Annotated in this window: 50 protein-coding genes (1 of these 50 running past the window's edge); 30 read left to right on the top strand and 20 right to left on the bottom strand. The window is 68.4% G+C overall.

From position 1 onward, the window contains the following. Nucleotides 1-11 precede the first annotated feature (11 nt). From minC to minE, 3 genes are all read left to right on the top strand, one after another. Nucleotides 12-860, top strand: coding sequence for a septum site-determining protein MinC (gene minC / locus C1I89_RS27545; protein WP_102775654.1), 849 nt, complete (start codon nucleotides 12-14; stop codon nucleotides 858-860). A 128-nt stretch (nucleotides 861-988) separates the two neighbouring features. After that, on the top strand, nucleotides 989-1,804 hold the full coding sequence (gene minD, locus C1I89_RS27540; RefSeq protein ID WP_102775560.1) for a septum site-determining protein MinD: 816 nt from the start codon (nucleotides 989-991) through the stop codon (nucleotides 1,802-1,804). A 3-nt stretch (nucleotides 1,805-1,807) separates the two neighbouring features. After that, nucleotides 1,808-2,065, top strand: a complete 258-nt coding sequence (minE, locus tag C1I89_RS27535) for a cell division topological specificity factor MinE (RefSeq protein WP_102775559.1) — start codon at nucleotides 1,808-1,810, stop codon at nucleotides 2,063-2,065. A 68-nt stretch (nucleotides 2,066-2,133) separates the two neighbouring features. Here minE and C1I89_RS27530 read toward each other — a convergent pair whose 3' ends face one another. From C1I89_RS27530 to C1I89_RS27515, 4 genes are all read right to left on the bottom strand, one after another. Beyond that, nucleotides 2,134-2,361, bottom strand: a complete 228-nt coding sequence (locus C1I89_RS27530; protein WP_102775558.1) for a glycine zipper 2TM domain-containing protein — start codon at nucleotides 2,359-2,361, stop codon at nucleotides 2,134-2,136. Nucleotides 2,362-2,552: 191 nt separating this feature from the next. After that, complete coding sequence (locus C1I89_RS27525; RefSeq protein WP_102775557.1) at nucleotides 2,553-3,086, bottom strand: isochorismatase family protein; 534 nt, start codon at nucleotides 3,084-3,086, stop codon at nucleotides 2,553-2,555. 238 nt (nucleotides 3,087-3,324) lie between these two features. Beyond that, nucleotides 3,325-4,998 carry an energy-dependent translational throttle protein EttA gene (ettA, locus tag C1I89_RS27520; RefSeq protein WP_102775556.1) on the bottom strand — a complete coding sequence of 558 codons (1,674 nt, stop codon included), beginning with the start codon at nucleotides 4,996-4,998 and terminating at the stop codon, nucleotides 3,325-3,327. A 74-nt stretch (nucleotides 4,999-5,072) separates the two neighbouring features. Further along, nucleotides 5,073-5,993, bottom strand: coding sequence for a DMT family transporter (locus C1I89_RS27515; protein ID WP_102775555.1), 921 nt, complete (start codon nucleotides 5,991-5,993; stop codon nucleotides 5,073-5,075). A gap of 97 nt (nucleotides 5,994-6,090) precedes the next feature. On the opposite strand from C1I89_RS27515, the gene C1I89_RS27510 reads away from it, so the two are divergent. Both C1I89_RS27510 and C1I89_RS27505 read left to right on the top strand, forming a co-directional pair. Further along, a complete protein-coding gene (locus tag C1I89_RS27510) occupies nucleotides 6,091-6,876 on the top strand; it encodes an AraC family transcriptional regulator (RefSeq protein ID WP_102775554.1) in 786 nt (261 codons plus the stop codon). A gap of 116 nt (nucleotides 6,877-6,992) precedes the next feature. After that, nucleotides 6,993-7,502 carry a hypothetical protein gene (locus C1I89_RS27505; protein WP_102775553.1) on the top strand — a complete coding sequence of 170 codons (510 nt, stop codon included), beginning with the start codon at nucleotides 6,993-6,995 and terminating at the stop codon, nucleotides 7,500-7,502. A gap of 14 nt (nucleotides 7,503-7,516) precedes the next feature. Here C1I89_RS27505 and C1I89_RS27500 read toward each other — a convergent pair whose 3' ends face one another. The 6 genes from C1I89_RS27500 to C1I89_RS27475 form a co-directional block, all read right to left on the bottom strand. Continuing rightward, a complete protein-coding gene (locus C1I89_RS27500; protein ID WP_102775552.1) occupies nucleotides 7,517-8,512 on the bottom strand; it encodes an ABC transporter ATP-binding protein in 996 nt (331 codons plus the stop codon). Continuing rightward, the gene (locus C1I89_RS27495) at nucleotides 8,509-9,570 is read right to left on the bottom strand and encodes an ABC transporter ATP-binding protein (protein WP_102775653.1); all 1,062 of its coding nucleotides are present in this window, start codon (nucleotides 9,568-9,570) and stop codon (nucleotides 8,509-8,511) included. The genes C1I89_RS27500 and C1I89_RS27495 overlap by 4 nt, the downstream gene beginning before the upstream one ends. A 10-nt stretch (nucleotides 9,571-9,580) precedes the next feature. Then, a complete protein-coding gene (locus tag C1I89_RS27490) occupies nucleotides 9,581-10,495 on the bottom strand; it encodes an ABC transporter permease (protein WP_102775551.1) in 915 nt (304 codons plus the stop codon). Then, nucleotides 10,495-11,481 (bottom strand): ABC transporter permease, encoded by a 987-nt coding sequence (locus tag C1I89_RS27485; RefSeq protein ID WP_102775550.1) that lies wholly within the window; start codon nucleotides 11,479-11,481, stop codon nucleotides 10,495-10,497. Before C1I89_RS27485 ends, C1I89_RS27490 begins: the two co-directional genes overlap by 1 nt. Nucleotides 11,482-11,554: 73 nt before the next feature. Further along, nucleotides 11,555-13,129, bottom strand: a complete 1,575-nt coding sequence (locus C1I89_RS27480) for an ABC transporter substrate-binding protein (protein WP_102775549.1) — start codon at nucleotides 13,127-13,129, stop codon at nucleotides 11,555-11,557. Between the two features lie 173 nt (nucleotides 13,130-13,302). After that, nucleotides 13,303-13,803: a MarR family winged helix-turn-helix transcriptional regulator gene (locus C1I89_RS27475; protein ID WP_102775548.1), complete on the bottom strand. Its 501-nt coding sequence runs from the start codon at nucleotides 13,801-13,803 to the stop codon at nucleotides 13,303-13,305. Nucleotides 13,804-14,106: 303 nt separating this feature from the next. On the opposite strand from C1I89_RS27475, the gene C1I89_RS27470 reads away from it, so the two are divergent. The 14 genes from C1I89_RS27470 to C1I89_RS27405 all read left to right on the top strand — a co-directional run bounded on the left by C1I89_RS27470 (nucleotide 14,107) and on the right by C1I89_RS27405 (nucleotide 31,417). Further along, nucleotides 14,107-16,329, top strand: a complete 2,223-nt coding sequence (locus C1I89_RS27470) for an indolepyruvate ferredoxin oxidoreductase subunit alpha (protein ID WP_102775547.1) — start codon at nucleotides 14,107-14,109, stop codon at nucleotides 16,327-16,329. 13 nt (nucleotides 16,330-16,342) lie between these two features. Then, the gene (locus C1I89_RS27465; protein WP_102775546.1) at nucleotides 16,343-17,887 is read left to right on the top strand and encodes an indolepyruvate oxidoreductase subunit beta family protein; all 1,545 of its coding nucleotides are present in this window, start codon (nucleotides 16,343-16,345) and stop codon (nucleotides 17,885-17,887) included. A gap of 62 nt (nucleotides 17,888-17,949) precedes the next feature. Continuing rightward, nucleotides 17,950-18,927 (top strand): PDR/VanB family oxidoreductase, encoded by a 978-nt coding sequence (locus C1I89_RS27460; RefSeq protein ID WP_102775545.1) that lies wholly within the window; start codon nucleotides 17,950-17,952, stop codon nucleotides 18,925-18,927. A gap of 23 nt (nucleotides 18,928-18,950) precedes the next feature. Further along, a complete protein-coding gene (locus C1I89_RS27455; protein ID WP_102775544.1) occupies nucleotides 18,951-20,270 on the top strand; it encodes an aromatic ring-hydroxylating dioxygenase subunit alpha in 1,320 nt (439 codons plus the stop codon). Further along, nucleotides 20,267-20,758 carry an aromatic-ring-hydroxylating dioxygenase subunit beta gene (locus C1I89_RS27450; RefSeq protein WP_102775543.1) on the top strand — a complete coding sequence of 164 codons (492 nt, stop codon included), beginning with the start codon at nucleotides 20,267-20,269 and terminating at the stop codon, nucleotides 20,756-20,758. Before C1I89_RS27455 ends, C1I89_RS27450 begins: the two co-directional genes overlap by 4 nt. A 9-nt stretch (nucleotides 20,759-20,767) precedes the next feature. Continuing rightward, on the top strand, nucleotides 20,768-22,417 hold the full coding sequence (locus C1I89_RS27445; protein ID WP_102775542.1) for an AMP-binding protein: 1,650 nt from the start codon (nucleotides 20,768-20,770) through the stop codon (nucleotides 22,415-22,417). Continuing rightward, a complete protein-coding gene (locus C1I89_RS27440; RefSeq protein ID WP_102775541.1) occupies nucleotides 22,414-23,586 on the top strand; it encodes a thiolase family protein in 1,173 nt (390 codons plus the stop codon). Before C1I89_RS27445 ends, C1I89_RS27440 begins: the two co-directional genes overlap by 4 nt. Beyond that, nucleotides 23,583-24,824: an SDR family NAD(P)-dependent oxidoreductase gene (locus C1I89_RS27435; RefSeq protein WP_102775540.1), complete on the top strand. Its 1,242-nt coding sequence runs from the start codon at nucleotides 23,583-23,585 to the stop codon at nucleotides 24,822-24,824. The genes C1I89_RS27440 and C1I89_RS27435 overlap by 4 nt, the downstream gene beginning before the upstream one ends. Before the next feature lie 38 nt (nucleotides 24,825-24,862). Continuing rightward, on the top strand, nucleotides 24,863-25,648 hold the full coding sequence (locus C1I89_RS27430; RefSeq protein WP_102775539.1) for a cyclase family protein: 786 nt from the start codon (nucleotides 24,863-24,865) through the stop codon (nucleotides 25,646-25,648). A 25-nt stretch (nucleotides 25,649-25,673) separates the two neighbouring features. Further along, a complete protein-coding gene (locus C1I89_RS27425; RefSeq protein ID WP_102775538.1) occupies nucleotides 25,674-26,402 on the top strand; it encodes an SDR family NAD(P)-dependent oxidoreductase in 729 nt (242 codons plus the stop codon). Between the two features lie 171 nt (nucleotides 26,403-26,573). After that, nucleotides 26,574-27,725, top strand: coding sequence for an ABC transporter substrate-binding protein (locus C1I89_RS27420; protein WP_102775537.1), 1,152 nt, complete (start codon nucleotides 26,574-26,576; stop codon nucleotides 27,723-27,725). A gap of 117 nt (nucleotides 27,726-27,842) precedes the next feature. Beyond that, nucleotides 27,843-28,883 carry a branched-chain amino acid ABC transporter permease gene (locus C1I89_RS27415; RefSeq protein ID WP_102775536.1) on the top strand — a complete coding sequence of 347 codons (1,041 nt, stop codon included), beginning with the start codon at nucleotides 27,843-27,845 and terminating at the stop codon, nucleotides 28,881-28,883. Further along, nucleotides 28,880-30,673 carry a branched-chain amino acid ABC transporter ATP-binding protein/permease gene (locus tag C1I89_RS27410; RefSeq protein ID WP_102775535.1) on the top strand — a complete coding sequence of 598 codons (1,794 nt, stop codon included), beginning with the start codon at nucleotides 28,880-28,882 and terminating at the stop codon, nucleotides 30,671-30,673. Before C1I89_RS27415 ends, C1I89_RS27410 begins: the two co-directional genes overlap by 4 nt. After that, nucleotides 30,674-31,417: an ABC transporter ATP-binding protein gene (locus C1I89_RS27405; protein WP_102775534.1), complete on the top strand. Its 744-nt coding sequence runs from the start codon at nucleotides 30,674-30,676 to the stop codon at nucleotides 31,415-31,417. It abuts the gene before it with no gap. Nucleotides 31,418-31,432: 15 nt separating this feature from the next. Here the strand turns inward: C1I89_RS27405 and C1I89_RS27400 are convergent, their stop codons facing one another. After that, nucleotides 31,433-32,368: a glycosyltransferase family 2 protein gene (locus tag C1I89_RS27400; RefSeq protein ID WP_102775533.1), complete on the bottom strand. Its 936-nt coding sequence runs from the start codon at nucleotides 32,366-32,368 to the stop codon at nucleotides 31,433-31,435. Between the two features lie 224 nt (nucleotides 32,369-32,592). Between C1I89_RS27400 and C1I89_RS27395 the strand changes: the two genes are divergently transcribed. Then, nucleotides 32,593-33,558, top strand: coding sequence for a LysR family transcriptional regulator (locus tag C1I89_RS27395; RefSeq protein WP_102775532.1), 966 nt, complete (start codon nucleotides 32,593-32,595; stop codon nucleotides 33,556-33,558). Nucleotides 33,559-33,652: 94 nt separating this feature from the next. On the opposite strand, the gene C1I89_RS35455 is transcribed toward C1I89_RS27395, so the two are convergent. The 4 genes from C1I89_RS35455 to C1I89_RS27380 form a co-directional block, all read right to left on the bottom strand. Next, nucleotides 33,653-33,781 carry a hypothetical protein gene (locus C1I89_RS35455; RefSeq protein WP_006226408.1) on the bottom strand — a complete coding sequence of 43 codons (129 nt, stop codon included), beginning with the start codon at nucleotides 33,779-33,781 and terminating at the stop codon, nucleotides 33,653-33,655. A 138-nt stretch (nucleotides 33,782-33,919) separates the two neighbouring features. Continuing rightward, nucleotides 33,920-34,852: a sugar kinase gene (locus tag C1I89_RS27390; RefSeq protein WP_102775531.1), complete on the bottom strand. Its 933-nt coding sequence runs from the start codon at nucleotides 34,850-34,852 to the stop codon at nucleotides 33,920-33,922. Next, nucleotides 34,845-35,486, bottom strand: coding sequence for a bifunctional 4-hydroxy-2-oxoglutarate aldolase/2-dehydro-3-deoxy-phosphogluconate aldolase (locus C1I89_RS27385; protein ID WP_102775530.1), 642 nt, complete (start codon nucleotides 35,484-35,486; stop codon nucleotides 34,845-34,847). The genes C1I89_RS27390 and C1I89_RS27385 overlap by 8 nt, the downstream gene beginning before the upstream one ends. Nucleotides 35,487-35,505: 19 nt before the next feature. Next, nucleotides 35,506-36,291 carry an IclR family transcriptional regulator gene (locus C1I89_RS27380; RefSeq protein ID WP_247747911.1) on the bottom strand — a complete coding sequence of 262 codons (786 nt, stop codon included), beginning with the start codon at nucleotides 36,289-36,291 and terminating at the stop codon, nucleotides 35,506-35,508. Between the two features lie 240 nt (nucleotides 36,292-36,531). Here C1I89_RS27380 and uvrA point away from each other — a divergent pair, with 240 nt between their 5' ends. From uvrA to C1I89_RS27365, 3 genes are all read left to right on the top strand, one after another. Next, entirely contained in the window at nucleotides 36,532-42,294 is a 5,763-nt protein-coding gene (uvrA, locus tag C1I89_RS27375; protein ID WP_102775528.1) for an excinuclease ABC subunit UvrA, read from the top strand. 16 nt (nucleotides 42,295-42,310) lie between these two features. Continuing rightward, the gene (locus tag C1I89_RS27370; RefSeq protein WP_102775527.1) at nucleotides 42,311-43,447 is read left to right on the top strand and encodes an aminodeoxychorismate synthase component I; all 1,137 of its coding nucleotides are present in this window, start codon (nucleotides 42,311-42,313) and stop codon (nucleotides 43,445-43,447) included. 73 nt (nucleotides 43,448-43,520) lie between these two features. After that, nucleotides 43,521-44,153: an aminotransferase class IV family protein gene (locus C1I89_RS27365; protein WP_102775526.1), complete on the top strand. Its 633-nt coding sequence runs from the start codon at nucleotides 43,521-43,523 to the stop codon at nucleotides 44,151-44,153. A gap of 15 nt (nucleotides 44,154-44,168) precedes the next feature. On the opposite strand, the gene C1I89_RS27360 is transcribed toward C1I89_RS27365, so the two are convergent. Continuing rightward, nucleotides 44,169-45,071, bottom strand: a complete 903-nt coding sequence (locus tag C1I89_RS27360; protein WP_102775525.1) for a LysR family transcriptional regulator — start codon at nucleotides 45,069-45,071, stop codon at nucleotides 44,169-44,171. 170 nt (nucleotides 45,072-45,241) lie between these two features. Between C1I89_RS27360 and C1I89_RS27355 the strand changes: the two genes are divergently transcribed. Genes C1I89_RS27355 through C1I89_RS27345 form a run of 3 tightly spaced genes read left to right on the top strand, consistent with a single transcriptional unit; the run spans nucleotide 45,242 to nucleotide 47,306 of the window. Continuing rightward, entirely contained in the window at nucleotides 45,242-46,507 is a 1,266-nt protein-coding gene (locus C1I89_RS27355) for an aromatic ring-hydroxylating dioxygenase subunit alpha (protein WP_102775524.1), read from the top strand. A gap of 1 nt (nucleotide 46,508) precedes the next feature. After that, nucleotides 46,509-46,982: an aromatic-ring-hydroxylating dioxygenase subunit beta gene (locus C1I89_RS27350; protein WP_102775523.1), complete on the top strand. Its 474-nt coding sequence runs from the start codon at nucleotides 46,509-46,511 to the stop codon at nucleotides 46,980-46,982. Between the two features lie 12 nt (nucleotides 46,983-46,994). Further along, complete coding sequence (locus tag C1I89_RS27345) at nucleotides 46,995-47,306, top strand: non-heme iron oxygenase ferredoxin subunit (protein ID WP_102775522.1); 312 nt, start codon at nucleotides 46,995-46,997, stop codon at nucleotides 47,304-47,306. A 3-nt stretch (nucleotides 47,307-47,309) separates the two neighbouring features. Here C1I89_RS27345 and C1I89_RS27340 read toward each other — a convergent pair whose 3' ends face one another. The 4 genes from C1I89_RS27340 to macA all read right to left on the bottom strand — a co-directional run bounded on the left by C1I89_RS27340 (nucleotide 47,310) and on the right by macA (nucleotide 53,128). Next, complete coding sequence (locus C1I89_RS27340) at nucleotides 47,310-48,140, bottom strand: tRNA threonylcarbamoyladenosine dehydratase (protein ID WP_102775521.1); 831 nt, start codon at nucleotides 48,138-48,140, stop codon at nucleotides 47,310-47,312. A 422-nt stretch (nucleotides 48,141-48,562) separates the two neighbouring features. Continuing rightward, nucleotides 48,563-49,978, bottom strand: a complete 1,416-nt coding sequence (locus C1I89_RS27335; protein WP_440130669.1) for an efflux transporter outer membrane subunit — start codon at nucleotides 49,976-49,978, stop codon at nucleotides 48,563-48,565. Between the two features lie 8 nt (nucleotides 49,979-49,986). Then, on the bottom strand, nucleotides 49,987-51,945 hold the full coding sequence (locus C1I89_RS27330; protein WP_102775519.1) for a MacB family efflux pump subunit: 1,959 nt from the start codon (nucleotides 51,943-51,945) through the stop codon (nucleotides 49,987-49,989). Between the two features lies 1 nt (nucleotide 51,946). Further along, nucleotides 51,947-53,128, bottom strand: coding sequence for a macrolide transporter subunit MacA (macA, locus tag C1I89_RS27325; RefSeq protein WP_102775518.1), 1,182 nt, complete (start codon nucleotides 53,126-53,128; stop codon nucleotides 51,947-51,949). Nucleotides 53,129-53,612: 484 nt separating this feature from the next. Between macA and C1I89_RS27320 the strand changes: the two genes are divergently transcribed. The 4 genes from C1I89_RS27320 to C1I89_RS27305 form a co-directional block, all read left to right on the top strand. Next, nucleotides 53,613-54,740 (top strand): MFS transporter, encoded by a 1,128-nt coding sequence (locus C1I89_RS27320; RefSeq protein WP_168202233.1) that lies wholly within the window; start codon nucleotides 53,613-53,615, stop codon nucleotides 54,738-54,740. Next, nucleotides 54,737-55,387 carry a gamma-glutamylcyclotransferase gene (locus C1I89_RS27315; protein ID WP_102775517.1) on the top strand — a complete coding sequence of 217 codons (651 nt, stop codon included), beginning with the start codon at nucleotides 54,737-54,739 and terminating at the stop codon, nucleotides 55,385-55,387. The genes C1I89_RS27320 and C1I89_RS27315 overlap by 4 nt, the downstream gene beginning before the upstream one ends. A gap of 112 nt (nucleotides 55,388-55,499) precedes the next feature. Further along, a complete protein-coding gene (gene pdxH, locus C1I89_RS27310; protein ID WP_102775516.1) occupies nucleotides 55,500-56,129 on the top strand; it encodes a pyridoxamine 5'-phosphate oxidase in 630 nt (209 codons plus the stop codon). Nucleotides 56,130-56,158: 29 nt separating this feature from the next. Further along, on the top strand, nucleotides 56,159-56,554 hold the 5' portion of the coding sequence (locus tag C1I89_RS27305) for a flavin reductase family protein (protein WP_102775515.1). The gene runs 126 nt beyond the window's last position; only the first 396 of its 522 coding nucleotides appear in the window; the start codon lies at nucleotides 56,159-56,161; its stop codon lies off the right edge, out of view.

Here is a 56,554-nt window from a genome sequence, read left to right as displayed (position 1 = left end):
CCACGACCAAGATGAACACTGAATCCCTAGCCCTGGACTTCAAAAGCGCCACTCTGTATGCGATCAGGGTGGTTCTGCACAGCGCCGATCCCGAACGCCTGGAAGCCGCCCTGGCCAAGCGCATGACGGACGCCGGCAGCTTCTTCGAGAACGAACCGGTGGTCATCGACGCCAGCCGCGTCGAAGAGACCATCGACTGGACCGCCCTGCTGGCGGCGCTGCGGGGCCATAACCTGCCCCCCATCGGCGTCGTGGCCGAAGGCGCCAACCTGGAGGCCGCCCGCGCCGCCGGGCTGACCCCGGTGGAGCTGTCCACGCCCGCGGCCCGTCCGGCCCCGGTCATCGACACCGCGCCGCCCAACGACGTCGCCACGCCCGTGCCTTCGGTGCCGGCCGCCGCCATCGAAACCGCGCCCGCGCCGGCCGAACCTGCCGCGGCCAAGCCCGACAGCGAGCCCCTGCCCGAGCGCGAAGCCAGCGGCGCCACCGCGGCCGCCAGCCCCACGCCCGCCGTGCCGCATTCGTCGTCGGCGCTGGTCATCACCCGGCCCCTGCGTTCCGGCCAGCGCGTCTATGCGCGGCACACCGACCTGGTGGTGATCGGCATGGTGAGCCAGGGCGCCGAAGTCATCGCCGACGGCAACGTGCACGTCTACGGCCCCCTGCGCGGCAAGGCCATGGCCGGCGCGCGCGGCGACACGTCGGCGCGCGTCTTCACCACGCATCTGGATGCCGAGCTGCTGGCCGTGGCCGGCGTCTACCGGGTGGTCGAGGACAAGCTGGACCGCAGCCTGCAGAACCAGCCGGCGCTGGTGCGGCTGGACGGCGACACGCTGCGCATCGAGGCCTTGAAGGCGTGAGCCGCGCGGGCCTGAAACCGGCGCCGGCATTGCGACTGCGCAACTTTCAACACATCCTGTAAGAAGCCTTACAAAGGCTTTTTGCTTTACGATAACGCGATTTATTCGAACATAAGGGTTTGATCGTCATGACACGCATTGTTGTGGTGACTTCCGGCAAAGGCGGCGTGGGCAAGACCACGACCAGCGCCAGTTTTTCTGCGGGACTCGCGATGCGGGGCCACAAAACCGCGGTCATCGACTTCGACGTCGGCCTGCGCAACCTCGACCTGATCATGGGCTGCGAGCGCCGCGTGGTGTACGACTTCGTCAATGTGATCCAGGGCGAAGCCACGCTCAACCAGGCGCTCATCAAGGACAAGCAGCTCGAGAACCTGTTCATCCTGCCGGCCTCGCAAACGCGCGACAAGGACGCGCTGACGCAGGAAGGCGTGGAAAAGGTCATCAACGACCTCAAGGGCATGGGCTTCGAGTACATCGTCTGCGACTCGCCCGCCGGCATCGAGACGGGCGCGCTGATGGCCGCCTACTTCGCCGACGACGCGCTGGTCGTGACCAACCCGGAAGTCTCGTCCGTGCGCGACTCCGACCGCATCCTGGGCATCCTGTCGGCCAAGTCCAAGCGCGCGGTCGAGGGCGACGAGCCGGTCAAGGAATACCTGCTGCTGACGCGCTACAGCCCCAAGCGCGTGGTCGACGGCGAAATGCTGTCGCTGACCGATATCGAAGACATCCTGCGCATCAAGCTGATCGGCGTCATCCCCGAATCGGAATCGGTGCTGCAGGCGTCGAACCAGGGCCTGCCGGCCATCCACCTGAAAGACTCCGACGTCTCCGAAGCCTACAAGGACGTCGTGGCCCGTTACCTTGGCGAAGACAAGGCCCTGCGCTTTACCGATTATGAAAAGCCCGGTTTCCTGAAACGCCTGTTCGGAGGCAAGTAAGCAATGTCCTTCCTGTCGTTTCTACTCGGTCAAAAGAAGACCTCCGCTTCCGTCGCCAAGGAGCGGTTGCAGATCATTCTGGCCCACGAGCGCGGCCGCGGCGACTCGCCCGACTACCTGCCGCAGCTGCAGCAGGAACTGATCGCCGTCATCTCGAAATACGTGAAGATCAACCCCAACGACATCAAGGTGCACCTGGAACGCCAGGACACGCTGGAAGTGCTGGAGGTGAAGATCGAAATGCCGCAGAACGAAACCTGAGACCGCCCCCGCGCGGCCACAAAAAAACGCCCGGCGATGCCGGGCGTTTTGCATGGGGCGGGCCGTGCTTAGCGCCGCTTGCCGACCTGATCGCCGATCACGCCGCCGATCGCCGCTCCGCCCACCGTACCGAGGACGCCGCCGTTGGTGATCACGGCGCCAGCCACGCCGCCCAACGCAGCGCCGCCGACGGCGCTTTTCTGGCGATGGCTCATGCCGTCCCAGGAAGAGCAACCGGCCATGGCGGCGGTCATCGCCAGCGCGACACAGATTTTGGAGAGAGATGCGATTTTCATGGTGTGGTTCCTATTCTCATACCCGGGACCGCGCCTATGAAACAGGACGCGAGCACGCGGTTCCCTTGCGGGTTTGGAACCTTCAGGATCGCAAAATATTCTTGCGCTGGCTGTTAGGTTTGCCCATGAATTGTGTCAAAGGGCGAGAGAATCTTTGCATCCCCTGGGCACTGTGTTGCAGGCGGCCGGCGCTATTTGACCAGACGTAACACCTCGCGGAAGCGCGGGTGCTCGCAAGTGCGCATCCACTCGAAAATCGCCATTTCCGACGTGACGATTTCAGCGCCGTGGGCGCGCGCGCGGCGCAGCGCGGCGTGATGGTCGGACGGCTTGCGCGAACCCGCGGCATCGCTGACCAGGGCCGCGTGATAGCCCAGGTCGAGCAGGCCGATCACGGTCTGCAGCACGCAGATGTGCGCCTCGCAGCCCGCCACCAGCACCGTCTTGCGTCCCGCAGGCAGCCAGGCCTCGAAACCGGGTTCGAGCGCCGAAGAGAAATGCATTTTCTGGAAAGTGGTCTGCACCTGCGCGCGCAGCGGCTCGACCGTCGCGCCCAGCATCTTGGCGTGATGCTCGGTGGCGGCCACCGGCACGTCCAGCAGCCGCGCGGCCTGCGCCAGCTTGTGCGCGGCGTCGAGCACGGCCTGGCCTTCGTGGATCACCGGCATCAGCCGTCCCTGCATGTCGACGATCAGCAAAGTGGAATCGGCGGCGGAAAGCAGCATGGTCTGGACTCCTGAAGGAAGGCGCCGGGTTGCGGTTGCGGGCGTGGTGGTGATTGTAGGATGGGTGCAGCGCGCGGACACGTGGACAAGAATTCCGGTATCCAGCGCGCGTAACCCATCGGCCGGCGAAAGCCGGCATTCATCTCTTGCCACGAAAGGCGGCGGCTTTCGCCGCCTGATGGGTTACGCGCGTTCGATACCTGGGTTCTTGCCTAAGGATTCTCGCGCTGCACCCATCCTACTTCAAGGCCTTGTACCGCAGGCGCTTGGGCTTGGCGCCCTCTTCGCCCAGGCGGCGCTTCTTGTCCGCTTCGTATTCCTGGTAGTTGCCGTCGAAGAACACCACTTGCGAATCGCCTTCGAAGGCCAGGATGTGAGTGGCGATACGGTCCAGGAACCAGCGGTCGTGGCTGATCACCATGACGCTACCGGGGAACTCCAGCAAGGCGTCTTCCAGCGCGCGCAGCGTTTCGACGTCGAGGTCGTTGGACGGTTCGTCAAGCAACAGCACGTTGCCGCCGGCGATCAGCGTCTTGGCCATGTGCAGGCGGCCGCGTTCGCCGCCGGACAGCTGGCCCACCAGCTTGTTCTGGTCGCCGCCCTTGAAGTTGAAGCGGCCCAGGTAGGCGCGCGAGGACATCTCGAACTTGCCCACCGTCAGCAGGTCGGCGCCATCGGCCACGGCGTCGAACACGGTCTTCTTGTCTTCCAGCGCGTCGCGCGACTGGTCCACGTAGGCCAGCTTCACGGTCTGGCCGATCTTGACCTCGCCCGAGTCCGGCTGCTCGCGGCCGGCGATCATGCGGAACAGCGTCGACTTGCCGGCGCCGTTGGCGCCGATGATGCCGACGATGGCGCCCGGCGGCACCTTGAAGCTGAGGTTGTCGATCAGCAGGCGGTCGCCGTAGGCCTTGCTGACGTTATTGAATTCGATGACCTCGTTGCCCAGGCGCTCGCCCACGGGAATGAAGATTTCCTGGGTTTCGTTGCGTTTCTGGTATTCGTAGGACGACAGTTCCTCGAAGCGGGCCAGACGCGCCTTGGCCTTGGCCTGGCGGCCCTTGGGGTTCTGGCGCACCCATTCCAGTTCTTTCTTGATGGTCTTCTGGCGCGCGGATTCCGAGGCCTCTTCCTGCTTGAGGCGGTCTTCCTTCTGCTCCAGCCACGAGCTGTAGTTGCCCTTCCAGGGAATGCCGTGGCCGCGGTCCAGTTCGAGGATCCATTCGGCCGCGTTGTCCAGGAAGTAGCGGTCGTGGGTCACGCCCACCACGGTGCCCGGGAACTTGTGCAGGAACTGCTCCAGCCATTCCACGCTTTCGGCGTCCAGGTGGTTGGTGGGCTCGTCCAGCAGCAGCATGTCGGGCTTGGACAGCAGCAGGCGGCACAGCGCGACGCGGCGCTTCTCGCCGCCGGACAGGTTGCCGATCACGGCGTCCCAGGGCGGCAGGCGCAGCGCGTCGGCGGCGATTTCCATCTGGTGCTCGATGTCGTCGGCGCCGCTGGAGGCCGCGGCGGCGATGATGGCTTCGAGCTCGGCCTGTTCGGCGGCCAGCGCGTCGAAATCGGCGTCCGGCTCGGCATAGGCGGCATAGACCTCGTCGAGGCGCTTCTTGGCGGTGACGACGGCGCCCAGGCCTTCCTCGACCGCCTGGCGCACGGTGTGCTCGGGGTTCAGCTGCGGTTCCTGCGGCAGGTAGCCGATGTTCAGGCCCGGCATGGGGATGGCTTCGCCCTCGATTTCCTTATCGACGCCGGCCATGATCTTCAGCAGCGTCGACTTGCCCGAGCCGTTCAGGCCCAGCACGCCGATCTTGGCGCCAGGAAAAAACGAAAGCGAGATGTCGCGCAGGATCTGCCGCTTGGGCGGCACGATCTTGCCGACGCGGTTCATGGTGTAGACGTATTGGGCCATGGGCTCGTATCGGAGATATAGCTGATAAACCGCTGATTGTAGGCCGGAACCCCGGCCCGCGGGCGCGCGCGCCGTCAGGCCGCGCGGGGCTGCTGCGCCGCGCGGCCGACGCGCATCTGCGCCAGCATCACGCCGGCCAGCGCCATCGCGCCGCCGACGATGTGGAACACGTGCGGTTTTTCGTCCAGGAACAGCGCGGCGATGGCGACCGTGGCCACCGGCATCACGTTCAGGAAGATGCTGGCGCGGTTCGGCCCCAGGTGCTTGACGCCCTGCATCCACAGGAAAGGCGCGAACAGCGACGGAAACAGCGCGGCGTACAGCACCAGCGGCAGGTTCTCGCCGTTGAGCGGCGAGGCCGGCGCCAGCAGAAAGGCCGGCAGCTGGAACAGCACGCCGAAGCCGACCTGCACGTACAGCGACTGCCACGGCCCCACGGGCAGCGCCCAGCGGCGCAGCAGCACGCCGTACAGCGCGTACGCCAGCGCGCCTATGCCCATCAGCACGTCGCCGCGATTGGCGCCCACCGCCAGCAGGCGGGCCGGATCGCCCTCGCCGATCAGCAGCGCCAGGCCGGCCAGCGACAGCAGGCCGCCCAGCATCGCCATCGCCGAAGGCCGCTCGCGCAGCACCACCGCCACCACGGCGATGGTCATCAGCGGAATCATGGCGGTGATGATGCCCATGTTGGTGGCCGTGGTGCTGGCGGCCGCCACATAGGCCAGGCCCTGGTACAGCGCCATGCCCAGCCCGCCCAGCACCGCGAACTTCAGCAGGTTGGGCCGGATCTGGCGGCGCTGCGCCCATACGCCGGGCAGCGCGAACGGGGTCAGGATCACGCCGGCCAGCGCCCAGCGGTAGAACCCGATGGCGGCGGGCGCGATCACGCCGGCAGCCATCTTGGTCACGATCATGTTGACCGACCAGATCAGGGCCGCCAGCAGGGGAAACAGCAGATAACGGGCGGGCGGGTGCGCGGCGGCGGGGGTGGGCATGGCGGGGACATCGAAACAGAACGGGAGCGAGCAAGTGTAGGACGTGTCTGACCCGATGTATATAATGAAAAACAGACAAATCCTGCGAAGTTCCGACATGCCGTCCGCCGATTCCGCGCCGCAGCTTGCCGGCCACCTGCCCTATCCGCTGGCCTGCCGCATCCTGCATTTCACGCCCCGTTCGCGCATGCGCCGCCATGCCTCGCCATGGGCGGAACTGAATTTCGCGATCTCCGGCATCATGGAAATCGGCATAGGCGGCGTCAGCTACCTGTCTCCGCCGCAGTACGCCATCTGGATACCGCCGCACGTCGAACACTGCTGCCAGAACCAGGACGAAGTGCATTACGCCTGCATCGACATTCCGGCGGCGGCATGCGCCGGCCTGCCCGAACAGCCCTGCACGCTGGAGATCAGTCCGGTGATGCGGGCGATTCTGGCCGACTTCGAACGGCGGGCGGTCACCTATCCGGATACGCCCGAAGACCGGCGGATGGCGCAGATCGTCATCGACCAGGCGCGCCAGGCGCGCGCCTACGCCAGCTATCTGCCGTCCACCGGCGACCCGCTGCTCGCGCCCATCCTGGCGGCGCTGCAGCGGCATCCGGGCGACAAGCGCGGCGCCGCGCACTGGGCCGCCAGCGCCGGCGTCACGGAGCGCACGCTGCTGCGCCGCTGCCAGCAGCACCTGGGCATGTCCTTCAACGAATGGCGCCAGCGGCTGCGGGTCGTGAGCGCGCTGGGCCTGCTGGACGCGGGCAGATCGGTCCAGTCGGTGGCGCATGAGCTGGGCTACAGCACGCCGTCGGCCTTCATCGCCATGTTCCAGCGGCTGACCGGCACGTCGCCCGACAGCGCGCGCCGCCGCGACGTCCTGCCCTGACCCGGGAAAATCGCGTCGGCCAAGCGTCGGATGCAAGCGCGGGCCGATCGCGAGACAATACGGTTTACTTTCGTATTGCCGTGCCGTCGCGGCTTCATCGCGCCCAGGAACCTCTCATGTCCGCCTCCGCCACTCCCCCAGCTTCCCTGACCCATTTCAACGCCGCCGAACTGGACATGCTGGCCAAGACCGCCGACGCCCTGAGCGCCTATCTGGGCAAGCCGGTGCTGGCCGAGGTGGTGCTGGGCGACGAAGGCACCGAATGGGTGACCTATGGCGTGCCCGTGGACGAGAACGCCAAGCCCGACGACGAGCAGACCCACGTCCAGCTCGGCGGCCCCGGCGCGCGTCTGCTGGGCAACCGCGGCGGGCTGCCGCCGTCCGACGACGATAGCTACGATTGCCTGTATCTCTGGGCCATCGAAATCTCGCTCAACGAAGGCGAGCGCTTCGTCAAGCTCGACCAGGACGGCGAAGAATCCGCCTGGTCCGACAGCCTGGAAGACGTGCTGCCGTTCGCGCTCACCGAAGAGCCCATGCCGGAAGATCCGGACGAAGACGACGATGAAGACGACGAAGACGAGGACGAGGGCGAAGAAGCGGACGGCGACGCCCGCCGCCACTGAACGCCCCGCGCGGATCACACCGTGATCCGCCCCTCCTGCACCGCGTGACAGGCCACCACCGACACGCCCGAGGCCAGCGCGGCCGGCGCTTCGCGCTTGCAGCGGTCATTGGCGTGCGGGCAGCGAGGATGGAACGTGCAGCCCGACGGCGGGCTGAGCGGATTCGGCACCTCGCCCGCCACCGCCGTGCGCGGCTTGCCCGCGCCGTTGATGTCGGGAATGGCCTGCAGCAGCATCCGCGTGTACGGATGCCGCGGCCGCGCGAACAGCTCGTCGCGCGGCGCCACTTCCACCATGCGACCCAGGTACATCACTCCCACCCGGTCGGCCACGTGGTGCACCACCGCCAGGTTGTGGGAAATGAACAGATAGGTCAGCCCCAGCTCGCGCTGCAGGTCCTTCATCAGGTTCAGCACCTGGGCCTGCACCGACACGTCGAGCGCCGAGGTCGGCTCGTCGCACACCAGGAATTCCGGATTGACCGCCAGCGCCCGCGCAATCGAGATGCGCTGGCGCTGGCCGCCCGAGAACTGGTGCGGATAGCGTCCCTGGTCCGCCGGGTCCAGGCCGACCTGCCGCAGCAGCTCGCCGACGCGGGCGCTGCGCTCGGCGGGCGTCATCCGCGTATGGGTCAGCATGGGCTCGGCGATGATGCGTCCGACCCGCCAGCGCGGATTCAGGCTGGCATAGGGGTCCTGGAAAATCATCTGCAGGCGCTTGCGCAGCGCCCGTCCGCCCGGCTCCGACATGCGCGACAGGGGCTGGCCGTCGAAGCGGATATCGCCGCGCGTCAGCTCGTACAGGCCGACCAGCATGCGCGCCACGGTCGACTTGCCGCAGCCCGATTCGCCCACCAGCGCCAGCGTCTCGCCACGCGCGATCTCGAACGACACGCCGTCCACGGCGCGCAGCATCACCTGCGGCTTGCGCGCCAGCTTGCGTTCCAGCCAGGGCGGCGACACGTCGAACCAGCGGGCCGCGTCCTTGACTTCAACCAGGGGGGTGCTCATGCGGACTCCTTAGTATTTCTTTTGCCGCCGGGCCGCCCCAAGGCAAAAGCGCCCCCTTGGGGGGCAGCAAGCCCGCTCGGCGGGCGCGGCGTGGGGGCATCGTCATGGAGCCAGCAGGCCGCTTGTGAAGTGCCTGCGGGCATGAGTTCGGGCCGGTCGCGCTCGCAGCGCGGCAGGCGCTGCCCGCAACGCGGATTGAAGGCGCAGCCGGGCGGAATCGCGTTCAGTCGCGGCATGCTGCCGTCGATCTGCACCAGCCTGTCGGCATGCGCGTCCAGTGTGGGAATGGAGCCCATCAGCCCCGCCGTGTAAGGATGGCGCGGCTTGTGGATGACGTCGGCCACCGGGCCGATCTCGGCCACGCGCCCAGCGTACATCACCGCCACGCGGTCGGCGGTTTCGGCGATCACGCCCATGTCGTGCGTGATCAGCATCACCGCCGTGCCGTGCTCTCGGCACAGGCGCTTGAGCAGTTCGATGATCTGCGCCTGGATCGATACGTCCAGCGCCGTGGTCGGCTCGTCGGCCACCACCAGCTTGGGTTCGGCCGCCAGGGCCAGCGCGATCACCACGCGCTGGCGCATGCCGCCCGAGAACTGGTGCGGATAGTGGTCGATGCGCTCGCGCGCCGCCGGAATGCCGGTGGCCGCCAGCAGCTCGACGGCGCGGTTGCGCGCCTGCGACCAGCTCATGTCCAGATGCGTGACGATGGTCTCGGCCAGCTGCCGGCCCACGGTGTAAAGCGGATTCAGCGAGGTCAGCGGGTCCTGAAACACCGCGCCGATTTCGCGGCCGCGCACGCGGCGCATCTGCTCGTCGGGCAGGTTATCGATGCGGCGGCCGGCCAGCAGGATCTCGCCCGCAGCCACGCGCCCCGGCGGCTCCAGCAGCCCGATGATGGACGCGCCGGTCAGCGACTTGCCGGCGCCGGACTCGCCCACCACGCCCAGCACTTCGCCTTCCTGGATGGAGAACGACACGTCGTCCAGCGCGCGCAGCGTGCCGCGGCGGGTGGGAAATTCCACCCGCAGGTTGCGGACTTCAAGTAAAGCGCTCATGCGCGACACCTCAATTCAGTTTGGGGTTGAGCGCGTCGCGCAGCCAGTCGCCCAGCAGATTGACGGACAACACCAGCAGCACCAGCGCCGCGCCCGGGAAAATGGTGATCCACCACTCTCCGGAAAACAGGAAGTCATTGCCGATGCGAATCAGCGTGCCCAGCGAAGGCGCCGTCGGCGGCACTCCCACGCCCAGGAACGACAGCGTCGCCTCGGTGATGATGGCGGTGGCCAGGTGCACGGTGGCCAGCACCAGCACCGGCCCCAGCACGTTGGGCAGCACGTGGCGGAACATGATGACCGGCGAGGCCACGCCGATGACCCGCGCCGCCTGCACGTATTCGCGGTTCTTCTCCACCAGCGTGGAGCCGCGCACCGTGCGCGCGTATTGCGGCCAGCCCGCCAGCGCGATCGAGCCGATCAGCACGGGAAAGGCGATCAGTTCGTGCATTTCGCGCGGCACGGCGGCGCGCGCCACGCCGTCGATCAGCAGCGCGATCAGGATGGCGGGAAACGACAGCTGCACGTCGGCCACGCGCATGATGAAGGCGTCGATCCGCCCGCCCGCGTATCCCGACACCAGGCCCAGCACGATGCCGATCAGCATGGACAGCAGCACCGAGGCCAGGCCGATCAGCAGCGACACGCGCGTGCCGTACAGAATGGCCGAAAACAGGTCGCGCCCCTGGCTGTCCGTGCCCAGCAGATAGGTGGACTGCCCGTTGGCCTCCCAGACCGGCGGCAGCAGCGCGTCCAGCAGCTCCACCTTGGTCAGGTCGAAGGGGTTGTGCGGCGCCACCCAGCCGGCCCCGAAGGAACAGACGAGCAGCAGCGCCAGCAGCACGGTGGCGGCGATGGCCACGGGAGCCCGGCGCCAGGCCCAGGCGATGTCGCTGTCCCACCAGCGTTTGAGTACGGCGCGCATCAGTGAGCCCCCCCGCGTGTCAGCCCGGAGCGCAGGCGCGGGTCCACGACGAAATACAGAAGATCGACGACCAGGTTGATGACCACGAACACCAGCGCGATCAGGCACAGGTACGCGGCCATGACCGGCACGTCGGCGAATTGCACCGCCTGGATGAACAGCAGGCCCATGCCCGGCCACTGGAACACCGTCTCGGTCACGATGGCGAAGGCGATGATGCCGCCGAGCTGCAGGCCGGTGATGGTGATGACCGGCACCATCGTGTTCTTCAGCGCGTGGCCGAAGTGGATGGCGCGGCGCTTCAGGCCGCGGGCGCGCGCGAACTTGATGTAGTCCGAACGCAGCACCTCCAGCATTTCGGAGCGCACCAGCCGCAGCACCAGCGTCATCTGGAACAGCGACAGCGTGATGGACGGCAGGATCAGGTGCTTCCACCCCGTGACGGTGAACAGCCCCGACGTCCACCAGCCGATGCCGACGGTATCGCCGCGCCCGTAGCTCGGCAGCCAGCCCAGTTGCACGGAAAACACCAGGATCAGCAGGATGCCGATCAGGAAGGTCGGCAGCGACACCCCCAGCAGCGAGCCGGCCAGCAGCAGCTGCGACAGCAGGCTGTTGCGCTTGAGCGCGGTGTAGACGCCCAGCGGCACGCCCAGCAGCAGCGCCAGCAGCGCGGCCACGACGGACAGCTCCAGCGTGGCCGGCAGGCGCGACTTCAGCAGCGCGGAAACGGGTTCGCTCTGGCGCAGGGAGATGCCGAAATTGCCCTGCACGGCGTTGGCCACGAAGTGGCCGAACTGGACGATGGCCGGCTCGTTCAGGCCCAGGCGTTCACGCAGTGCCATGCGTTCGGCGTCGGTGGCGTCCTGCCCCAGCATGATGGTGACGGGATCGCCGACGTATTGGAAAAGCACGAATGCCAGCAGCGCGACGGTGAGCATCACCGCCACGGCCTGCAGCAGGCGGCGCAGTATGAAAGCAAACATAGGAGAAAAGGCGAATTGGCGGAGCCCCGGAAGGGCCCCGCCCTGGATTAGGGTCTTTTAACCCTGGACGGGATCAGTCGACCTTGACCCAGTCGGCGACCAGGCGGTTGTCGGCGCGGTGCACCACCGTCACGTTCTTGCGCATGGCCCAGGGAATGACCTGGTCGTGCAGCGGGATGTGGCCGAAGTCCTTGGCGTGCCCTTCCAGCACCTTGATGATGTCGGCGTCGCGCTTGGCCGGATCGGTCTCGGTCTTGATCCGGTCGATGACGGCGTCCAGTTCCTTGTTGCTGTAGTTGCCCAGGTTGTACATGCCGTCCGCGCCTTCGCCCTTGGTGCGGATCAGGTTCTGCAGCGTGTACATGGCGTCGAAGGTGGGCACGCCCCAGCCGAACAGGTAGGCGCTGGTGTCGTACGACTGCACCTTGGGGAAGTAGGTGGCGCGCGGCATGGCGTTCATGGTGGCCTTCACGCCCACCTTGGCCCACATGCCGATGACGGCCTGGCAGATGGCCTCGTCGTTGATGTAGCGGTTGTTGGGGCAGTCCAGCGTGAAGTTGAGCGTGCCGTCGTAGCCGGCTTCCTTGAGCAGCGCGCGCGCCTTGTCGGCGTCGTAGGGCACGCGCTTGTGCAGCGACTCGGCCCAGCCGTGCACCTGCGGCGCGATCATGGTGCCGGTGGGCGCGGACAGGCCGCGCATCACGGCGCGCTTGATCGCGTCCACGTCGATGGCGCGGTACAGCGCCTCGCGCACGCGCACGTCCTGGAACGGGTTCTTGCCCTTGATGGTGGAGTACTGCAGCTCGGGACGCTTCTGGTCCAGGCCCAGGTAGATGGTGCGGTATTCGTTGCCCTCGACCACCTTGGCCGACTGGCGCAGGCGGTCCAGGTCCTGGGCCGCCGGGTCCAGCACGAAGTCGATCTCGCCCGACAGCAGCGCCGCGGTGCGCGTGGCGTTCTGCTTGATCGGCGTGAACACGACTTCGGTCACGTTGCCGACCTTGCCGGCCTTGTTCCACCAGTCCTTGTTCTCCTCGAACACGGTGCGCACGTCCACTTCGCGCGACTTCAGCTTGTAGGGGCCGGTGCCGTTGGTGTTGCGCGCGCCGTAGGTTTCTTCCTTGTTGACGAAGTCCTGCGGCTTGGCGATGTTGTGCTTCTCGGCCCAGGCCTTGTTCATGATGAACACATTGGTCAGCTGGCGCAGCAGCACGGGATTGGGCGCCGAGGTCTCCACCTCGACCGTCAGGTCGTCGACCTTGCGCGCTTCCTTGATGCCGGTGGTGTAGGCCTTGTAGTTCGAGGTCGGGGCCATCGCGCGGTGGATCGAGAACACCACGTCGTCGGCGGTGAAGGCGGCGCCGTCGTGGAACTTCACGTTCGGGCGCAGCTTGAAGCGGTACAGCGTGGGCGAGACCTGCTGCCATTCGGTGGCCAGGCGCGGGGTCAGCTTGAAGGACTTGTCGTAGTCCACCAGCGGTTCGTAGATATAGCTGTTGGCGGCGATCGTCATGCCTTCGTTCTGCGAGTGCGGGTCGAAGGTGAGGATGTCGCCCTGGGCGGCCCAGCGGAAGGTTTTGGCCTGCCCGATCGAGGGCGCGGCCACGGCGGCTGCGGCGATCGCGATAGCAATCAAAGTGCGGCGCATAGGATCAACTCCTGACAGTAGTCTGAATACCGGCGCGATATTGCCTACCCGCGGAACCCCCGTCAATTCAGGGTTTATGCGTACCGGAACAGGTTTTCTCAGAGAGAAAACTATTAGGGACGCATATGCTTGTAACAAAAAAATAGGACGAACGCTGTTCGGTTTTGTGCCGCCTATTCTTCTTCTGCAATCGGCAGTTCCAGCGGCACGTGCTCGGTCATCAGCACTTCCAGCATCTCGATCAGCTGCGCGGCCTTTTCCTCGCCGAAGGGCGCCAGCACCGCCTTCTGGTGCTGCAGGGCCTGCTCGCACAGCGAGGCGATCAGGTTCGATCCCTTGGCCGTGATGCGCACGCGCGTCTGGCGCCGGTCCGCCCGCACGCCATTGCGCGCCACCAGGCCTTCGGCCTCCATGCGCTGCACCACCTTGCTCAGCGTGGGCTGTTTGGTGATGGCCAGCACCGCCAGCGAGCCTATGGTTTCGCCCTCGCTGCCCTGCAGGCTGGCCAGCACCCGCCACTGGGTCACCGACAGGCCGGCCGCCCTGACCTGCAGGTGGAACTCCGCCGAAATGCGCTGGCTGGCCTGCGCCAGCAGATAGGCGAGGTAGCCGTCGACGAAACGGGGAGCGCCGCGCGCCGCCGTGGAAGTGTCCCGCTGATTCTGCAATTCCATGCTGTTCTGCTCCGATGTCCGCGCCCGGGCGCATGCTGTTGCGCAACACAGGGTATACCCGGAATCGCAACCCGTTTTTGCACTCTGACGGGGCGCGCGGCGTGCCCCAAACTAGTGATCAACGAGTATATACATCCTTGTTTTATTGCGATATTTTTTTCTTTCCATGAAATTTCATCTTTTTTGTTGACAGCTAAAACGTTGACTCCTAAAGTATTTTTTAGATGAATTTTCCATGACGTGGCGATGCTGCGCAGCAGCAACGGCTGAGGACCCGACGACCGGGCCCGCAAGGAGTTCCTGATGGCAGAAAGGTCTTTCAAGAAAGAAGTCCAGCAACTGCGAATCGGCGCGGGCGAAGAGTTCCGCGGCGAGGGAATTCTTGCGGTCACCAAGGCCCTGCTGCAATCCGGCGTGGGCTACGTCGCCGGCTACCAGGGTTCGCCGATCTCGCACCTGATGGACGTGCTGGCCGACGCCAACGACATCCTGCAGGAACTCGGCGTGCACTTCGAGGCCAGCGCCTCGGAAGCCACCGCGGCCGCCACGCTGGCGGCCTCGGTCATGTATCCGATCCGCGGCGCGGTCACCTGGAAATCCACCGTGGGCACCAACGTCGCCTCCGACGCGCTGGCCAACCTGGCCTCGGGCGGCGTCACCGGCGGCGCGCTGGTGATCGTGGGCGAGGACTACGGCGAAGGCTCGTCCATCATGCAGGAACGCTCGCACGCGTTCGCCATGAAATCCCAGATCTGGCTGCTGGACCCGCGTCCCAACCTGGAAAGCATGGTCAAGGCGGTCGAGGACGGGTTCGAATTGTCCGAGGCCAGCAAGACGCCGGTGATGCTGCAGCTGCGCATCCGCGGCTGCCATGTGCATGGCCGCTTCATCGCCAAGGAAAACAAGCGTCCTGCGTTTTCGCTGGCCCAGGCGCTGGAAAGCCCCGAGCGCGACACCAGCCGCATCGTGCTGCCGCCGGCCTCGTTCCTGCACGAGCAGGAAAAGATCAAGGAGCGCTGGCCCGCCGCCATCCGCTACATCAAGGAACACAGGCTCAACGAGTTCTTCGACGGCGAGCAGGACGACGTCGGCCTGATCCTGCAGGGCGGCCTCTACAACGGCGTCATCCGCGCGCTGCAGCTGCTGGGCCTGGCCGACCACTTCGGCAACAGCCGCATTCCGCTGTACGTCATGAACGTGACCTATCCCGTGATCGAGGACGAGGTCGTCGAGTTCTGCCGGGGCAAGCGCGCCGTGCTGCTGCTGGAAGAAGGCCAGCCCGACTATATCGAGCAGAACCTGCACGCGGTGCTGCGCCGCGCCGACGTCCAGACGCGGCTGTCCGGCAAGGACGTGCTGCCCATGGCCGGCGAGTACACCACCCAGGTCATGCGCGACGGCCTGCGCGAATTTCTCAAGCGCAACCGTCCGCAATCGCTGCAGACGCACCCTGCCGTCGCGGCCGACGCCCAGGCCGCCGAACGCCAGCTCGAAATCACCGAACTGGCGCGGCCCAGGCCGGCCCGGCCGGCCGAGCAGCCCATCACCTTCCACAAGCACGTCGAAGGCCTGGCGGCGGTGGTGCCGCCGCGGCCGGCGGGCTTCTGTACCGGCTGTCCGGAGCGGCCGATCTTCTCGGCGCTGACCCTGGCGCAGGAGAAGCTGGGCCAGCACCACATTTCGTGCGACATCGGCTGCCACCTGTTCTCCATCCTGCCGCCCTTCAACCTGGGCGCCACCACCATGGGTTACGGCCTGGGCGCCTCCAGCGCGGCGGCGTTCAACGTGCCGGCGGCCAAGCGGCCCATTTCCATCATGGGCGACGGCGGCTTCTGGCACAACGGGCTGGCCTCGGGCATCGGCAACGCGGTGTTCAACAAGTACGACGGCGTGATCGTCATCGTCGACAACTACTACTCCTCGGCCACCGGCGGCCAGGACATCCTGTCCTCGCGCGCCGACAACCCGGACCGCTCGACCAACAACCCCATCGACGAGGCCGTGCGCGGCGTCGGCGTGAAATGGGTGCGCACGCTGGACCGCACCTACGACGTGGCCAAGGTGCGCGCCACCCTCGAAGAGGCGCTGACCACCGACGTCAAGGGCCCCAAGGTCATCATCGCGCAGTCCGAATGCATGCTGAACAAGCAGCGCCGCGTCAAGCCGCTGTTCAACCAGGCGGTGAAGGCGGGCAAGCGCGCGGTCAAGGAGCGCTTCGGCGTGGACCCCGACGTCTGTACCGGCGACCACGCCTGTATCCGCCTGTCGGGCTGTCCGTCGCTGACGGTCAAGGACAGCGGCGATCCGCTCAAGGAAGATCCGGTCGCGCACGTCGAAAGCAGCTGCGTGGGCTGCGGCAACTGCGGCGAAGTGGCCCATGCCGCGGTGCTATGCCCGTCGTTCTACCGCGCCGACATCGTCCACAACCCGACCGGCCGGGACCGCGTCATGGCGCGCATGCGCGGCGCCGTGATCGGCTTTCTGCAACGGCGCCGCGCCGCGCGCCTGACCCACGACGCCCTTTGAGGAACTCTGCTCCATGAACGCGGCCGCTATGCAGCAAGCCAATCCGATCAAGATCGCCATCCTGGCCATGGGCGGCCAGGGCGGCGGCGTGCTGGCCGACTGGATCGTCGACATGGCCGAGCACGCCAGCTGGTGGGCCCAGACCACTTCGGTGCCCGGCGTGGCCCAGCGCACCGGCGCCACCATCTATTACGTGGAGCTGATGCCCGAGGCCGAAGTGCGGCGCGCCGGCAGGCAGCCGGCGCTGGCGCTGATGCCCACGCCCGGCGACGTGGACCTGGTGGTGGCGGCCGAGCTGATGGAAGGCGGGCGCGCGATCCAGCGCGGCCTGGTCACGCCCGAGCGCACGGTGCTGCTGGCCTCGTCGCACCGCAGCTACGCCGTCAGCGAAAAATCCGCGCCCGGCAACGGCATCGCCGATCCCAACAAAGTGCTGGAAGCCGGCCGCGCGGCGGCCCGTCGCTTTCTCTGCTTCGACCTGCAAGACCTGGCCGACCGGGCCGGCAGCGTCATCAGCGCCAGCCTGTTCGGCGCGGTGGCGGGCAGCGGCGCGCTGCCGTTCGCGCGCGACGATTTCGAGGCCACGGTGCGGCGCGCCGGCCTGGGCGTGGAGGCCAGCCTGCGCGCCTTCGCGCTGGGTTTCGAAGCAGCCGACCAGGCCCCCGCGCAGCCCGCCGCCATCGACCTGGAACGGCCGCTGCCGGCGCTGCCCGAGACCGCCGCCAGCCCGCGCGCGCAGGCCCTGCTGGACGCCATCAAGCGCGATTTCCCCGCCTGTGCGCAACCCATGCTGGTGGCCGGCGTGCGCCGCCAGATCGAGTTCCAGGACCTGGCCTACGCCGGCGACTATCTGCGCCACATGAAAGCCATCCGCGACCTGGACGCCGCGCACGGCGGCGACGCGCGCCAGTGGGCGCTGACCTGCGCGGCGGCGCGCTACGTGGCCACGGCCATGGCCTACGACGACGTGATCCGCGTCGCCGACCTGAAAACCCGCGGCACGCGCTTCGAGCGCGTGCGCCAGGAAGTGGGCGCGCGCCCGGACCAGCTGGTCTACACCACCGAATTCATGCACCCGCGGCTGGAGGAAATCTGCGGCACGCTGCCGGCCGGGCTGGGCCGCTGGCTGGAGGGCTCCAAGGCCTTCGGCGGTTTCGTCGCGCGCCGTCTGGGCCGCGGGCGCCGCATGCAGAGCAGCACGCTGGGCGGCTTCCTGATGCTGTACGCGCTGGCCGGCATGCGGCGGTTCCGCCGCGGCACGCTGCGCCACCAGACCGAGGCCGCGGGCCTGCGGCAATGGCTGGACCTGATCGCCAGGCTGGCGCCGCGCGACTACGCGCTGGCCGTCGAAACCGTCAACTGCCGCCGCCTGGTCAAGGGCTATAGCGACACCCACGTGCGCGGCGGCGGCAAGTACCGCCAGCTCATCGCCGCCGCCGAACGGCTGGCCGGCCAGCCCAACGCCGCGGCGACGCTGCGCGAACTGCGCGACACCGCCCTGGCCCACGAAAAATGCGAGCCCATGGAGCGCCAGCTGGCCGAAAAGCTGGCGGCCTGAGCGACGGACCGCCGCCAGCGCGGCGGCCCCGGCGAATCCGCACAAAGAGAGAGACAGACGCCGTGCAAACATTGAAACTCATCGTTCGCGAAGTCCGCCAGGAATCGCCCTTGATCCGCTCTTTCCGGCTGGCCCGCGAAGACGGCGGACCGCTGCCCGCCTTCGGGCCGGGCGCGCATCTGAAGGTGTCGGTGCCGGGCCAGCGCGAGCCGCGCTGCTACTCGCTGGTGCAGCTCGCGCCCGACGCCGGCCGCTACGCCCAGCCCCTCGAATACCGCCTGGGCGTGCGCCTCGAAGAAGCCAGCCAGGGCGGTTCGCGCTACATGCACGCGCTGTCCGAGGGCGACCTGGTCACGGCCGAAGGCCCGCGCAACGACTTTCCGCTGCACGAAGCGCCCGCCGGCGACGAACCCGTGCTGCTGATCGCGGGCGGCATCGGCATCACGCCCATCGCCTCCATGGCCGCCGCGCTCAAGTCCGCCGGCCGCGCCTTCCATCTGTACTATTGCGGCCGCACCCGCGGCCAGCTGGCCTTCCTGCCCGAGCTGCAGGCGCTGGCCGGCGCCGACCTGAGCCTGCACGCCGACGACGAGCCCGACTGCTGCTTCGACCTGCGCGCGCTGCTGGATTCGGCCTCGCCGCGCCAGCACCTGTACGTGTGCGGCCCCAAGGGCCTGATCGACGCCGTCATCCACGAAGCCCGCGCCCGCCACTGGCCCGACGCCCACATCCATTTCGAACTGTTCACCACGGCCGCGCCGCAGGCCGGCGACCAGGCTTTCGAGGTCGAGCTGCGCCAGTCCGGCCAGGTGCTGACCATCCCCGCGGACAAGACCATCATCGAGGTCATGGAGGAAGCCGGCTGCGATCCGATGTACGACTGCAAGCGCGGCGAATGCGGGGTCTGCCAGGCCACGGTGCTGGAGGGCGAGCCCGACCACCGCGACTACTACCTCTCGGACACCGAGAAGGCCAGCGGCAAGATCATCCAGATCTGCATCTCGCGCGCGAAATCCGCGCGCCTGGTGCTGGATCTGTAGGCACGACGCAAGGAAGCGCCATCATGAGCAAATACCGCGACAACCCCGACGCCATCCGCGCCCTGCTGCGCGAGACCGAAGTGCACAAGGACCTGTTCGTCGACCAGGAACTGTTCGAGCTGGAAATGGAGCGCCTGTACGCCAACACCTGGGTCTACGTGGGCCACGACAGCCAGGTGCCGAACCCGGGCGACTACATCACCACCACGGTGGGCGACCAGCCGGTGGTGATGGTGCGCCACAGCGACCGCAGCGTGCGCGTGCTGCACAACCGCTGCCCGCACAAGGGCACGATGGTCGCCGGCGACGCCTGCGGCAACACCGGCAAGTTCTTCCGCTGCCCCTATCACGCCTGGACCTTCAAGACCGACGGCAGCCTGCTGTCCATCCCGCTCAAGAAAGGCTACGAAAACACCGGCCTGGAGCACTGCGAGGCCAGCAAGGGCATGGCCGCCGTGCAGGACGTGCGCAACCACCGCGGCTTCGTGTTCTGCCGCCTCAATCCGCAGGGCCAGTCGTTCGAGGAATTCTTCGGCGATTCGCTGTCGACGCTGGACAACATGGTCGACCGCTCGCCCGAAGGCCGGCTGGAAGTCGCCGGCGGCGTGATGCGCTACATGCACCGCTGCAACTGGAAGATGCTGGTCGATAACCAGACCGACACCTGCCACCCGATGGTGGCGCACGAATCGTCGGCGGGCACCGCGGTCAAGGTCTGGGAGCAGGCGCCCGCCGGCACGCCCAAGCCCATGGCCGTGGAACTGTTCGCGCCGTTCATCTCGCCCTACGAGTTCTTCGAGAACATGGGCATACGCGTATGGGAAAACGGCCACGGCCACACCGGCGTGGCCGACTCCATCCACGCTTCCTATTCCGGCATTCCGGGCTACTGGGACGCCATGGTGGCGGCCTACGGCGAGGAACGCGCCGGCCAGATCCTGGGCGACGTGCGCCACAACACCGTGTACTTCCCCAACATCATGGTCAAGGGCCCGATCCAGACGCTGCGCGTGTTCAAGCCGATCGCGGCCGACCGGACGCTGGTGGAGTCCTGGACCTTCCGCCTGGTGGGCGCGCCCGACCTGCTGCTGGAGCGCACCCTCATGTACAACCGGCTGATCAACGCGCCGACCTCGGTGGTCGGCCATGACGACCTGGAAATGTACGAGCGCGCGCAGGACGGCCTGCATTCGCGCGCGCGCGAATGGGTGAACGTCGGCCGGCTCTACTCGCCCGACGAGACCGGCCGCAAGAACGTCACCACCAACGGCACCAACGAATGGCAGATGCGCAACCAGTACCGCGCATGGGGCCGCTACATGACCGCAACGGAGCCGGTATGAGCGCGAGCGACCGTGAACTGATCGATTTCGTCTACGCCGAGGCGCGCATGCTGGACGAGCAGCGCTTCGAGGAATGGCTGGACCTGTACACCGAGGACGGCCGCTACTGGATGCCGCTGGCCCACGGCCAGACCGACCCCAGGCTGCACGCCTCGCTGATGTACGAAGACAAGCTGCTCTTGCGCGTACGCGTGCAACGGCTGGCCGGCCAGCGCACCTACTCGCAGCAGCCCAGGAGCCGCTGCCACCACCTGCTGCAGGCGCCCACCGTCGAGCACGGCCACCCCGAAGCCGCGCCGGCCGAAGGCCGCCACGTGGTGCGCACCGCCTTTCATTACGTGGAGACCCGGCTCGACACGCAGACGCTGTACGCCGGCTGGGCCACCCACCACCTGGTGGAGCAGGACGGCGGCCTGCGCATCCAGCTCAAGCGCGTGGACCTCGTCAACTGCGACGCGGCCTTCGGCAATATCCAACTGTTCATGTAGGAGCGGCTCGTGAACACCACGGTCCATCAGGCACTGCTCGACACCGCCGCGCGCCACGGCGCCCGGCCCTTTCTGTGCATACTGCCGGAGACGGCGCAGGCCTATGGCGTCGGCGCCGGCGAGCTGAGCTACGCCCAGGCCGCCAGCGCCGTCGAGACGCTGCGCGCGGCCTACGCCCGCGCCGGCTACGGCCACGGCCACCGCGCCGGGCTGTTGCTGGAGAACCGCCCCGCGTTCTTCCTGCACTGGTTCGCGCTGAACGCGCTGGGCGTGTCGGTGGTGCCGATCAACCCGGACCTGCGCGCCGCGGAACTCGAATACCTGACGGGGCACTCCGAGATCGCGCTGGCCGTGGCCCTGCCCGAACGCCACGACGACCTGATCGCGGCCGCCCGGCGCGCCGGCCGCGAGCTGCGCGTGATGGGCCCGGACGACGTGCCCCCGCCCGCGCCCTTTGGCGCGCCGCTGGCAGGCAGCGAGCCGGATGTCCTGACCGAATGCGCCCTGCTCTACACGTCCGGCACCACCGGCCGCCCCAAGGGCTGCATCCTGCCCAACCGCTACTTCCTGCATGCCGGCGGCTGGTATGCGCGCATCGGCGGCCTGGCCGCCCTGCGGCCCGGCGAGGAACGCATGCTGACGCCGCTGCCGCTGGTGCACATGAACGCGATGGCGTATTCGGCCATGGCCATGCTGCTGACCGGCGGCTGCCTGATCCCGCTGGACCGCTTCCATCCCAGGACCTGGTGGGACAGCGTGCGCGAATCGCGCGCCACGGTGCTGCACTACCTGGGCGTCATGCCCGCCATCCTGATGAAGGCCGAGGCGTCGCCGCGCGATCTGCAGCCCACCATCCGCTTCGGCTTCGGCGCCGGCGTGGACCGCAAGCTGCACCAGCCTTTCGAGGCGCGCTTCGGCTTTCCGCTGCTGGAGGCCTGGGCCATGACCGAGACCGGCGCGGGCGCCGTCATCATCGCCAACCGCGAGCCGCGTCACATCGGCAGCAGCTGCTTCGGCCGCGAGGAAGACGACGTGCAGGTGCGCATCGTCGACGACGCCGGCGCCGAGGCCGCCATCGGCGAGCCCGGCGAGCTGCTGGTGCGCCATGCCGGCGACGACCCGCGCTACGGCTTTTTCGCCGGCTACCTGAAGGACGAGGCCGCCACGGCCCAGGCCTGGGAAGGCGGCTGGTTCCATACCGGCGACATCGTGCGCCGCGAGGCCGACGGCGCGCTGCGCTTCGTGGACCGCAAGAAGAACGTGATCCGCAGAAGCGGCGAGAACATCTCGGCCGTGGAAGTCGAAAGCGTGCTGATGCAGCATCCGCTGGTCAAGGCGGTGGCGGTGGCCGCCGTGCCCGACACCGTGCGCGGCGACGAGGTGCTGGCCTGCGTGGTGCCCGAGACCCAGCCCGCCTCCGACGCCGAGCTGGCCGAGGCCGCGCGCAGCATCGTGCAATGGAGCCTGGAACAGCTGGCGTACTACAAGGCGCCGGGCTATGTGGCCTTCGTGGACGCCCTGCCGCTCACCACCACCAACAAGATCCAGCGCGGCGAGATGAAGGCGCTAGCGCCCACCCTGCCCGGCACGGCCCGCTGCGTGGATACCTGCTCGATGAAGAAGCGGCCCGCCGCGCAGCCGCAGGAGCCGCTTCGATGAGCGCGCGCCTGGGCTATGACGGCGTGGTGGCGGCCCTGCCCGTCACCATCCCGTACGAGCGCTATTCCACCCACGCCGCCCACTGGTGGCTGGGACGCGCGCTGGGCGCGCTGATCCGCCAGGCCGGCATCGCCAAGGCCGAGGTGGACGGGCTTTGCGTGTCCAGCTTCACGCTGGCGCCCGACACCGCGGTCGGCCTGGTGCAGCATCTGGGCATGAGCCCGCGCTGGCTGGACCACATCCCCATGGGCGGGGCCAGCGGCGTGGCGGCCCTGCGCCGCGCCGCCCGCGCCGTACAGGCCGGCGACGCCGGCATCGTGGCCTGCCTGGCGGGCGACACCAACCACGTGGACTCGTTTCGCAACACGGTCAGCCAGTTCTCGCGCTTCGCGCAGGACGCGGTGTATCCGTACGGCGCGGGCGGCCCCAACGCCAGCTTCGCGCTGCTGACGGCCAACTACATGCGCGCCACCGGCGCCACGCGCGCCGATTTCGGCAAGCTGTGCGTGGCGCAGCGCGACAACGCGCTGCGCTTTCCGCATGCGCTGATGAAAAAGCCGCTGACGCTGGCCCAGTACCTGGACGCGCGCGTCATCACCGACCCCATCCACCTGTTCGACTGCGTCATGCCCTGCGCCGGCGCCGACGCCTTCCTGGTCATGAGCGAGGACCGGGCGCGCGCGCTGGGCCTGCCGCATGTGCGCATCCTCTCCACCATCGAGCGCCACAACGCCTGGATCGAAGATCCCATCCAGACGCGCGGCGGCTGGACCATGGACGTGGACGAACTGTACGGACAGGCCGGCGTCGCGCCGGCCGACATGGATTTCCTGCAGGCCTACGACGACTACCCGGTCATCAACATGATGCAGATCGAAGACCTGGGCTTCTGCGAAAAAGGCGCGGCGCCGGACTTCGTGCGCCGCCACAGCTTCACCGTGGACGGCAGCTTCCCCTTCAATACCAACGGCGGGCAGCTGTCGGTGGGCCAGGCCGGCGCGGCCGGCGGCTACCTGGGGCTGGTCGAGGCCCTGCGCCAGCTGACCGGCACGGCCGGCGGCACGCAGGTGGCCGACGCGCGCCTGGGCATGGTCAGCGGCTTCGGCATGATCAATTACGACCGCGGGCTGTGCACCGCCGCGGCCATCCTGGCAAGGAGCGAGGCATGACGGAACCGCTGGCCAGGCCGCCCCGCAAGAATCCCGTCGCGCGCACGCGCCAGCCGACGCTGCCGCCCGGCTCGCGCAGCCGCGCCGCGCTCGGGCTGACCGCGGCCGCCGCCGAAGGCCGCTTCGAACTGCAGACCTGCGCCGACTGCGGGACGGTGCAGTACCCGCCGCGCGAGGTCTGCGGCCATTGCCTGTCCGAACGCCTGCCGTGGCTTGCGGTCGATCCCGCCGGCGTGCTGCTGGCGAGCACCGTCCTGCACCACAGCAACGACCTGTATTTCCGCGAGCGCCTGCCCTGGCGCGTGGGCACGGTGCGCATGGCCGCCGGCCCCTCGGTGGTGGCCCACGTGCACCAGGATTGCGCCGACGGCGGCCGCGTGCGGCTGGCGCTCAAGCTCGACCGCAGCGGCCAGGCCGTGATGATCGCCCTGCCCGAAAGGAACACGCCCAACATGGAAGACGACAAGACCCTGCGCGAGACCTCGTGCGATCCGAAGTTCCGCCGCGCGCTCGTCACCGACGGCAAGTCGGCGGTGGGCCAGGCCGTGGCGCGCGCCCTGCTCGATGCCGGCAGCCCCATGGTGTTCCTGGGCGATCCGCAGCCCTGGCGCCGCGACGCCGCGTTCGACGCGCTGGCGTCCGATCCGCGGGTGCAGGCGGTGGACCTGAACGTGACCGATACCGACTCGGTCGAGCGCGTGGCCGCGTCGATCGGCGGCAAGGTGGAGATCCTGGTGAACACCGCCGACCTGGAACGCGAAGGCGGCCTGCTCGGGCGCAAGGACGTGAACACCGCGCGCGACGCCATGGACGTGAACGTGCTGGGACTGATGCGCCTGGCCCAGGGCTTCGGCCCGGCGCTGTGCGGCCGCGCGGCCGACGGCGTGAACAACGCCGCGGCCTGGGTCAATGTGCTGTCGATCTATGCCCACATGAACCTGCCCTCGCGCGGCATGTGGTCGGCGTCCAAGGCGGCCGCGCTGTCGCTGGCGCAGTGCCTGCGCGCCGAAATGCGCGGCGCGGGCGTGCGGGTGGTGAACGTGTTCCCCGGGCCGGTGGACCACGAATGGGAGCAGCGCACGCCGCCGCCGCGCGTGGCGCCGGCCGCGCTGGCCGCCGCCATCGTGCGCGCCCTGAAGGAAGGCACCGAGGACGTCTACGTCGGCGACGTGGCGCAGGAGTTCCGCGCGCGCCTGGCGCAGAACCCCAAGGGACTGGAGCGGGAACTGGGGGCCTGAGGCCGCCGCCCCGACGATACGAACGACAGGAGCAAACAGTGAGCCAACCCATACTCGCCCAATTCATGGCCGAACTGGTTTCGGGCCGCATCCGCGTGGTGGACCTGACCGAGACGCTGACGCCGGAATTTCCCACCATCGTGCTGCCGCCGGAGTTCGGCCAGGCCTGGCCCTTCCGCATCGAAGAGATCTCGCGCTATGACGAGCGCGGCCCGGGCTGGTACTGGAATAACTTCTCTTGCTCGGAGCACACCGGCACGCACTTCGACGCGCCGGTGCACTGGATCACCGGCAAGGACCAGCCCGACAATACCGTCGACACCATCCCGATCGAGGCCTTCATCGCCAACGCCTGCGTCATCGACTGCTCGGCCGAGGCCCGCGACAATCCGGACTTCCTGCTGACCGTCGACTTCGTGCAGCGGTGGGAGGAGCGCCACGGCCGCATACCCGCGCGCTCCTGGGTGCTGATGCGCACCGACTGGTCCAAGCGCGCCAAGCCGGCCGAATACCTCAACATGCAGGACGACGGCGCGCACTCGCCCGGCCCGGACGCCGAGGTCGTGCCCTGGCTCATCAAGGAGCGCGACGTGCACGGCTTCGGCACCGAATCGGTGGGCACCGACGCCGGCCAGGCCCAGCACCTGGACCCGCCCTATCCCTGCCATTACTACATGCACGGCAATAACCGCTACGGCCTGCAGTGCCTGACCAATCTGGACCAGCTGCCCCCCACCGGCGCGGTGATCTTCTCGGCGCCACTCAAGATCCGCAGCGGCTCGGGCAGCCCCTTGCGCGTGCTGGCGCTGGCGCCCAAGGCCTGAACGGCGACAAGAAAAGGGGGAAACCATGACGCAAAACCACGTCGCGCTGGTGACCGGCGGCAGCGCCGGCATCGGCGCCGAAATCTGCCGCAGCATGCTGGAGGCCGGCTACGAGGTCGTCTCCATGGCGCGCCGCGCCGCCGACTTCAGCCATCCGCGCCTGCACAACATCCAGGTCGACCTGCTGGACGCCGAGGCCACCGCGCAGGCCGGGGCCGAGGCCTCGGCCCGGTTTCCGATCAGCCACGTGATCCACAACGCCGGCGTGATCTGGCCCAACCTGCTGCCGCAGGTCACCCAGGAAGAACTGCACGGCCTGACCCAGATCCACCTGGGCGCGGCCATCAGTCTGGTGCAGTCGGCCCTGCCCGGCATGCAGGAGCGCAGGTTCGGCCGCATCGTGCTGATGTCCTCGCGCGGCGCGCTGGGCTTGCCCACGCGCACCGCGTATTCGGCCACCAAGGCCGGCATGGTGGGCATGGCGCGCACCTGGTCGCTGGAGCTGGCGCCCCACGGCATCACGGTCAACGTGGTGGCGCCCGGCCCGATCCAGACGGACATGTTCTATGAAGTGATCGACCCCGGCAGCGAGCGCGAAAAGCAGCTGGCCGCCGGCATTCCGGTCAAGCGCCTGGGCCGCGCCGACGACGTGGCGCGCGCCGTGATGTTCTTCGCCGATCCGGCCAACAGCTTCGTCACCGGCCAGACCCTGTTCGTATGCGGCGGCGCGAGCGTCAGCTCCATCACCATCTGAACCGCGCCGGCGCCGCGCTTCGGGTTTTGACCGATAGGTAAGCGCGACGCCCGGGTCTACAGTGCAGAGCCTGCGCAACAGAAATTTTAAGTAACAAGCATTTTTCGCAGTTCCCGTTTTCTCCGTTTTCCAGCCGCACTCCCACCCTGCTCCCTATCCGGAGGTCTTGCCATGCTGTCGAAGAAAATCCCCCTGGCCGCCGCCGCTGCGGTCGCCGCGCTGTTCGCACTGCCCGCCCTGGCGCAGATGAAGGTCGGCGTCGTCACCTCGTCCACCGGCCCCACCGCGCTGGTCGGCATCCCGCAGAAGAACACCGTGCCGCTGCTGCCCAAGCAGATAGGCGGCCTGACGGTGGAATACATTTCGCTGGACGACGCCAGCGATTCCACCAACTCGGTCACGGCCTTCAAGAAGCTGATCACGGAGCAGAACGTGGACGCGCTGATCGGCCCGTCTGGTTCGCCCAACGCCATGGGCGTGATCCAGTTCGCCGCCGAGGCCGGCGTGCCGATGCTGGCGCCGGTGGGCACGGCCGCCGTGGTGCTGCCCATGAACGAACAGAAGAAGTGGGTCTTCAAGACCACCCAGAACGACGACATCATCGCGCGCGCGCTGGTGGACCACATGGTCAAGTCCGGCATCAAGACGGTCGGCTTCATCGGCCTGAACGATCCGTATGGCGAGAACTGGTACAAGGTCTTCTCCGGCATGGCCGCCGAGAAGGGCCTGAAGATCACCGCCAATGAACGCTATCTGCGCTTCGACAGCTCGGTCACCGGGCAGGCCCTGAAGATCCTGGCCGCCAAGCCCGACGCGGTGCTGGTGGCCGCCCCCGGCGCGGCCAGCGTGCTGCCGCAGACCACGCTGTACGACCAGGGCTACAAGGGCAAGTTCTACCAGACCCACGGCGCGGCCCTGCCCGACTTCCTCAAGCTGGGCGGCAAGAAGGTCGAGGGCACGGTGCTGGCCGCCAGCCTGATGCTGGTGCTGCCGGAAATGCCGGACAGCAACCCCTCCAAGAAGGTCGCTTCCGACTACATCGCGGCCTACGAAAAGCTCAACGGCTCGCGTCCGGCCACCTTCGGCGCCAACGTATTCGACGCCGGCCTGCTGCTGCAGCAGGCCGTGCCGCTGGCCGAAAAAGCCGGCAAGCCGGGCACCAAGGAGTTCCGCAGCGCGCTGCGCGACGCGCTGGAACAGACCAAGGAGCTGGTCGGCACCCAGGGCGTCTACAACATGACGGCCGCCGACCATAGCGGGTTCGACGAGCGCGGGCGCGAGCTGATTACGGTGAAGGACGGGGCCTGGACTCTGGTGAAGTAGGTCCCCCCCGAAGCGCTGCGCGCTTCCCCCCCAGGGGGGCATGCCTGCGGACCGGCGGAGCCGGATCCGCGGCATCCCGCTGGCGCCTGTGCGGCGCTGTACTAGTCGGAATTCTGCATGAATGCTCAGATTGCCCTGATACTCGGGCAGGATGGCATCACCAACGGCGCGATCTATGCGCTGCTGGCCTTGTCCATCCTGCTGGTGTTTACCGTTACCCGCGTGCTGTTCATCCCGCAGGGAGAGTTCGTGGCCTTCGGCGCGCTGACCATGGCCGCGCTGCAGGCCGGCAAGCCGGTGCAGCTGGTCTGGCTGCTGTTCGCCTTCGCGCTGGCCGAGGTCGGCGCCGACCTGCTGGCGCGGCGCAAACGGCCGGGCCGCGGCCGCGGCGCGTGGCGCATGGCGGCCAAGCTGGCCTATCCGCTGGCGCTGGCCGCGCTGTTCTACAAGCTGCCGCTGGCGCAGCTGCCGATGGCCGCGCAGGCGCTGCTGACGCTGCTGCTGGTGGTGCCGATGGGGCCGCAGCTGTATCGCCTGTTCTACCAGCCGATCGCGTCGGCCTCGACGCTGGTGCTGCTGATCGTGTCCATCGCGGTGCACCTGGCGCTGGTCGGGCTGGGGCTGCTGGCCTTCGGCGCCGAGGGCGCGCGCACCGCGCCGTTCAGCGACGCCAGCCTGACGCTGGGGCCGCTCAACGTCAACAGCCAGGCGCTGTGGGTGCTGGCGGTGTCGGCGCTGCTCATCGTGGTGCTCTACCAGTTCTTCGAACGCTCCATGTACGGCAAGGCGCTGCGCGCGGCCGCCTTCAACCGCCTGGGCGCGCGGCTCATGGGCATCTCACCGATCTTCGCCGGCAAGGCCACGTTCTTCCTGGCCGCGCTGATCGGCACGGTGTCGGGCATTCTCATCGCCCCCATCACCACCATGTACTTCGATTCCGGCTTCATGGTGAGCCTCAAGGGCTTCGTGGGCGCCATCATCGGCGGCCTGGTGAGCTATCCGCTGGCCGCCGCCGGCGCGGTGCTGGTCGGGCTGATCGAGGCCTTCTCCTCGTTCTGGGCCAGCGCCTACAAAGAAATCATCGTGTTCACGCTGATCATCCCCGTGCTGCTCTGGCGCTCGCTGAAAAGCCATCACGTCGAGGAAGAAGACGAATGAATCCGCGCCACATCCTCTACGCATTCCTGGCGCTGCTGGCGTTGGCGCCGCTGTCCCTGCCGCCTTTCTACGTGACGCTGCTGAACTACATCGGCCTGTACGCGCTGGTGGCGCTGGGCCTGGTGCTGCTGACCGGCGTCGGCGGGCTGACCAGCTTCGGCCAGGCCGCCTTCGTGGGCGTGGGCGCCTACACCACGGCGCTGCTGACCACGCGCGCCGAGGCCCTGCCCGCCTGGCTGGCGTGGCTGGGCGCCTCGCCCTGGCTGACCCTGCTGGCCGGGCTGGCGCTGACGCTGGCGGTGGCCTATCTGCTGGGCGCCATCACGCTCAAGCTGTCCGGCCACTTCCTGCCGCTGGGCACCATCGCCTGGGGCCTGTCGCTGTACTTCGTGTTCGGCTCGGTCGAAGGCCTGGGCGGCCACACCGGCATTCCCGACATTCCCGCCATCGAGCTGTTCGGCTGGACGCTGAACCAGGGCGACAACATCTATTACCTGATCTGGGCCTTCCTGCTGGTGGCGGTCTGGTCCACGCAGAACCTGCTGGATTCGCGCGAGGGCCGCGCCATCCGCGCGCTCAAGGGCGGGCGCGTAATGGCGGAATCCATGGGCGTGGACACGGCGCGTTCGCGCATGGTGATCTTCATCATCGCCGCGCTGCAGGCCTGCGCCTCGGGCTGGCTCTACGCGCACATGCAGCGCTTCGTCAATCCCAACCCCTTCGGCCTGCAGATGGGCATCGAATACCTGTTCATGACCGTCATCGGCGGCGCCGGACAGGTGTGGGGCGCGCTGGTCGGCGCGGGCGTGTTCACGGTGCTCAAGCAGTGGCTGCAGGACTGGATGCCCCGACTGCTGGGCCAGACCGGCAACTTCGAGGTGATCGTCTTCGGCTTCGGCATGGTGCTGCTGCTGCACCGCGCACGCAGCGGCCTGTGGCCGGTGCTGGTGCGCTGCGTGCCGCTGAAGAAAAAGGTCCGCGAACTGGACATGAACGCCGAGCCGCTGCCGCGCAAGCCCATGCCGCCCCGCGGCGAAGTGGTGCTAAAGGCCGTGGACGTGACGCGCAAGTTCGGCGGCCTGGTGGCCAACAACGCCATGAACCTGGAAGTCCGCGCCGGCGAGATCCTGGCCCTGATCGGGCCCAACGGCGCCGGCAAAAGCACCATGTTCAACCAGATCTCCGGCGTGGACACGCCGACCTCCGGCCAGGTCACGCTGCTGGGCCATGCCGTGGCCGGCGCCGGCGCGCGCCGGATCGCGCGGCTGGGCCTGTCGCGCACCTTCCAGCACGTGCGCCTGCTGGGCCGCATGAGCGTGCTGGAGAACGTCGCCATCGGCGCCCACCTGCGCGGCCACCGCGGCGTGCTGCCGGCGGCCTGGCGGCTGGACCGCGCCGAAGAGGCGCGCCTGCTGGCCGAGGCCGCGCGGCAGATCGAACGCGTCGGCCTGGGCCGCCACCTGCACGACGAAGCCGGCTCGCTGGCCCTGGGCCAGCAGCGCATCCTGGAAATCGCGCGGGCGCTGGCGTCCGATCCGTGCATCCTGCTGCTGGACGAACCCGCGGCCGGGCTGCGCTACCAGGAGAAATGCGAGCTCGCGGAACTGCTGAAGAAGCTGCGCGCCGAAGGCATGGCCATCCTGCTGGTCGAGCACGACATGGACTTCGTGATGGGCCTGGTGGACCGCGTGGTCGTCATGGACTTCGGCGAAAAGATCGCCGAGGGCCTGCCGGCCGAAGTGCAGCACAACCCCGCGGTGCTGGAAGCCTATCTGGGCGGAGTGGAATAGATGAGCGCGAAACTGCTGGAAGTGCGCGAGCTGCGCGTGGCCTACGACAAGGTCGAGGCCGTCTCGGGCGTGAGCCTGGAGGTGGGCGAAGGCCAGATCGTCACCGTGATCGGCCCCAATGGCGCGGGCAAGACCACGCTGCTGTCGGCCATCATGGGCGTGCTGCCCTCGGCCGGGGAGATCGTCTTCGGCGGCAAGCCGCAGCGGCATGCCGAGATCGAGGAGATGGTGGCCGCCGGCATGAACCTGGTGCCGGAAAAGCGCGAACTGTTCGCCGAGATGACCGTGGAGGACAACCTGATGCTGGGCGCGTTCCACCGCTGGCGCAGCGGACTGCGCGACCGCGACCAGACCCTGGCCGAAGTCTACGACCTGTTTCCGCGGCTGCAGGAGCGCCGCGCGCAGCTGGCCGGCACGCTGTCGGGCGGCGAACGCCAGATGCTGGCGGTGGGCCGCGCGCTGATGGCCAAGCCGCGGCTGCTGATGCTGGACGAACCCAGCCTGGGACTGGCGCCGCGCATCGTGCAGGAAGTGTTCCGCATCGTCGCGCGGCTGCGCGAGATGGGCGTGTCCATCCTGCTCATCGAACAGAACGCCCGGGCCGCGCTGAAAGTGGCGGATTATGCCTATGTGCTGGAGACCGGCGCGGTCACGCTGGCCGGGCCGGCCGCGCAGGTGGCGCAGGACCCGCGGGTGGTGGAGGTTTATCTGGGGCTGGGGCATGGGGCGGCCGGGGCCGCCTGACGGGGGGCCGGCGCCCTACGCCACCCCCCTGCGGCGATCCCGGCGGTACAGCGCATAGCCCAGCGGCCACATCGCCGCCACCATGAAGCGGGCGACGGGGTTGGTGAGCCGGTAGGCCTGGACCGCGGTGGGCACGCCGGAATGCTTCAGGTGCAGGCGAAATCGCGTGTAGCGCGCCGCCGCCATGATGAATTCGCGCGGGCGGTAGCGGAAGAATTCCAGGTGATGCTGCAGCATGTCCCAGGCCAGCAGGTACAGGCCCTGGGCGTTGTTGGCGGCGGATACCGCGGCCTGACTCAGGCCGCCGGGCGTGTCGTGGTAGGTGCGCACGACGCGGTTGATGAAGCGGCTCAGGTAGCCGGCGCGCGCGATGGCCCACCACACCAGGCTTTCCGGCACGAAGCCGGCCACGTCCTCGGGGAAGGGATAGGCCCTGAGGATGTCGGTGCGCATGCAGCCGAATTTTTCGCCCTTGATGCGGTAGCGGAAATAGACGTCGACCGCGGTGCTGTCGAAAACGTCCTGCGGATAACGGTCGCCCACGACGCTGCCGTCGGGGCGCGCGCACAGGCCGGTGACGGCCACGTAGGAGTCGCGCCGCGCCGGCGGGATGCTTTCCCAGGCCGCTTTGAAGATGGCCAGGGCGTCGGGCGGCATTTCGTCGTCGCTGTCCAGGGCGACGATGAGCTGGCCGCGCGCTTCGCGCACGCCGCGGTTGAAAGCGGTTTTCTTGTGCTGGTTGTTCTGCCAGAAATAACGGATCGGGAAATCTGCGCGCGCCTGCCAGTCCAGAATCGATTCGTGGGTATTGTCGGTGGAGCCGTCGTCCACCACCACCCATTCGAAACCCCGGAAAGTCTGCCGGGAAAGGGATTCATAGACCCGGTGCAGCGTTCCCGCCCTGTTGTAGGTGGGCGTTAGAACGGTAAAAAATGTTGGCGTGTCATTCATGCCCACTGTGCCCCTTTGCGATTTCGATCAACCGCTGCGGTCTTGGTATTTATATGTATTCGCCTGAAGTTTAGGGGATATGCCTGGGCGTACAGAGGCCGCGTCTTTCGAATTTGCAATCAAATCTGACAAAACCGGCCGGACTTGCCGCCGCCGCGGGCGCGCAAGGCTTGGGACGGCGCGCGCGAGTGGCGTAAACTCGGGCGGCCCAATTCGGAATGCCTATGGAAGCGTCGACTGTCCAGCTCAATGACATCGCCTTGTTCGTGGAGGTTGCCAAGCGCAAGAGCTTCAGCATGGCGGCGCGCGCGCTGAACATGCCGACCTCGACCTTGTCGCGTCGCATCAATGAACTGGAACGGGCCATCGGGCTGCGCCTGATCAACCGCAACACGCGGCGGCTGGACCTGACCGAGGCGGGCGCGGCCTACATGAGCCGCTGCCAGGGCCTGATCGACGAGGCCCGGCTGGCCCACGAGCAGCTGCAGATGCTGTCGGGCGGGCCGTCCGGCACGCTGCGCGTGTCCATGCCCTACAGCCTGGCGATCTGGCTGCTGCCGGAAACCATCAACGATTTCATGCAGCGCTATCCCGACGTGGAGTGCGAATTCGACCTGAGCATGCTGACCGCGTCGGACGCCCAGGGCACGCCGTTCGACGTGGTGCTGCGTTTCAGCAACGACCTGCACCCGCTGTCCATCATGGACTCCGGCAGCAACGCGGCGCAGAACGGCTCGGTGGCGAAGGAACTGGTCTCGCTGGACAACCACCTGTATGCGTCCGACCGCTATCTGGAGCGCTACGGCGAGCCCAAGACGCCGGGCGACCTGACGCAGCATCAATGCCTGCGCACCACCATCGACGACGCGCATTCGTACTGGACGCTGCGCCAGGGCGCGGTGACGGTGCGCGTGCCGGTGCGGGGGCACCTGGCGGCCAACAACATGAGCATCGCCGGCACGCTGGCGGGCCTGGACCTGGCGATCACGCGCATGCCGCACTGCCAGGCGCTGGAGCCCATCATCAAGCGCAATTCGCTCAGGCGCGTGCTGCCCGAATGGTCGGTCGACCCGATCTCCATCTATGTGGTGTATCCGTCCAGCATCCAGCCGGCCAAGACCCGCGCTTTCATGGATTTCATCCTGCCCAAGCTGGGACCGCCCCGCGACGACGCTTCGAAAGCCGGTTAGCCATCGGCTTCCGGCCAGACGATAAAAAACCCGCATGGCACCAGGCCAGCGGGTTTTTTCGATCGAGGCCAGGCGGCTCGGCCTGGCGCGCGGCTTAGACGCGCTTGATCTTTTCCAGCATCTTGAAGACGCCCTTCGGCGACTTGACGAAGAGGCGCTTGAAAGCCTTGCCCAGGCAACGGCGTTCCAGGGTGTTGCGACGCACGCGTTTGCGTTCGGCCATGTTTATTCTCCTGATGAAGAGTGTGCGGCAGTAAACGAGAACCGCACAACCGAGTACTCTGGGCTGGCGGAAAATTCGGGTAACTTGGCATTTTAGCCTGAAATTACCCGAACGCGCCAATCGGCGGAAAACCGGCGCTCAGCCGGCGGGCTGCTTCATGCGGGCCAGCACCTCGGCGGCGCGCGGCAGGGGGTCGACCGCGCCGTAGCCCTGGGTGGACAGCGCTGCCGCGACGTTGGCGTAGCGCACGGCGTCTTCCCAGGAATCGCCCTGGCAGCGGCGCGCCAGCAGGCTGCCGGCGAAGCAGTCGCCGGCGCCGGTGGCGTCCACGGCCTGCACCCGCAGCGCCGGCATGGCGGTGCGCCGGGCGCCGTCGTCGATGATGGAGCCGTCCTTGCCCAGCTTGAGCACCACCACGCCCGCGGCGCCGCCGTCGCGGATCCAGTCCAGGGTGCGTTCGGGGTCGTCGTTGCCGGTCAGGTGCTGCATGTCGTCCATGCTGGGCAGGAACAGGTCGGCGGCGCGCATGGTCTCGCGCAGCACCGCGCGGGCGCGGTCCACCGGCCACAGGCGCAGCCGCAGGTTCGAGTCCAGGCTGACCTGCGCGCCGGCCGCGCGCGCCCGCTCGATGGCGGCGAATACGGTGTCGCAGGCGCTGGTGCTGATCGCCAGGCTGATGCCCGAGACGTGCAGGAAGCGCGCGCGTTCGACCAGCCCGCAATCCAGGTCGGCCGGGGTCATGCGACTGGCGGCGGAGTCGCGGCGCAGGTAGCTGAAGGCGTGTCCCTGGGGGCCGTGCTGCACGAAGTACAGGCCGGTGTGGGCCTCGCCGTCGACGCGCACGCCCGAGGTGTCCACGCCTTCGGCCTGCCAGAGTTCCAGGAACTGCCGGCCGAAGGCGTCGTCGCCGACGCGGGTCAGGTAGGCGCAGCGCGCGCCCTGGCGCGCCGCGGCGATGACGGCGTTGGAGGTGTCGCCGCCGTAGCCCTGCAGGTATTGGCGCTGGTCCTTGTGGGTCTGGTTGAGCTCGACCAGGGGCTCGCCCAGCGCGACGATGTCGAAGTCAGCCATGGGCGGCCTCGCGGGTGCGGACGATCTGCGCCACCAGCGCGGCGGTGTCGCGGGCGGCGAAGGCCGCCTTGTCGTAGAGGTTGCTGCCGATGCCCACCAGCGCCGCGCCGGCGGCGAAGTATGCGCCCATGTTTTCCTCGGTCACGCCGCCGGTGGGGCACAGCGGCGTGTCCGGATAGACGGACTTGAGCGCGGCCAGGTGCCGGGGGCCGCCGGTGTCCGCCGGGAAGATCTTGACGATGTCGGCGCCGGCCCGGCGCGCCGCCAGCACTTCGCTGGGCGTGAAGGCGCCCAGCAGGCACAGCGCGTCGGCGGCGTGGGCCAGGTCGACGATGTCGGTGGCCAGCGCGGGCGAGACCAGGAAGTCGGCCCCCGCCACCAGCGCCTCGCGCGCCTGCTGCTGGTCCAGCACGGTGCCCACGCCCAGCTGCAGCGCGCTGCCGTGCTTGTCGCGCAGCGCCCGCAGCAGGTCGGTGACGTTGGGGATGGTCCAGGTCAGTTCCAGGGTGGTGCAGCCGGCGGCCACGGCCACTTCGGCCGCGTAGGCGGCGGCGGCCGCATCGGTGTAGCGCAACACGGGCACGACCCGCGCGGCCATCAGGGCGGCAAGTTTGGAGGCGGTAGGAGCGGTCATGGGATTCCTTGTGGAGGCGTCAGGCGCCGCCGGGCGATGCCGGCAGCACGGCCAGTTTGGCCGCGGCGGCGTCGCGCAGCCGCAGCAGGGGTTCGATATAGGCGGTTTGGGGATCTTCGCGCCGGCGGAACAGCAGCGTGCTGACGCTGACGCCGGCCACCGGACGGCCGGCGGCGTCGCACAGGGCCACGCCGTAGCAGACGATGCCGGCTTCGTTTTCCTCGTTGTCGGTGGCGTAGCCGCGCGCCGCGGTTTCTTGCAGCAGGGCGCGCAGCGCGGGCAGGCTGGTGGCGGTGCCGGGCATGCGCGCGGCCAGCGGCAGTTCGCGCAGCAGGCGCTCGCGCGAGGCCTCGTCCAGCGCCGCCAGGTAGGCCTTGCCGACCGCGCTGGAATGCAGCGCCACCGACGCGCCCACGCGCGAGGCCATGCGCACCGGGCCGGGGCTTTCGAGCTTGTCGATATAGGTCATTTCGCGCCCCGCCGGCACCGCCAGGTGCACGGTTTCGCCGGTGGCGTCGCGCAGGGCCTGCAGTTCGGGCGCCAGCGCGGCGCGCAGGTCGAACTGCGACCAGGCGCGGCTGGCCAGCGACATCAGGCGCGGCCCCAGCCGGTAGGCGCCGCCGGCGTCGGCCAGCATGCCCTGCTCGGCCAGCGCCGCGACGATGCGGTAGACGGTGGGCCGGGGAAAGCCGCAGCTGCGCGCCAGGGCCGCGGCGGTGGGCGGCTGCGGCGCGTCGGCCACCGCCTGCAGCACCGTCATGAACTTGGCGAACGCCGCGGCGCCCGCGACCTTGGTTTCCGGCAAAGTGGGTCTCCAGCGTATGCAAATCATCCCAGGGCGCCAGGCTGACAAATTGCAAGGCCGATAGCGCGAATTTCGGACGAATCTGCGATACTGTTTATTTGTACAGCTAGTGATGCTTGAGTTGTCCATATTATGGACACACGCCTCACAATATAGTCAATTATTCCATATCGCCGCGTCCGGAACCAGCGACGGATCGTCGTTCGGGCCGGCCTCTTCCGTCAGGCTACGATACCGTCCATGAGCTCTCAAATTCGCATCGTTGGCGCCCGCCAGAACAATCTCAAGAACCTGGACCTGACCATCGCCACGGGCGAACTGGTCGTCGTGACCGGCGTATCGGGGTCCGGCAAGAGTTCGCTGGCCTTCGACACCCTGTACGCCGAGGGACAGCGCCGCTACGTGGAAACCTTTTCGCCCTATGCGCGCCAGTTCCTGGACCGCATGGACAAGCCCCAGGTGGACCGTATCGAGGGCATCCTGCCCGCCATCGCCATCGACCAGACCAACCCGGTGCGCAGCTCGCGCAGCACGGTCGGCACGATGACCGAACTGAACGACCACCTCAAGCTGCTGTTCGCGCGCGGCGCGCGGCTGTACTGCCGCGGCTGCGGCAAGGTGGTGCGGCGCGACACGCCGGACTCGATCTGCCACTCGCTGGCCGAGCGTGCCGCGGCCGCCGGCGACCCGCGGCTGGTGGTGACTTTCCCGATCGCCGTGCCGGCCAATTTCACCGAAGAGGAAGTGCGCGGCTTTCTGGAGCAGCAGGGCTACACCCGCGTGCACGCCGAAGAAAACGCCGAGCCGCGCGCGGCCGCCGCGGCCAAGGGCGCCAAGAAAGGCAAGAGCGCCAGGCCCGCCACCGAAGCGCGCCGCATCCTGCACGTGATCCAGGACCGCTTCCGCTACGCCAACACCGAGCGCGAACGCGTGATGGAGGCGCTGGACACCGCGCTGCGCATGGGCGCCGGCCACCTGGCCGTCTACGCCATGGACGCCGAAGGCGGCAACGCCCATGTGTGGAAGTACAGCGACCGCCTGCACTGCGCCGACTGCGACATCGAATACACCGACCCGCTGCCCAGCAGCTTCTCGTTCAACTCGCCATTGGGCGCGTGCGAGGCCTGCCGCGGGTTCGGCCGCGTGATCGGCATCGACTTCGGGCTGGTCATCCCGGACGAGAACAAGACCCTGCTGGAAGGCGCGATCAAGCCCTGGACCACGCCCTCGTACAAGGAATGCCAGGACGACCTGCAGAAATACGCGCCCAAGGCCGGCGTGCCGCTGGGCGTGCCCTGGAAAAAGATGAGCGAGGAGCACAAGCGCTGGGTGCTGTACGGCGCGCCCGACTGGAAGGGCGGCAACGACGCCTGGAAGCACCAGTGGTACGGGGTGCAGCGCTTCTTCGACTGGCTCGAAACGCGGGCTTACAAGATGCACGTGCGCGTGCTGCTGTCGAAGTACCGCAGCTACACGCCCTGCCCCACGTGCAACGGCGCGCGCCTCAAGCCCGACGCGCTGCTCTGGCGCCTGGGCACCAAGGAAGAAGCCGACACCGTGCTGCCGCCGCAGGAAGGCCGCTACCAGCGCTTCATGCCGGTCGGCGCCAACTGGAGCCGCGAGCAGCTCAACGGGCTGGGCGGGCTGTCCATCCATGACGTGATGCTGCTGCCCATCGAGCGGGTGCGGCTGTTCTTCGACACGCTGTCGTTTTCGGGCGCGCTGGACGCCGCCACCGACCTGCTCATGACCGAGGTGCGCGCGCGCCTGAAGTTCCTGTGCGACGTGGGCCTGGGCTACCTGACGCTGGACCGCCAGAGCCGCACGCTGTCGGGCGGCGAAGTGCAACGCATCAACCTGACCACGGCGCTGGGCACCTCGCTGGTGAACACGCTGTTCGTGCTGGACGAGCCGTCCATCGGCCTGCACCCGCGCGACATGCACCGCGTGGTCGAGGTCATGCACCGGCTGCGCAACGCCGGCAACACGCTGGTGGTGGTGGAGCACGACCCGCAGGTCATGGTGGCCGCCGACCGCATCATCGACATCGGCCCCGGCCCGGGCGAGCGCGGCGGACGCATCGTGTTCGACGGCACGCCGGCGCAGCTGCGCGCGGCCCCCACCCTGACCGGCGACTATCTCGGCGGACGCCAGCGCGTGGAAGCGCCGCGCCCCATGCCGGTGGCGGCCAACACCCCACGCCTGCTGCTCGAAGGCGTGACCGCGCACAACCTGAAGAACGTGTCGGTCGAACTGCCGCTGGGCCGCCTGGTCTGCGTGACCGGCGTGTCCGGCTCGGGCAAGTCCACGCTGGTGCAGGACGTGCTCTACCCCGCGCTGCTGAAGCAGAAGGGCCGTCCCTCGGAGGCCCCGGGCGCGTTCGAGCGCCTGCTGGGCGCCGAGCAGATCGCCGACGTGGTCATGGTGGACCAGACGCCCATCGGCAAGACCACCCGCTCCAACCCGGCCAGCTACGTGGGCGCGTTCGACGCGATCCGCAAGCTGTTCGCGCAGGCGCCGCTGGCGCGCGAGCGCGCCTATACCGCCGGCACCTTCAGCTTCAACGGCGGCGACGGCCGCTGCCCGACCTGCGGCGGCACCGGCTTCGAACACGTGGAGATGCAGTTCCTGTCCGACGTGTACCTGCGCTGCCCCGATTGCGACGGCAAGCGTTTCCGCCCCGAAGTGCTGGAAGTGCGCGTCGAACACCTGGGCAAGAGCGCGTCCATCGACGAAGTGCTGGAGATGACGGTCAGCGAGGCGCTGGACTTCTTCAAGGGCCTGCGCGACGTGCAGACGGGCCTGGCGCCGCTGGCCGACGTGGGCCTGGAGTACGTGCGGCTGGGCCAGCCGGTGCCCACGTTGTCGGGCGGCGAGGCGCAGCGGCTCAAGCTCGCCGGCCACCTGGCCGAGGCCGCGCGCAGCGGCATCTCGACCGCCAAGGTGGCCAAGAAAGGCAGCCTGTTCCTGTTCGACGAACCCACCACCGGCCTGCACTTCGACGACGTGGCGCGCCTGATGCGCGCCTTCCGCAAGCTGCTGGCCGCCGGCCACACGCTGCTGGTCATCGAGCACAACCTGGACGTGATCCGCGCGGCCGACTGGCTGATCGACCTGGGTCCCGAAGGCGGCGACGCCGGCGGCCAGGTCGTGGGCACGGGCACGCCGCAGGACCTGATGGACAACCCGGCGTCGCACACCGGCGCGGCGCTGCGCGACTACGAGGTCAGCATCCTGCCGGCCGACGTGGTGGTGAGCAGCGACGCCGACGCCCAGGAGGCCGAGCAGGCCGGCCTGACCGCGCGCATCGCCGAGCCCGGCGAAACCTACGCCGCGGACGTGGGCCGCCCGCTGCAGTCGCTGGTGCGCGAGCACCGCCAGGCCAGCATGGCCATCGAGATCCGCAACGCGCGCGAGCACAACCTGAAGAACGTCAGCGTGGAAATCCCGCGCGACAAGTTCACGGTCATCACCGGCGTGTCCGGCTCGGGCAAGTCCACGCTGGCCTTCGACATCCTGTTCAACGAGGGCCAGCGCCGCTACCTGGAGTCGCTCAACGCCTACGCCCGCGCCATCGTGCAGCCGGCCGGCAAGCCGGACGTGGACGCCATCTTCGGCATTCCGCCCACGGTCGCCATCGAGCAGCGCACCAGCCGCGGCGGCCGCAAGTCCACCGTGGCCACGATGACCGAGATCCACCACTTCCTGCGCCTGCTGTACGTCAAGCTGGGCACGCAGTACTGCCCCGACTGCAACGTGGCGGTGGAGCCGCAGAACGCCGACCAGATCGTGGCGCGGCTGCTGCGCGAGCACAAGGGCGAGCACATCGGCCTGCTGTCGCCGCTGGTCACCGCGCGCAAGGGCTATTACACCGACCTGGCGAAGTGGGCCGGCTCCAAGGGCCACACGCACCTGCGCGTGGACGGCGAGTTCATCCCCGTGGCGCCCTGGCCGCGCCTGGACCGCTACAAGGAACACACCATCGAACTGCCGATCGCCGACGTGGTCGTGGACCCGGCCAACGAGGCCGAGCTGCGCGCGGCGGTCAAGAGCGCGCTGGAGAACGGCCAGGGCGTCATGTCGGTGGTCTGGCCGGTGAACAGGCTGCACGAGGCGCTGGACAGCGAACTGCAGCAGCAGCACTTCTCGGTCAAGCGCGCCTGCCCTTCGTGCGGCACCAGCTTCCCCGAGCCCGATCCGCGCCTGTTCTCGTACAACTCCAAGCATGGCTGGTGCACCGGCTGCTACGGCACCGGCCTGCAGCTGCAAGGCTTCGACGAAGCGCAGACCGGCGAGGAAACCGCCTGGAACGCCTGGTACGAGGGCGAGGCCAAGGTCTGCACCCAGTGCAACGGCGAGCGCCTGAACCGCGTGGCCCGCGCCGTGCGCTGGCGCGACAAGTCCATCGCCGAGCTGGCCGCGCTGCCGGTGTCGGACGCGCACACCTTCTTCACCGGACTGGTGGCGCGCGGCCGCGAAGGCGAGATCGCCCGCGACATCCTGACGGAAATCCGCGGCCGCCTGAACTTCATGCAGGAAGTGGGCCTGAACTACCTGGCGCTGGACCGCGCCGCGCCCACGCTGTCCGGCGGCGAGGCGCAGCGCATCCGCCTGGCGGCGCAGCTGGGCTCGAACCTGCAGGGCGTCTGCTACGTGCTGGACGAGCCCACCATCGGCCTGCACCCGCGCGACAACCGCATCCTGCTGGACGCGCTGGCGCGCCTGGAAGGCAACGGCAATACGCTGGTGGTGGTGGAGCACGACGACGACACCATCCGCCGCGCCTCGCACATCATCGACATCGGTCCGGGCGCGGGCATCCGCGGCGGCCGCGTGGTGGCGCAGGGCACGGCGCAGGACCTGGTGGACGCGCCCGAATCGGTCACCGGCCGCTATCTGGCCAAACCGCTGGCGCACCCGCTGCAGGGCCGCCGCGCGGTCGAGGCCGACACGCCCATGATCTCGATCAGGGGCGCGCGCCTGCACAACCTGCGCAGCGTGGACGCGCGCATCCCGGTCGGGCGCCTGAGCGTGGTCACCGGCGTGTCCGGCTCGGGCAAGTCGACCCTGGCGCGCGAAGTGCTGCTGGACAACCTGATGCAGGCCGTGTCCAAGGGCAAGGCGCCCGCCTGGGCCGGCTGCGAAGAGATCACGGGCTGGCAGACCATAGACCGCGTGCTGGAAGTGGACCAGACGCCCATCGGCAAGACGCCGCGCTCGTGCCCGGCCACCTACGTGGGCTTCTGGGACGACGTGCGCAAGCAGTTCGCCGACACGCGCGAAGCCCGCATGCGCGGCTGGACCGCGGCGCGCTTCTCGTTCAACACCGGCGACGGCCGCTGCCCGATCTGCGAAGGCCAGGGCATGCGCACCATCGAAATGAACTTCCTGCCCGACGTGAAGGTGCCGTGCGACGCCTGCAACGGCGCGCGCTTCAACAGCGACACGCTGGGCGTGCAGATGCGCGGCAAGAACGCCGGCGAGCTGCTGGCCATGGAAGTGGACGACGCCATCGGCTATTTCGCGGCGCACCCCAAGATCCACCGCCCCCTGCAGCTGATGCAGGACGTGGGCCTGGGCTACCTGACCCTGGGCCAGCCCTCGCCCACCCTGTCCGGCGGCGAAGCCCAGCGCATCAAGCTGGTGACCGAGCTGTCCAAGGCCAGGCTGACCGACGGCCTGATCAAGACCGGCCGCGCCTCGCGCATCCCGCACACGCTGTACGTGCTGGACGAGCCCACCGTCGGCCTGTCCATGGCCGACGTGGAAAAGCTGATCCACGTGCTGCATCGCCTGGTGGAAGCCGGCAACACGGTGGTGGTGATCGAGCACAACCTGGACGTGATCGCCGAAGCCGACTGGCTGCTGGACCTGGGCCCCGAAGGCGGCACCGGCGGCGGCAAGCTGGTGGCCGAAGGCTCGCCCGAGCACGTGATGACCCTGAGCGACCATTCCCACACGGGCCGGGTCCTGAAGGAATTCCTGGCGCATCAACAGCAGTAACCCGAGCAGTAAAAGCATGGAATGTCGTTTTGAAGACCGGCTGGCCGGCCGCGCGTTGCGATTCGAGGGCTACTGCGCCCGCATCGAGGCGCGCGCCGCCGCCGAAGTAGGGCCGGCGCTGGCCGCCATCGAGGCGGCGCGGCGCCAGGGCCGCTGGGTGGCGCTGCTGCTGGACTACGAACTGGGCGAATGGCTGCTGCCGGAAGCCACGCAGGCCCCGCCCTCCGGCCCCTGGACTGCGCCGCGCGACGACGGCCAGGCGCGCCTGACCGCGCTGGTGTTCGAACGCGCCATCGACGAGGCGCCCTGGGACGCCCCGGACGCCGGCAGCCCCGCCGCGTCCATCAGCCTGCCCGCGCCGCGCATGACCGAGCCCGACTACGCACGCCGGATCGAAGCGGTGCGCGAACTGATCGGCGCCGGCGAGCTGTACCAACTGAATTTCACCCAGCCGCTGGACCTGCGCCACCAGGGCGATCCCGCCACGCTGTACCGGCGCATCGCGGCGCGCAACCCGGTGGCGCACGGCGCTTTCATCCAGGACGGCGCGCGCACGGTGCTGTCGTTTTCGCCCGAGCTGTTCGTGCGCCGCGACGGCCCGCGCCTGACCACGCGGCCCATGAAGGGCACGGCCCCGCGCCACGCCGACCCGGCCGAGGACGAACGGCTCGGCCAGGCGCTGCTGGCTAGCGAAAAAAACCGCGCCGAGAACCTGATGATCGTGGACCTGCTGCGCAACGACCTGGGCCGGCTGGCCGAACCGGGCTCGGTGCGGGTGGACGCGCTGTTTTCGCTGGAACGCTATCCCACCGTCTGGACCATGACCTCCACCGTTTCCGCGCTGGCCCCGCGCGCCGGCCTGGAGGACGTGCTGCGCGCGCTGTTTCCCTGCGGCTCCATCACCGGCGCGCCCAAGGTCGCGGCCATGCGCCGCATCCGCCAGATGGAGGCGGCGCCGCGCGGCCTGTACTGCGGCAGCATCGGCTGGCTGGCCCCGGACGGCGATTTCTCGCTGAACGTGGCGATCCGCACCCTGGTGCTGCAGGCCGACGGCCGCGGCGTCTACAGCGTGGGCGGCGGCATCGTGCAGGATTCGGACCCCGCCGAGGAATGGCAGGAATGCCACTGGAAAGCCCGGATTTTGCGGGCCTGAACGCCCGGGACGGGCGCGGCGGTAGTAGGATAGAGCGCGGCCATCGGCCGCTCATGTGCACCAGGGGAGTCCCATGCAACCCGAACTGATCGAGACCATCCTGGTCGACGCCGAACGCCGCGTGCCGCTGCTGGCCCGCCATCTCGCCCGGCTCGAAGCCTCATGCCAGGCGCTGGGCTACGCCTGGGGCGGGCGCGCGGTCGAGGGCGACATCATGATCACCGCGCTGGGCCTGTCCACGCCGGGACCGCACCGCCTGCGCCTGCTGGTGGCGCGCGACGGCAGCCGCAGCATCCAGACCGCTCCCCTGCCCCCGCTGGCGCCCGCCCAGGAAGCCATGCTGGCGCCCGAGGCGCTGCGCGCCTCCGAACCGCTGCTGCGCTACAAAACCACCTACCGGCCCTGGTACACCAAGACCATAGAATGGCTGCCCTCGCATCCGCACATATTCGACCTGCTCTACCTGAACGAGCGCGGCGAGCTGTGCGAAGGCAGCCGCAGCAATGTCTACCTGCGGCTGGACGGCGACTGGTACACGCCGCCGGTGGACTGCGGCTGCCTGCCCGGCGTGCAGCGCGCCGAACTGCTGGACACGGGCCGCGTCGAAGAGCGCGTGCTGTCCCTGGCCGACTTGCACGCCGCCGAGGAAATCCGTCTGTCCAACGCCTTGCGCGGCTGGTTCCCGGTCACCCTGCGCAGCCGCTGAGGTCCGCGCCGCGCCTCAGTCGGCGAACTCGTCCACCACCACCTGCCGCAGCCATTGATTGGCCGGATCGCGGTGGTTGCGGGCGTGCCAGAACACGTTGATCACCGACTCCGGAATCTTCACCGGACAGGCCGCGGTGGCCAGGCCGAACGGCCCGCAGGCGCAGTCCGCGAAACGCCGCGGCACCACCGCGATCATGTCGGTGGCGGCCAGCACCGGCCCCACCGCCATGAAATGCGGCACCGTCAGGCGCACGCGCCGACGGATGCCGGCGCGCGCGATCACCTCGTCCACCACCCCGTGGCCGGTACCCTCCGACACGATGGCCACCTGTTCGGCCGCGCGGAACTGGCGGGCCGAAACCCCGGTGCGGGCCAGCGGATGGTCGCGCCGGAAGATGCACACATACGGCTGGCGAAACAGCAGCCGCTGGAAGAAACCGCTTTTCAGCGCAGGCAGAAAGCCCATGGCCAGGTCGATCCGGCCGCGCTCCATCTCGTCCTTCACGTCGATCGAGGTCGTGCGCACCGTGCGCACGGTCACGCCCGGCGCCGCGCGTTCCAGCGCGCGCATCAGCCTGGGCAGGAAGTAAGTCTCGCCCACGTCGTTCACGCCGATCACGAAGGCGCGTTCGCTATGGCCGGGATCGAAGGCCGCGCGCGCGTTCAGCGTGCTGTGCAGCGCGTCCAGGGCGTCGGCGATCGGCCGCGCCAGCGACTCGGCATAGGGCGTGGGCACCATGCCGCGCGAGGTCCGCAGGAACAGCTCGTCTCCCAGCAGCTTGCGCAACCGGCCCAGCGCGTTGCTGACCCCCGGCTGCGAAATGCCCAGGCTGTCGGCCACGGCCGCGACCCGGCCGTGCCTGCGCAGCTCGTTGAAGACGACCAGCAGATTCAGGTCCACGTCTTGCAGGTTCATGCGCTTGTCTCCACCAATATTGATTCTGGTGATTTATCTCATCAAGCAGATTCTATTTATTTATTTCGCGTGCTGCCCGATCATGCAGCAAACGCCTGCGCCCATGCCGCGCCGGCTCTGCCGGGCCGCACTGGCCCGCCGAACCAAGGAGACCCGCCATGCAGTCCTGTATGAGCACAACCGCCGCCGAAAGCCCGCTCGAATTCGTGCCGCCCTGGCAGGGCGACGGCTCCCACCGCATCCCCTTCGGCGTCTATACCGACGCCGCGCTGCACCAGCGCGAGATGGAGCGCTTCTTCTACCGTTCGCACTGGTGCTACGTGGGCCTGGAGGCCGAGATCCCGCGGCCGGGCGACTTCAAGCGCACCGCCGTGGGCGAACGCTCGGTCATCCTGCTGCGCGACAACGACGGCCAGGTGCGCGTGGTGGAGAACGTCTGCGCCCATCGCGGCGTGCAGTTCTGCCGCGAGCGCGCCGGCAACCGCAGCGAATTCGTCTGCCCTTACCACCAATGGAACTACGACCTGCAGGGCAACCTGATCGGCGTGCCGTTTCGCCGCGGCGTCAAGCAGGACGGCCGCGTCAACGGCGGCATGCCGCCGGACTTCAAGCCCGAGGAGCACGGCCTGACCAAGCTGGCCGTGGCCTGCCGCAACGGCGTGGTGTTCGCCTCCTTCGACCACGACGTGGAGCCGCTGGAGGACTACCTGGGGCCGGACATCCTGCACTACTTCGACCGCGTCTTCGACGGCCGCGAACTGGTGATCCACGGCTACAGCCGCCAGCGCATCCCGGGCAACTGGAAGCTGATGCAGGAGAACATCAAGGACCCCTACCATCCGGGGCTGCTGCACACCTGGTTCGTCACCTTTGGCCTGTGGCGGGCGGACAACCGCTCCGAACTGAAGATGGACGGCCATTTCCGCCACGCCGCCATGATCTCCACGCGCGGCCAGGGCGGCAAGGGCAGCGTGACCAGCGGCGTCTCCAGCTTCAAGGAGCAGATGTCGCTGAACGACGACCGCTTCCTGGACATCGTGCCCGAGCCGTGGTGGAACGGCCCCACCGCCGTGCTGATGACGCTGTTTCCCAGCGTCATCATCCAGCAGCAGGTCAATTCGCTGTCCACCCGCCACATCCAGCCGGTGGGCCACGACGCCTTCGATTTCGTCTGGACGCATTTCGGCTTCGCCGACGACAGCCCCGAGATGACGCGCCGCCGGCTGCGCCAGGCCAATCTGTTCGGCCCCGCGGGCTTCGTGTCGGCCGACGACGGCGAGGTCATCGAATTCTCGCAGGCCGGCTTCGAGCAGAAGCCCTGGCACCGCAGCGTGGCGGAGCTGGGCGGCAAGACGGCCGAGAACACCGACCACATGGTGACCGAGACGCTGATCCGCGGCATGTACGCGTACTGGCGCCGCGTCATGGAGGCCTGAGATGCTGGACTTTCCGCTCTATTACCAACTGACCTGCCTGTACAACGACTACGCCGCCGCGCTGGACGCCGAGGAATGGGAGAAGTGGCCCGATTTCTTCCTGGAGGAATGCGTCTACAAGGTGCTGCCGCGCGAGAACCACGAGCGCGGCTATCCGCTGGCGACCATGGCGTTCGAAAGCCGCGGCATGCTCAAGGACCGCATCTACGGCGCCACCGACACGATCTTCCACGATCCCTACTACCAGCGCCACGTGGTGGGCGCGCCGCGCGTGCTGTCGGTGCAGGGCGACCGCATCGAATCGGAAGCCAACTACGCCGTGTTCCGCACCAAGCCCAGCCAGCTGACCACGGTGTTCAACGTGGGCCGCTACCTGGACGTGGTGCGGCGCGGCCCCGACGGCCTGAAGTTCGAATCCAGGCTGTGCATCTTCGACAGCGAGCTGGTGCCGAATTCACTTATCTATCCCATCTGACAGGACGCCACAATGAGCATGCAATGGATCAAGGCCATCGCGCTGGCCGACGTGCCGCAGGAAGACGTGATCGCCGTGGAGGCCGGAGGGCGCGAGATCGCGCTGTACGGCGTGGACGGCGAGGTCTACGCCACCGACAACCTCTGTACGCACGGTAGCGCGCGGCTGTGCGACGGTTTCCTGACCGGGCACGAAATCGAGTGCCCGCTGCACCAGGGCCGCTTCGACGTGCGCGACGGCCGGGCGCTGTGCTCGCCGCTGCGCGACAACCTCGCGACCTATCCCGTCAGGATCGAGGACGGCGTGGTGTTCGTGGCGCTTTGAAGATCAGAGCGCGAGGCGCAAGGCCTCGTTGGCCGCGGCCATGCCCATCGCCGCGGTGACCGTCACGACCGAACCGTAGCCGGCGCAGGACAGCCCTTGCGGCGCCGGCGCCTGGCCGGCCGCGCCCATGTCGTCCTCGCCCTCGGTGGGACGGGTCCAGGCGTCGGGCAGGATGGCCGGCTGGTCGAACCACAAGGCGTGGATGCCCATCTTGGGCACGCGCTTCAGGGCGCGCCCATGCCGGTCGCTGGCGCGCGCGAACCCGTGCTCCCGGCGCAGCTTGTTGCGCAGCTTGGCGAGCAGCGCGTCGTTGACGGCCGCCGACAGATCGCCGGCGCGCAAGGCCAGCGGATCGGTCTTGCCGCCGGCCCCGCCGCACAGCAGCATGGGCACGCCGAGCGCGCGCGCGTGCAGGATCATGGCGATCTTGGCGGCGGCCTGGTCGGTGCAGTCGACGATGACGCTGTAGGGGCCGGGCAGGACGTCGGCCACGTTGTCGGGCGAGACGAAGTCGTCGACGCGGGTGATGCGGCATTCGGGATTGATGGCCAGTACGCGTTCGGCCATGGCCTCGACCTTGGATTGTCCCAGGGTGGAGGTGAGCGCGTGGATCTGCCGGTTGACGTTGGATTCGGCGATGTGGTCGAGGTCGATCAGCGTGAGCGCGCCGACGCCGCAGCGCGCCAGGGCCTCGACGGTCCAGGAGCCGACGCCGCCCAACCCCGCCACCGCCACATGCGAGTTCTGGAGGCGGGCCGGGGCTTCGGGGCCATACAAACGCGACAGACTTCCGAAGCGGCGGGCCAGATCGGGGGGGGAATCCAGGGAGTTCATGGGGGAGGATTTTATAGTTGTCTGGGATTGGGGGTGGTCGTCGTTGGAGTTTGTACTTCTTTAGACGCCCGGCACGGCGGCGGCCCGGGGGGAGCGGGGCCACGATTGCGGTCCGGAGCCTTCGCTCCGGACTTCCCCTTCGTCAACCTCGTCCGCCTTCGGCTCCCTACGGTTTCCCTCGGGCTTATCGACGCCCCGCTCCCCCCGGGCCACCGCCGCACCGGGCTCCAGCGGCTGCAATTTACCGGTCGCTGGGGAGGACGGCTTGCTTGGCATTCTTCTCCCTGGCGGGATGGTGGTGGGAGATCTTTACAGGACGCCAAAGACGGCCGCGCGGGCGGCCTTCTTTGGCATATGGATGTCTTGGAATGCCATGATGACGCTGCGCGCATGCCGATGGTTTCGGTCGCCGACGGCGAGGGTCAAGAACCAGCAGCGTCCGCTGCAACCACATCATCCCCACCAAGCGCCTGATAAACGGTCACCTGATTCACCAGCCGGTTCAGCATGTTCTCGTCCCGCGCCACTTCCGCGATTCGGCGTTTCTCCTGCGCGTCCAGCCAGTCCTTGAGCGACACCGCCCCCGCCCGGTAACGGATTTCGTACAAGGATTCGGCCTGGCGCGCCGCCTGCAGCGAGGCGTCGAGCTGTTCGGCCTGAAGCGCCAGTTGGGTGCGGTTGGACAGCGCGTTTTCGACGTCCGCCATCGCCTGGTAGAGCGACTGGCGGAACGTGACCACGCGTTCCTCGTAGTCGGCCTGGGAGATCTTGATGTTGAGCTGCATCTGGTTCCATTGCAGGAACGGCAGCGTCAGGCCCGCGCCCAGGGTGCCTATCGGATTTTGCAGGAGGTTGGACAGCGTCGGGCTGGCGCTGCCCAGGGCGCCGGTCAGGGTCAAGGGGGGATAGAAGCTGGCGCGGGTGGCGTCGGCGGTGGCCAGGGCCTGGCGCAGGCGGAGTTCGGCGGCGCGCAGGTCGGGGCGGCGGCCCAGCAGGTCGGCGGGGACGCCGGCGCGGGCCTCGGGCAGCGGGTACTGCGGCAGGCGGGCGGGGTTGGCCATGCTGCGGTCGGGGGGGCCGTCGAACAGGATCGCCAGCGCGTTCGCGTACTCGACCCGCGCCTGCACCAGCAGCGCGTGCGCGGCCTGCTGGCTGGCCACGGTCTGTTCGGCTTCGGCCAGTTCCAGCGCGGACGCGCCGCCGGCGGCGTATTGCGCGCGCACCAGGTCCTGGGTCTTGCGGGCGTAGGCGATGCTCTGTTCGCTGCTGGCGATGCGCTGGTTGATGAACGCGGTCTGCCAGTACAGCGTGGCGGTGGTGCCCACCAGCGACAGCGCCGCGCTCTGGCGGTCCTGCTCGGTCGCCTCGGCCGCCCATTGCGCGGCGTCGCGCTGGCGCGACAGCTTGCCCCACAGGTCGGCTTCGTAGCTGACGGTCAGCTCGGCCGCGTTGCTGCGCGTGGTCATGCGGTCCCCGCTTAGCGTGCGGGTGCGGGTGACGTTGGCGCTGCCGCCCAGCTGCGGCCACAGCTGGGTTTCGGACAGGCCCGCCTGGTATTGCGCCCGGCGCACGCGGATGGCGGCGGCGGCCAGGTCGTTGTTGCGCGCCAGCGCGCCCTCGACCAGACCGGTCAGCACCGGGTCGTTGAAATTGCGCCACCAGGCGCCGCCCTGGGACTGCGCCACGGTCCCGGCGCCGGGCGCCTGGCCGTCATGGGACCACGCCGCGGGCAGCCTGACCGCCGGCGTTTCGTAGTCGCTGCGCAGCAGGCTGCCGCAGCCGGCCAGCGCGAGCAGCAGCGTCAGGGCCGCGGGTTTGCGTAGGAAAGAAACCGCCATCGTCATCCTCATTCGCGCGCCAGGGCCTCTACGGGGTCCAGGCGCGCCGCATTGCGCGCCGGCAGATAGCCGAACAGCACGCCGATCAGCGTCGAGCAGGTGAACGCCGCCACCATCGCCGCCGTCGAATAGATCATCTGGAACGAGCCGCCCGTGGCCTTGGACACGAGCACGCCCAGGCCCAGCGACAGCAGGATGCCGATCGCCCCGCCGATCAGGCACACCAGCACCGCCTCGATCAGGAACTGCTGCATGATGTCGCTGCGCCGCGCGCCCACCGCCATGCGCACGCCGATCTCGCGGGTGCGCTCGGTGACCGACACCAGCATGATGTTCATGACGCCGATGCCGCCCACCATCAGCGAAATCAGCGCGATCATCGACACCAGCAGCGTCATGGTGGCCGTGGTGCGTTCGATGGTCTTGCGGATCGCGTCCGTGTTGAACACGAAGAAGTCCTTGGTCACGTGGCGCCGCGTCAGCAGGCGCACGATGGCCTGCTCGGCGGCGGCCGGCGGCGTGGCGTCGTTGACCCGCACCGTGATGCTCTTGAGATGCTGCTGGCCCAGCACCCGCGACAGCGCCGTGGTGTAGGGTATCCAGACGTTGAGCGTGTCGTTGCTGCCGAACACGGTGTCCTTCTTCTCGGTCACGCCGATCACGCGCGCCGGCATGGAGCCCAGGAACACCACCTGGCCGATCGGATCGGTGTGCGAGCCGAACAGCTTGCGGCGCGTGCCGTCGTCGATCACCACTTCCTGGGCGCGCCGCGTCACGCTGACGCCGTCGAAGAACTTGCCCTGCGCCAGCTTGATGGCGCGCACCCTGAAGTACTGTTCGCCCACGCCCTGGATGGAGCCGTTGACCGACACGTTGCGGTAGCGCAGCGTGCTGCTGGTGGAGACCTCCGGCGTCACGCTGTCCACATAGGACTCGCGCGCCAGCGCGTCGGCGTCGGCCGCCACCAGCGTGCGGATGTTGACCGCCTTCTCGTCGCCGAAGTCCTTGCCCGGGAAGATCTCCACGGTGTTGGTGCCGATCTCGCTGATGTCGTCCAGGATCTTGCGGCGCGAGCCCTCGCCCAGCGCGACCACCGAAACCACCGCCGCGATGCCGATGATGATGCCCAGCATGGTCAGCGACGTGCGCAGCCGGTGCGCGTTCATGGCCAGCAGCGCCATGCGCAGGGCTTCGCCGCAGCGGTCCAGATAGGCCTGCCACGCGGGCCGCTGCGCCAGCGCCGGCGGCTCGTCGCGGGCGGCCTGCGGGCGCGCGGCGTCGGGATTGCGCCGGTCGGACACGATCTCGCCGTCGCTGATCTCGATGATGCGCTGGGCATGGCGCGCCACGCTCATGTCGTGGGTCACGATGATGATGGTGTGCCCCGCGGCGTTCAGCTCTTCCAGGATGCGCAGCACCTCCTGGCCGGTGTGCGTGTCCAGCGCGCCGGTCGGCTCGTCGGCCAGGATGATGTCGCCGCCGTTCATCAGCGCCCGCGCAATGCTGACGCGCTGCTGCTGGCCGCCGGACAGCTGGCCGGGACGATGCCCGGCTCGCTCGCCCAGCCCCAGGCGTTCCAGCAGCGTCTCGGCGCGCGCCAGGCGCGCCTCGCGCCGCTTGCCGGCATAGACGGCCGGCACTTCCACGTTGCCCAGCGCGCTCAGGTCCGACAGCAGGTGATAGCGCTGGAAAATGAAGCCGAAGTGCTCGCGGCGCAGTTCGGCCAGTTCGTCCGGGTCCAGCGCCCCGGTGCTGCGCCCGCCCACCCGGTATTCGCCGCGGGTGGGCCGGTCCAAGCATCCCAGGATGTTCATGAGCGTGGACTTGCCCGAGCCGGATGCGCCGACGATGGCCACCATTTCGCCGGCCTCGATGGACAGGTCCACGTCCTTCAGCACGGCGATGGTCTGCTCGCCCGCGGGGAATTCGCGGCGCACGCCGGCCAGCTCGATGAGAGGACCGCTCATCTCAGGCCCCCGGGACGGCCGGGGCGGCTTCGGCCGACACCACGCGCTCGCCCACCTCCAGCCCCTCCAGCACCTGCGCCTGGACGTTGTTGTTCATGCCGATGCGGACCTGGCGCTCTTCCGTCTTGTTGTCCTTCAGCACCACGCGCACGGCGTAGCGGCCGTCCTCGCCGCGCTTGCCCAGGGCCGAGGACGGCACCACCACGGTGTTCTTGGCCTCGCCCAGCACGATGAAGACCTGCGCCGTCATCGAGATGCGCAGCTTCTCGTCGGGATTGGGCACGTCGAACAGGCCGTTGTAATAGACGGCGGCGCTGGTGGAATTGCCGTTGGACGAGCCGGTCAGCGACGAGGCCGCGTCTTCCTTCTGGATGGAGTCCGGCGCCGGCTCCACCGCGCGCAGCGTGGCGTGGTAGCGTTCGTCCGGCTCGCCGAGGATGGTGAAGTAGACCGGCAGGCCGGGCTTGACGCGGGTCACGTCGGCTTCCGAGATCTGGGCCTTGACCGTCATGGTGTCCACCTGCGCCACCTTGATGATGGTGGGCGCGCTCTGGATCGAGTTGACCGTCTGGCCCTCTTTGGTGACGACCGCCACCACCACGCCGTCGATAGGCGAGACGATGCGGGTGTAGCCCAGGTTGACCCGGGCCGTGTCCACCTGGATCTCGGCCTGCGCGATCTGGGCGTCCAGCGACGCGATCTCGGCGCGGGTCACGCCCAGCGTGGCCTCGGCGTTCTCGTAGGCTTCGCGCGAACTGGCGTCCGCGGCCAGCATCTGCCGCTGACGGCGGAAGGCCAGCTCGGCCTGCTTCAGCATGGCGACCTTGGCGGCCCTTTCGGCGCGCCGCGTCTGCAGGGCGGCTTCGGCGTTGCGCAGTTCGTTCTGCTGGGTCAGGTCGTCGATCTCGGCCACCAGCTGCCCCTTCTTGACCCGGTCGCCCAGCGCCACCTTGAGGGATTTCAGCTGGCCGGAGACCTGGGCGCCCACGCTGACCCGCTCGATCGCGTCTATGGTGCCGCTGGCCAGCACGCTGTCTTCCATATTGGCGCGGGTCACTTCGGCCACCCCGAAGGTGGGCGGCGGCGGCGCCGAGAAAAATGCGGCCCGCACCGCGAAGCCGGCGAGCAGGACCAGGACGACGATCAGAAGGTTGCGTTTGAATTTGCTGCGGGACTTTTTCATTGAACCTGTCGGATGGGGCGCGGGACGGCGCCCGTGCCGGTATTGCGTTGCGGGCCGGGGACGGGCCCCGGCGCGATGTGTGCATCCTAAACGCATGGCCGGCCCAAACCATGGCCAATCTGTGTCGAAACCGTGAAAAACCGTAAAGCCGCAAGATGCGGCCGGACCAGTCTGATTGTTCCGTTGTGAGAACGATACAGCGTTCGGCTTCGGCGGATACTCATGCTGAATGCGCCCAGAAGCGCCGAACACGCCGGCATCTTGCACCATAAGCCCCGGAGTTTGCCTCTACATGATGCCTATCGTGAAACCCCTACACGCCACCGTTTGCGGCAGCGCAAAACAAGCTTGCCTCGACATTGGTAGACGTTGGGGACAGAATGGCTGCAGTTACGTCGTGGCCGTGTCCAGTTCCCCTAGATCCCCCTCTTCTTCCCCAGGTTCCCCGGAGTTTTCCGGGGCGGCGCTCTTGTGCGTGCTGGCCATGATGAATCACGTGGCGCTGACAGGGGGACGCATTACTGTCTCGCTGACGGCGCTGCAGATGGGGCTGTCCACCTTCAAGGTCGGCACGCTGGTCGCGGTCTTCGCCGTCCTGCCCATGCTGTTCTCGGTGCGCGCCGGGCGCTGGGTGGACCGGGTCGGCATCGTCCGCCCGCTGGTGCTGGGCACCTCGCTGGTCGCCGTCGGCACCCTGCTGCCCTTTGTCTTCCAGACGCAGCTGGCGCTGCTCATCGCCTCGTGCTGTATCGGCATCGGCTTCATGCTGCACCAGGTGGCCACCCAGGACCTGCTCGGCCATGCCGAACCCGCGCAGCGCCTGCGCAATTTCTCCTTCATGTCGCTGGCGCTGGCCGGTTCGGGCTTCTCCGGCCCGCTGATCGCCGGCCTGGCCATCGACCACCTGGGCACGCGCCTGGCCTTCGGGCTGCTGGCCCTGGGCCCGCTGCTGTCGGCGGGCGGGCTTTACATGCTGCGTCACCAATTGAAGGCGGCAGATGCGCTGCTTTCCGGCGCAAAAGAGGCCGAACGCCGCCGCGTCACCGAATTGCTGGCCGTGCCGGCGCTGCGCCGCATCCTGATGGTGAACACCATCTTGTCCGGCGCCTGGGACACCCACTTGTTCGTCGTGCCCATCTTCGGCGTGGCCATCGGCCTGTCGGCCACCACCATCGGGGTCATTCTTGCTTCGTTTGCGGCGGCAACTTTCGTCATTCGCCTGGTATTGCCCTTGATCCAGCGCCGGGTCCGTTCCTGGACGCTGGTCCGCGCGGCCATGGCCACGGCCGCCATCGACTTCATGCTTTACCCGCTGTTCACCGACGTTACCGTGCTGATCGTGCTGTCTTTCATCCTGGGGCTGGCCCTGGGCTGTTGCCAGCCGAGCATGCTGTCTCTGCTGCACCAGCACTCGCCCCCGGGGCGCGCGGCCGAGGCCGTGGGCCTGCGCATGGCCTTGATCAACGGTTCCCAGGTTTCCCTGCCGTTGACCTTCGGCGCGCTCGGTGCGGTAATTGGCGTGGCCCCGCTGTTCTGGGCCTATTCGCTGGCGCTGATGGCCGGCGGCTGGGCCAATCGCAATCCCCCGATCGAATCCGACCGTAAGCCGTGAATACCCCATCCCCCACTCCCTCCGGCGCCAGCCTGCCGTTTCGCCTCTGGACCCCCGAAGAGCGGCAGGCCTCCCTGGACGAGGCCTTGCGTCACTGGCAGTCGGGCGAGGACGTATGGGTATATGGGTACGGATCGCTGATCTGGCGCCCCGACTTCGACTTCGTGGAGCGCCGGCTGGCCACGCTGCGCGGCCATCACCGGGCGCTGTGCCTGTGGTCGCGCGTCAACCGCGGCACGCCGGAATGCCCGGGCCTGGTGTTCGGCCTGGACCGGGGCGGCTCCTGCCGCGGCGTGGTCTACCGGCTCGCCGGCAGCCAGGTGCCCAATTACTTCCCGGCGCTCTGGGAGCGCGAAATGTCCACCGGCGCCTATCTGCCGCGCTGGATCAACTGCACCACCGACGTCGGCAACGTCCGGGCGCTGGTCTTCATCATGAACCGCGACAATCCGGCCTACATCCGGGCGCTGCCCGAACCGGAACTGCTGGCCATCGTGCGCCGCGCCGCCGGCCGCTACGGCCCCTGCACCGACTACGTGGTGCAGACCGCCCAGGCGCTGCGCGCCGCGGGCATCCACGACGCCCGCCTGGACGCCATCGCGCGCCGGCTCGAGCAGGAAGGGCACCCGTTGCCGGAAGGCGCCTGAAGCCGCCGCCGCGCCGCCGGACGGCGCTTGCCGGCGGCCTGAGCAGGGTCAATATAGGGACAGTCGCCCAAGCGGTATAAACTTCCTGTTATCAACGCTGACCCTTACTCCCATGTCCGTCTCTGATCTGCGTCAAAGCTACGAGAAGCATGTCCTGCTCGAAAGCCAGGCCCTGGCTTCGCCGTTCGCGCAATTCGCGCTCTGGTTCGACGAGGCCCTGGCCGCCAAGGTGCCCGAGCCCAACGCCATGACCCTGGCCACGGTGGACGCCCACGGCCAGCCCAGCGCGCGCATCGTGCTGGTCAAGGGATTCGACGAGCGCGGCTTCACCTTCTTCACCAACTACGAATCGCGCAAGGGCCTGGACCTGCAGGCCGAGCCGCGCGCCAGCCTGCTGTTTTTCTGGCAGCCGCTGGAGCGCCAGGTCCGCATCGAAGGCGTGGTCGAAAAAGTCCCCGCCGAGGAGTCGGACGCCTACTATCACAGCCGGCCCGCAGGCTCGCGCATCGGCGCCTGGGCCTCGCGCCAGAGCCAGCCGATCACCCGCGAAGAGCTGGAAGCCCGTGAACAGGAATTCCGCGAACGCTACGGCGACGCGCCGCCGCGCCCGCCGCACTGGGGCGGTTACCGCCTGAAGCCCACCGCCTTCGAATTCTGGCAGGGCCGGCCTTCGCGGCTGCACGACCGCCTGCGCTACGTCGCCGACGGCCCGGCCTGGAAGATCGAACGCCTGTCGCCCTGATGCCGGGCGCGCCCCCTATCCATGATTGCATGACCGCCTCCTCCCCTGATTTTGACGCTGCTTTTTTCCGCACCGCGCTGGGCCGCTACGCCACGGGCGTGACCGTCGTGACGACCGCCGGCCTGGACGGCGCGCCCATCGGGCTGACGGTGAGCTCTTTCAACTCCGTGTCGCTGGACCCGCCGCTGGTGCTGTGGAGCCTGTCGCGCGGCTCGTCCTCGCTGGCGGCCTTCGAGCAGTGCGAGCGCTACGTCGTCAACGTGCTGGGCGCCGAACAGATCGCGCTGGCGCGCCGCTTCGCCACCGGCAAGACCCCGGACCGCTACGCCGGGCTGCCGGTGCACCGCGCGCCCGGCGGCACGCCCATGCTGGACGGCCACTGCGCGGCCTGGTTCGAATGCCACAACCGCAGCCGCTACGTCGAA

The organism is Achromobacter pulmonis (genome assembly GCF_002885955.2).
Taxonomy (GTDB): Bacteria; Pseudomonadota; Gammaproteobacteria; order Burkholderiales; family Burkholderiaceae_B; genus Achromobacter; species Achromobacter pulmonis_A.
Note: the sequence above shows the minus strand (reverse complement) of the source record. Positions and strands in the feature narration are given on the sequence as shown.

Bases quoted from the DNA above. Each gene is read 5' to 3' on its own strand.
- C1I89_RS27385 (WP_102775530.1), bottom strand. From the start codon at position 35,486: ATGACCGCTCCTACCGCCTCCAAACTTGCCGCCCTGATGGCCGCGCGG.
- C1I89_RS27505 (WP_102775553.1), top strand. From the start codon at position 6,993: ATGTCCGCCTCCGCCACTCCCCCAGCTTCCCTGACCCATTTCAACGCC.
- C1I89_RS27435 (WP_102775540.1), top strand. From the start codon at position 23,583: ATGACGGAACCGCTGGCCAGGCCGCCCCGCAAGAATCCCGTCGCGCGC.
- C1I89_RS35455 (WP_006226408.1), bottom strand. From the start codon at position 33,781: ATGGCCGAACGCAAACGCGTGCGTCGCAACACCCTGGAACGCCGTTGC.
- C1I89_RS27455 (WP_102775544.1), top strand. From the start codon at position 18,951: ATGAGCAAATACCGCGACAACCCCGACGCCATCCGCGCCCTGCTGCGC.
- C1I89_RS27490 (WP_102775551.1), bottom strand. From the start codon at position 10,495: ATGCGCGCCGTACTCAAACGCTGGTGGGACAGCGACATCGCCTGGGCC.
- minD (WP_102775560.1), top strand. From the start codon at position 989: ATGACACGCATTGTTGTGGTGACTTCCGGCAAAGGCGGCGTGGGCAAG.
- C1I89_RS27450 (WP_102775543.1), top strand. From the start codon at position 20,267: ATGAGCGCGAGCGACCGTGAACTGATCGATTTCGTCTACGCCGAGGCG.
- C1I89_RS27355 (WP_102775524.1), top strand. From the start codon at position 45,242: ATGAGCACAACCGCCGCCGAAAGCCCGCTCGAATTCGTGCCGCCCTGG.
- C1I89_RS27480 (WP_102775549.1), bottom strand. From the start codon at position 13,129: ATGCGCCGCACTTTGATTGCTATCGCGATCGCCGCAGCCGCCGTGGCC.
- C1I89_RS27410 (WP_102775535.1), top strand. From the start codon at position 28,880: ATGAATCCGCGCCACATCCTCTACGCATTCCTGGCGCTGCTGGCGTTG.
- C1I89_RS27335 (WP_440130669.1), bottom strand. From the start codon at position 49,978: ATGGCGGTTTCTTTCCTACGCAAACCCGCGGCCCTGACGCTGCTGCTC.
- C1I89_RS27365 (WP_102775526.1), top strand. From the start codon at position 43,521: ATGCAACCCGAACTGATCGAGACCATCCTGGTCGACGCCGAACGCCGC.
- C1I89_RS27475 (WP_102775548.1), bottom strand. From the start codon at position 13,803: ATGGAATTGCAGAATCAGCGGGACACTTCCACGGCGGCGCGCGGCGCT.
- C1I89_RS27400 (WP_102775533.1), bottom strand. From the start codon at position 32,368: ATGAATGACACGCCAACATTTTTTACCGTTCTAACGCCCACCTACAAC.
- macA (WP_102775518.1), bottom strand. From the start codon at position 53,128: ATGAAAAAGTCCCGCAGCAAATTCAAACGCAACCTTCTGATCGTCGTC.
- C1I89_RS27500 (WP_102775552.1), bottom strand. From the start codon at position 8,512: ATGAGCACCCCCCTGGTTGAAGTCAAGGACGCGGCCCGCTGGTTCGAC.
- C1I89_RS27405 (WP_102775534.1), top strand. From the start codon at position 30,674: ATGAGCGCGAAACTGCTGGAAGTGCGCGAGCTGCGCGTGGCCTACGAC.
- C1I89_RS27420 (WP_102775537.1), top strand. From the start codon at position 26,574: ATGCTGTCGAAGAAAATCCCCCTGGCCGCCGCCGCTGCGGTCGCCGCG.
- C1I89_RS27320 (WP_168202233.1), top strand. From the start codon at position 53,613: ATGATGAATCACGTGGCGCTGACAGGGGGACGCATTACTGTCTCGCTG.
- C1I89_RS27465 (WP_102775546.1), top strand. From the start codon at position 16,343: ATGAACGCGGCCGCTATGCAGCAAGCCAATCCGATCAAGATCGCCATC.
- C1I89_RS27525 (WP_102775557.1), bottom strand. From the start codon at position 3,086: ATGCTGCTTTCCGCCGCCGATTCCACTTTGCTGATCGTCGACATGCAG.
- C1I89_RS27360 (WP_102775525.1), bottom strand. From the start codon at position 45,071: ATGAACCTGCAAGACGTGGACCTGAATCTGCTGGTCGTCTTCAACGAG.
- C1I89_RS27415 (WP_102775536.1), top strand. From the start codon at position 27,843: ATGAATGCTCAGATTGCCCTGATACTCGGGCAGGATGGCATCACCAAC.
- C1I89_RS27395 (WP_102775532.1), top strand. From the start codon at position 32,593: ATGGAAGCGTCGACTGTCCAGCTCAATGACATCGCCTTGTTCGTGGAG.
- C1I89_RS27495 (WP_102775653.1), bottom strand. From the start codon at position 9,570: ATGAGCGCTTTACTTGAAGTCCGCAACCTGCGGGTGGAATTTCCCACC.
- C1I89_RS27530 (WP_102775558.1), bottom strand. From the start codon at position 2,361: ATGAAAATCGCATCTCTCTCCAAAATCTGTGTCGCGCTGGCGATGACC.
- C1I89_RS27515 (WP_102775555.1), bottom strand. From the start codon at position 5,993: ATGCCCACCCCCGCCGCCGCGCACCCGCCCGCCCGTTATCTGCTGTTT.
- C1I89_RS27440 (WP_102775541.1), top strand. From the start codon at position 22,414: ATGAGCGCGCGCCTGGGCTATGACGGCGTGGTGGCGGCCCTGCCCGTC.
- C1I89_RS27485 (WP_102775550.1), bottom strand. From the start codon at position 11,481: ATGTTTGCTTTCATACTGCGCCGCCTGCTGCAGGCCGTGGCGGTGATG.
- C1I89_RS27470 (WP_102775547.1), top strand. From the start codon at position 14,107: ATGGCAGAAAGGTCTTTCAAGAAAGAAGTCCAGCAACTGCGAATCGGC.
- C1I89_RS27330 (WP_102775519.1), bottom strand. From the start codon at position 51,945: ATGAGCGGTCCTCTCATCGAGCTGGCCGGCGTGCGCCGCGAATTCCCC.
- minE (WP_102775559.1), top strand. From the start codon at position 1,808: ATGTCCTTCCTGTCGTTTCTACTCGGTCAAAAGAAGACCTCCGCTTCC.
- minC (WP_102775654.1), top strand. From the start codon at position 12: ATGAACACTGAATCCCTAGCCCTGGACTTCAAAAGCGCCACTCTGTAT.
- C1I89_RS27340 (WP_102775521.1), bottom strand. From the start codon at position 48,140: ATGAACTCCCTGGATTCCCCCCCCGATCTGGCCCGCCGCTTCGGAAGT.
- uvrA (WP_102775528.1), top strand. From the start codon at position 36,532: ATGAGCTCTCAAATTCGCATCGTTGGCGCCCGCCAGAACAATCTCAAG.
- ettA (WP_102775556.1), bottom strand. From the start codon at position 4,998: ATGGCCCAATACGTCTACACCATGAACCGCGTCGGCAAGATCGTGCCG.
- C1I89_RS27370 (WP_102775527.1), top strand. From the start codon at position 42,311: ATGGAATGTCGTTTTGAAGACCGGCTGGCCGGCCGCGCGTTGCGATTC.
- C1I89_RS27345 (WP_102775522.1), top strand. From the start codon at position 46,995: ATGAGCATGCAATGGATCAAGGCCATCGCGCTGGCCGACGTGCCGCAG.
- C1I89_RS27350 (WP_102775523.1), top strand. From the start codon at position 46,509: ATGCTGGACTTTCCGCTCTATTACCAACTGACCTGCCTGTACAACGAC.
- C1I89_RS27510 (WP_102775554.1), top strand. From the start codon at position 6,091: ATGCCGTCCGCCGATTCCGCGCCGCAGCTTGCCGGCCACCTGCCCTAT.
- C1I89_RS27390 (WP_102775531.1), bottom strand. From the start codon at position 34,852: ATGGCTGACTTCGACATCGTCGCGCTGGGCGAGCCCCTGGTCGAGCTC.
- C1I89_RS27425 (WP_102775538.1), top strand. From the start codon at position 25,674: ATGACGCAAAACCACGTCGCGCTGGTGACCGGCGGCAGCGCCGGCATC.
- pdxH (WP_102775516.1), top strand. From the start codon at position 55,500: ATGTCCGTCTCTGATCTGCGTCAAAGCTACGAGAAGCATGTCCTGCTC.